Source organism: Luteimonas salinisoli, from assembly GCF_013425525.1.
Classification (GTDB): Bacteria; Pseudomonadota; Gammaproteobacteria; order Xanthomonadales; family Xanthomonadaceae; genus Luteimonas; species Luteimonas salinisoli.
In genome coordinates, this window is record NZ_JACCKA010000031.1 from 1 (window position 1) to 55619 (window position 55619).

Here is a 55619-nt window from a genome sequence, read left to right on the forward strand (position 1 = left end):
CTTGCCCAGGGCAAGAACAGGGGTCAGAGTCGGCTTTCTTGCCGGTCCGAAAAACGGGAAAGTCCACTCTGACCCCTGTTTTATAGTGATTTAACTCCGTTGTAGTCGAAGGTAGTTTGTTGGAGAGTGCTTTACGCGGCCGTGAGATATCGCTCTGCGACATGCGCCTGCCTGATGTCTGAAACGAGGGCTTGCCGTGCTGCATCCAGGGCGCTCCAGCGCGTAGCGTCGTGCAATGGCGGGATGGTCACGAGTTCGCGGCGGTCGAAACCAACCAGCGCCGCATCCACAAGTTCGCCCGCTTCCATCAGCTCGGGGAGCGCATCGATGTCGATGCCCGCACGCTCCCAGATCTCCGTGCGGGTACCCGCGGGGAGTACCGCCTGCACATAGACGCCCTTGGGCGAAAGCTCCAGGCTCAACCCCTGGGAGAGGAACAGTGCGAAGGCCTTGGTCGCACCGTAGACCGACATGCCGAATTCCGGCGCCAATCCAACCACTGAGCCGATATTGACGATCGCGCCTTCGCCGGCCCGCGCAAGTCGTGGGGCGATTGCATTGGCGAGTCGGACAAGCGCGGTTGTGTTGAGCGCGACGATCCGAGCGACATCATCGGTGGCCTGCTCGATGAAGCTGCCGGACTGGGTTGCTCCGGCATTGTTGATCAGGATCCCGATTCGGGAGCCATCGCGCAGGCGGGTCTCGACGGCTGCCAGATCGTTGGACTGGGTGAGATCGGCCTGAAGAATATCGATCGCGACCCTGTGTTCTTCGCGCAGTCGAGCTGCAAGCGTCTCCAATCGTGTCTTGTCGCGGGCAACCAGCACGAGGTCGTGGCCGCGACGTGCGAAGCGCTCGGCGTAGGCAGCGCCGATGCCGGAGGATGCGCCGGTAATGAGGACTGCGGAAGGAGTGGTCATGTGTTGGCTCTCTTGATTAGGGGTGAGGGGCTGGGTGAGCTGATGCAGAGATGCGCGACGCGCAACGGAGCCGCGTCCGTGGGCGGCCCGCCAGCCCTGCAGGGCACTGGCGTCGGCGTTCTGACTATTTGACCTTGAGCACGACTTTTCCCTTCGATCGGCCGGATTCGACGTAGGCCAAAGCCTCATTGGCTGACTCAAAGGCGAAGGTGCGATCGATTACGGGGCGAACGGCGCCAGCCTCTACGAGCCGGCCTATCTCGCGCAGTTGTTGTCCATTGGCTCGCATGAACAGGAATGAGTACCTCAGGGACCTGCGTTTGGCTCTTCTTCTGACGCCAGCACTCAGCAGGCGAACGATGAGACGGACCAACCACGGAGCTCCAATGCTGGTCGCGGATGCCGGGTCGGGAGGGCCGGAGATCGAAATGAGCGTCCCGCCTGGTTTCAGGACACGCAGGGACTTCTCCAAGGCGCCCGCGTCCTGGCTATGCAGAACTACGTCGTAGTTCCGCAGAACTTTGCCGAAATCCTCGTTCTTGTAGTCGATGACGGTGTCCGCGCCCAGGCTCTTTACCAGATCGACGTTGGCACTGCTGGTCGTCGTGGCGACCGTGGCCCCGATCTGCTTTGACAGTTGGATAGCGAAGGTGCCTACACCGCCAGACCCGGCTTGGATGAAGATCTTCTGCCCGGCCTGCAGATTGGCTCGTTCAACCAGCGCCTGCCAGGCCGTCAAGCTCACCAACGGGAGCGATGCGGCTTCTTCCATGGTGATGTTTCCTGGCTTAGGCGCGACATCGTTCTCGTTCACGGCGACGAACTCCGCGAAGGCGCCGATGCGGTGATCTCGAGGCCGGGAATAGACTTCGTCGCCCACTTTGAACTGCCGAACGCGTGGGCCAACGCGCGTCACGACACCTGCCACGTCATGGCCCAGGACGAGCGGCATGCGGTAAGGCAGGATGCGCTTGAGTTCACCGCTCTTGATCTTGGAATCCAGCAGATTCAAGCCTGCCGCGTGAACCTGGATCAGGATTTCGTCGTCCCGAAGTGCGGGCTCGGGCACTTCGCCAAGCCGCATCGGTTCATTCTTGCTGTATCGATCGATGATGAAAGCCTTCATGGTGTTTTCTCTCTCGTAGATGGGACAAATATGATGAATATCATATTTGTGGACGGCAAGCGGGTAACGGAGCGTCCTCTGCGTTAGTCGTCGGAAATGAGATGGTGCAGTGCCGACTCGCGCAACGCATCGGAGAGCCGCGGGTCGTCGACGGCGCGTGCCAGTATCAACGCGCCGACCATGGTGGAGGCAGCCACCATGGCACGTTCGTGTACGCCGGGTTCTCCCCAGTCGGGAAACTGGCGTGCGATAAGGTCGATCATTTCCTTGATGCGGCGCGTGGCGGCTCGCCTTACTTCCGGCGCTTGGCGGGCCATCTCCGAGCCGAGGGCGGCCGTCGCACATCCCGTTTCGATACTTTTTACGTGCGCTTCGGAGAGGTAGGCCTGCATCATCGCCTGAAACGCCTGTTCGGGAGGGACGGCCGCGGCGACGCTCTCCATCGACTGCACGGCCTCGCTACCCGCACGATCCGCCGCCTCGGCCAGCAGGGCTTCGCGCGAAGCGAAATGGGCGTAGAAGCCGCCGTGGGTCAGGCCAGCGGCCTTCATGATGTCTGCAACGCCAGTGCCGTTATAGCCGCTACGTCGGATCGCGCGCGCCGCCGCATCGACGATGCGGTCGTGAGTGGCTTCCTTGGATCGGGTGGCCGTTCTTTTCATATGATGTTCATCATATATCGCTCTGAGCCCAATGCAAGCGGTAGGCGACGAACGGTAGATGGAGGGGATCCAGCGGGACCGCGAGTGTTTGGAGGCAGTGACTGCCAACGACCCGACGCAGGCATGGGAGCCGATGCCCGCCGATCACGATCCCATGGCGATCGGCAAGCCACTGGTGGCGTTGGCCACGTAGACGTTCGGGGATGGCGCAACACGTCCGAACTCCTGGCGATTGCGGAGCTTCCACCTGGAGCCTTCCAATGACCCCCACCATCACCGTCTTCGAGAAGACGCCCGATCGCGGCAGAGGGCTGGCGTGCGACATGCGTGCCTGAGGGCCGGAAGAGTCCGCTCCGACCCCTGTTTCCGAGATCGGAAGGGGGAACGATGCGGTCGATTGGCGAGCGATAAGGCCCGGTTTCTGGTCAGCGTCCGGGCCAGACCGGCGCGTGCTGGAAATGTTCGAGATAGATCTCGCGCCCGCGGGAGCTGATCTCGTCCCATTCGGCGGGCGTGGGGCTGCCGTACCGTTCCGGCCCTTCGCGCCATAGCCGGTCGAAATCCCCGGCCCGGCGGCTTCGCACCAGCTCGAGTGCGTAGGCATGGGCCATGGATGCCCGCTCGTCTCTGGGGTAGAGGGAATAGCGGCCGTCCAGCGCTTCCACGTACCGGTCCAGCGCCTGCTCGTTGCCGTCGTGGACGAGCTGCTCCAGCCATTCGCGCGCGAGCTTCTGGCGCCGTCTCGCTTCCTCGACGTCGGCGATCAGCGCACCACGCGTCGCGTACTCTTCCAGCGCATGGGTGATGAAACTCAACTGCGCCGATGCATTGCCGGCGCGGCCCGCGCTTTCGAGCCAGTCGGCCCCCGCAGAAACGCGCTCCTGTCCGACCACGGCGCAGTCCTCGTACTCTCTCAGCTTCTTCTGCAAGTCCCTTTCCCGATTCTCGCGATACTGTCGTTCCCAGTTCTCGCGCTCCTGTCGGCTATCGCCAGCACCGAGGTAGATGACCTTGCGCCGGTACTCGTGGATCAACGACTCCGGAGTGTCGCGTCGCAGTATCGTCCTGCACCCGGCCGAGCGCACGCCGAGGATGTAGCCGGCCTCCGTGTCGCCTGTGGCAGCGGCATCCTGTAGCGCGTCGAGGACTTCGGGTAGCGGGTCCCGCCACCAGCTATCGATTCGCGAGGGCGGACCGCCCGGCGATGCCGGTAGGCGGTCCAGCGCAAGGCGCTGCGGGGGTTGTGCCGGCGGCGATGCGGAAACGGCGGGCGCCGCCGCCTTCTCGTCTACGCCGGCGTCCTCCGGCAATTCCGGCGGGGGTGCCGATCCCCCGGAGCATCCGCCGCCCACCGCCGCCAGCAGGACGATGGCCAACGCCGGCACCGGCCACAACCGCCTGATCCGCGACGCGACACTCATCGCCCTTCGCCCGAGCGGTGGAACGCGCCGAGGATGCGAGACGACATGAGTTCGGCCTCCCGGATTTGCGCCGGGCTGAATCGCTCGCGTCCCGCCGCTTCGAGTTTGCCCATGGCTTCGGAGGCGGTGGAGACCTGCCGGTAGGCGCTCCAATAGGCGAGCATGCGCACCGGATCGTCCTGCAGGATGCCGTCGGGACCGTGCGCCGTCGCGTAGGCGTACAGGGCTTCTGGTTCGCCGGCCTTCAGCGCACGTCCAATCAGCGTCTTGGCGCGGTCGCGCCGACGGGCGACCTCGTCGGCATTGTCGAGCAGCTCGGCGTGGGTCTTGAACTCGGTGAATGCATGGTCGGGGTAGTGGGCCATCGCTGTGGTGTGGCCCAGGGCGACGGCTCGCAGCATCCAGGCGTGTGCGTCCGCCGCGCCTGCCGTCTCCGCCAGGTCTTCGGTGCCTTTGCAGAGCTCGTCCATTTCCTGTCTGGCATCGAGCAGTGCATCGACAGTGATGTCGCTGTCGATCGGCCGCCCGGCGAGTTGGAAGGCGTCTCCGAAGTAGGCGGCGGCTTGCGCGATGATCGCGATGAACGCGCCCATCGGCATGCGCTCGTACGACAGGCAATGCCCGAGCACGTTGCCGAGCCGGTAGGCGGCTTCGGCGTCTCCCGCGCGGGCGCGGGATTCCAGCTCGGCGCGCACGGAATCGAACGGGCCTTCCGGAAGCGTCGCGACCGATTGCCGCTGCACGCCCTTGCCGGGCGCGGCCCCGGCCGACTCGGCCGGTCTGGCGTGGGCGTCCGCGCGCCGGCCCGGAAGCTGCGTGTCGTGCGCGAGCAGCCAGATCCCGCCGACGATCGCGATGCCTGCAATGGCCGCCAGCAAGCGCTTCATGCGCATGATGTCACCGGTGCCGGTCTCCAGGTGGGTCGACCCGTCGAGCATATAGCGTTCGGAACTCGTCAACGAGAACCGGGGTCGGAGAACTTGGGGGTCGCGCGTGGCAACGTCTCATCGGCTGGGCATAATCGCGCTTGTCCCAGGAGTATCGGAGAAAGGAGGAACGAATGGACTGGTCGATCGTGGCGCTGCTCGCCTTGCTGACGCTCAATGCGATCGCCTCGGTCGCGGTTCTGCGCGACCCGGTGGCTACTCCGGGCCGGCGGTCCGCGCAGCTGGCGATCGTCTGGCTGCTGCCCGTGCTGGGGGCCATCGTGTGTCTCGCAGTCGCGTCGGCGCACGCCCGCGAGGGGGTCGCCGGCTCCATCGCAACGCCCTACGCGGACAATGCCGGCGGCGGTCAAGTGGATGCGGCGACGTCCGCTGGGGACTGCGGCGGGGGCGGGTCCGACGGCGGAGGGTGCGGCGGCGACTAGGGGGCCGAACTCGACCGAGCAGTGCCTGGCGGAGCGCCACGTGCTTCGAGTGCTCGAGGAGGAACTGGATGCGACGTTGGATGCGGCAGCGAAGTTGCTCACTCCGACGGGCGTCAGGCCGAGGCGAATCCAGCACCCCCTCGTCCATTCATGCCTTCTGGCAGGGACGATTCGAGGGGGACGGCGCTTATGCTGAAGACCTCCCGAGCGAAGGAATCTCGATGATGGTCAAACGTGCGCGTCTTTGGATCGGCTGGATCCTGGCTCTCGCAGGTGCCGCGACGGTCACGGCCGCCGAGCCTCTCGAATCCGCGCCAGAAGACCTGTCGGAATGGTCGCTTCACTGCTTCTGCATCAGCGCCATCCACACGCCGCACGCGGCTATCGGCATGGACAACAACGGCGTGGTCCTGCATCGCGCCCGCTCCGGTGTGTCCAGGGAACAACTGGAGCGCGATGGCATCGCGGTATCGGACAGCCAGATCGCGCTGCTGCGGCTGCTGGGCGTGCTCGAGGTCGATGGAGACTCGCTGCGAACGGCCATTCCGGTGATCGGGCCGGAGCAACTCGACCAGCTGCGCCCGCGCCTGCGCCGGCTGGCTGAAGGGCTGCTGCCCGAGATCGAGCCCCATGTCGCGGCGATCCGCGCCCGGTTGCACGATCAAGGGCTGTCGCGCAGCGAGTATGCCGTGGTGTTCGGCTACGCAGTGGATGGCGTGTTGTGGGAAGGCCTTCGCGAGCGAGGCGCCGTACCGTCGACCGAGTTGAGCGCGGAACATCCGCTTTGGCGCGGTGCGTTCTGGGCGCTGTATCCGCCGCGCGGCAACATGGCTGGAGTGAACGAGCACCGGACCGGCCAGGCCGCCATGATCTTCACCTGGACCCGTCCCACTGGGCGCGCGTTGAACGCCCTGCAGCGGTCGCCGGCGCTGCCGGCTGCACTGCGACGGTTGATTGCAGGAGACGAGCCTGCTCCGGTGGTCGACGCCTCGGGGCGTGCCTGGACGTTGTCCGACGAAGGCCGGATGCAGGTTCCCGTCATCCATGTGCGAAGCGACGATCCGTTGCACGCTCCCGCACTGGGTATCGCCACGGTGATTGCCGATGCGCTGGATGGAGACGGTGAGATGGCCGAGATCCTTGCCTCGATCCCGGGTCTGGACCGGAAGCAGGCGATGGTGGTTGTGGCGCACGAGTTCATCTGGGACGTGATGGACCTGCTCGGCGAACGGGGCCTGGTCGAGCGGCCAACCGTGCTGGACGACTCCGAAGCCGCCACCGACGACCTGCGCTCGCTGCTGGTGATCCGCATGGATTCCGAGTAGTTCGGCGGAGGACCCACCGGCTGTCCAAAGGTGGCAGGGACGAACGGCGCTCGCGTAGGCACCATTCGTGTCCGGGACGAGTTCGGAGTCGGGAAATGGCGCCAGTGACGACCAGCTGCAGCAAACAGCGAATGCCCTCGCGCACCATCGTTGCGACCCCGACTTGTCCCGTATCGTACGTGCAGGTCGTCGCCGGGTTGCCGACATGAATGAGGTTGCTTCGGATCGGCGTCGTCGCGGTCGCGCGTTCGTCGCAGACACCACCGCCTTGATCCTGTTCTTCACGGTGACCGGCGCGCTGAACGAGCGCTTCGTTTCCGGCATGAGCTGGGACGAGGTCCTGCACGCGCGGCTGCTGGGGGCGGCGCTCATGATCCCGGTCGGCCGGCCGTACGGGATGTGGCGCGACCGGTTGATGCGGTACGCACGTCCGACCAGGATCTCGCGCATCCTCTGGGACAGCCTCGCACTCGTCACGTTCCAGGTGCCGATCTATGCGGCGATTATCGCGATCAGCGGCGCGTCCGGCCGGGGGTTCGTGCTCGGCATCCTCGGCGCGACGTGCATCATGCTGGTCTCTGGCCGCCCCTATGGCGCGTTCCTGAACTGGATCAGGCGGCTGTACGGGCTTCCGCCCGGCGGGGATAAGCCCATGAGCCTCCAGGGATGAGGATGCTCAGAAAATGGGGTCTAGAAAATGGGGGGGAAGGTTCATTTTCTCGATCCCAGTGCGTAGCCCCTGCGGCGAGATCGGGCGAGGGAACGACAGCGATGGGCGAGCGACAGGGCCCTGCGCGGCGCATGTCCGCGCAGTGGCCGTCGCCGGCCGCGACCTCAGTCCGTGGGGATCGCCGACGGATCCATCCACATCGCCTCCCAGACGTGCCCGTCCGGGTCGGCCAGGTTGCGGTTGTACATGAAGCCGAGGTCCTGGGCGGGGTTGATGTCGGCGGTGCCGCCGTTCGCGGCGGCCACCTCGTTGGCGGCGTCGACCTCCGCGCGACTGTCGAACGACAGGGCCAGCAGCACCTCGCTCGAGGTCGGCGGCGGGATCGGCCGGCTGGTGAACGTGCGCCACTTGTCGTGGGTGAGCAGCATGACGTTGATCGCCTCGCTCCAGACCATGCACGCGGCGGTCTCGTCGGTGAAGTGCGGATTGTTCTCGAAGCCGAGGGCCTTGTAGAAGGCCATCGACGCCGCGAGGTCGGTCACGGGCAGGTTGATGAAGATCATCTTGGTCATTGCGGACTCCATTTCGGGTTGGGCGGCCACGGGTGGCTCGGCTTGGTGGGCGGTCGGCGGTAACGCCGCCCGCTTGCCATCATCGTCGAACGGGAAAGGCCGGAATCGACATCGGGCGCGGCGGGGATGTGCCCGCGCTCGCGACTTCCAGCCCGGGCGCGCTTTGGAAGGCCCCACAACGACACCACAAGCTCGACGTGGGCGCGCATTGGAGGCACAGTCCGGTCCTTCGCACCACTGGACCGACCCGATGCCGTTCCTGCGTTTCCGACTGCTCGCCGTTGCGGCTGCGCTGCTGATGGCGGGCTGCGCCGCTTCCACGTTGCGGATCGATACCCGCCATCAGGCCGCCGTCCAGGCCAGCCGGGTGCAGTACCTGGTGCTGCACTACACGGTGGCGGACTTCGACGAGTCGCTGCGGCTGTTGACGGGTAGGCAGCCCGGCGTCTCCGCGCACTACCTGGTGCGCGACGACCCGGTCCGGGTCTACCGGCTGGTCGAGGAGCATCGTCTGGCGCGGCATGCCGGCGAGAGCTATTGGGCCGGTGCCACCCCGCTCAATGCCTCTTCGATCGGGATCGAAATCGTCAATCCCGGCTACAGCGACACCCCGGAGGGCAGGGTCTATGCGCCATACCCGCAGGAGCAGATCGACACGGTGATCCGCCTGGCGAGCGAGATCGTGGCGCGGCACGGGATCCGCCCCGAGCACGTGCTCGGCCATGCCGACGTGGCGCCCGGCCGCAAGCAGGACCCCGGGCCGCAGTTTCCGTGGCGCCAGCTGGCCGAGGCCGGGCTGATCCTGTGGCCGGATGCCGCCCAGGTCGCGGAGCGGCTGGCCTCCCACCGTCGCAATCCGCTGCCTGAGGTGGCCTGGTTCCAGGAGCGCCTGGCCGCGGTGGGCTACCGCGTTCCGCGCGGCGGCGAACTCGACGATGCCACGCGCGCGGCGATGAGCACCTTCCAGATGAAATACCGGCCCGCCGACATCGCCGGCGTGCCCGACGCGGAGACGGCGGCGCTGCTCGACGTCGTTGCGGCGCCAGACGGCATGCGTCCGCTGGCGCCGACGACGAAGTGAGCCGCCTGGCCGTCGTTCACTCCGTCAGCAGGTTGCCGACGGACGATTTCAGGCTGGTGTGATAGTAGAACAGACCGATACCACACACCGCGACCATCGTCGCCAGCGTGATCGACCCCATCCATACCGGGTCGGGCCGGTAGGCGATGGCGAACTGGGATTGGTAGATGGACGCACCGGCCACCCAGCTGCCAGCCATGGCGCCAACGGCCGCGATCGAGGCGGTCACCAGCCATTCGTACAGGTTGAGTTTCAGGCAATCGAACCGATCCAGCCCCATGCTCAGCAGCAGCCCGTTCTTGATGCGCTCCTCCTGCTCGAACCCCCTTACCGAAGCCGCCACCACGATCGACGCCATCAGCACGATCATGCTGCTGAAGCCCAATATCAACTTCGTGATCATCGCCAGCACGTTGTCGAACCGCTCGGTTATCTCCTTCAGCGGCACCAGCGCCAGCGTGGGATGAGGCCGCCACAGCGCCGACAGTTTTTCCCAGGCGTCTTCCGGCAGTTCCATGCTTCCCATGTAGAACACCTCGAGCCCGGAGCGTTCGGCCACGGCCTCGGGAACCTGAAACCAGAAGGTCACCGAACCGTTGCCCGGCTGGTAGGCGTGCGTCGCGACGATAGCCAGGTCCAGGAGCTCGTCGCCCGCCATGAAAGTCAACTTGTCGCCCAATTCGAACCCCATGTCGGTGGCGACTTCGGATTCGACGGATATCTCTCGCCGTTCGCCGCTGCTCGAAGGCCACCAGCGGCCGCTCACGACCCGGTTGTTGACGGGCACCCGGTCCGACCAGCTGAGCCTGATGGGCGCGGTCAGTGCGGCCGCGCTGTCGCTGGGTTGGCGGACGAAATCCTTCAACGGCCGATCGTTGACGGCGACCAGTTGCGCGCTCGCGAAGGGCCTGATCTGGCGTATCCGGCTGCCCGTCGACTCGCTCCAGTGCCGAATCGCCGCCAGCTGATCCGGGTCGGCCTTGGCGATGACCAGGTTGCCGTCGTTGATCCGTCTGTTGGCCTCCAGCGTCTCGCCGATGTCCTTCATCAGCATCAGGGTGAAGAGCAGCAGAGTGCAACAGAGCCCGAACCCCATCACCTGGGTGGACTTGCTCAGCAGCCTCTTGCGCATGACGAAGAGCGTGAATGGCAACAGGCCTGAGCCGGTGCGGGTGAGCTTCTCCCCGCCGATCAGCAACAGCCAGGTCGCCAGCATCATGATCAGCACGCTGCACAACATGGCCGCCAATGCCATGCCGGTCAGGGTCCAGTTGTCGGAATAGAAGCCCGCCAGCCCGGCCAGGCAGGCAAGCGTCCAGCCCGAGCGCGCGAGTACGCCGGACGGCACGCTGCGGCCGCGCATCAAGGCGACCACGGATGTGCTTCGAAGCTGGATGAACCCCGGCAGCTGGAAACTGAGAAGCAGCAGGAAGACCAGCAGAATGGATTTTCCGAGCTCGACCCAGCGCCAGTCCGGCGCGATACCCGGAAACTGGGCCTGCAGCAGTTGCAGCACGGCAAGCGAGGCGCCATAGGCGAACGCCATGCCGGCCAGCAGAGAAACGAGGAACCCGAGCAGCCACTGTCCGAGCGCCATGACGATGCCCTGGTTCAGCCCCATCCCCATGCTCATGTACAGGGCGAGCCTTTTCTGCTCCATGCTCAACCGGCGGCGGCCGGCCAGGTCGATGGCGATCGCCGCCATGAAAAACAACAGCACCGAAGAAAGGCCGATGAAGTTCTCGGCTCTCTTCCAGAACAGCGCCAAGGGATGGCGGCCGTTCTCCCGGGTGATGATCTGCGCATCCGGCACTGCAGTGGAGAGCAGGGAAGCGATTTCCCGCTGCCGGGCCGGGCCGGCGTTGACCAAGTAGCGATAGTGGGTCTTTTCCGCGTTGAGAGACAGTCCTTTCAGCGACGCGCGGTTCACCATCGCCCGTGGCGCAACGGAGTGCCCTTCCAGGATCCGGTCCGGCTCATGAAACAGGATCCGGCTCACCGAAAGCGCCTCGCCCCCCACCATCAAGGTCTGCCCCAGCTCGAGCTGGAGCTCGGTGAACAACCTCGGATCCACCCAGATCTCGCCGGCCGTCGGCCCTCGATCGACGGGTTCATGCCCGCCGGCCGGGTCCCGGCCAACCGCCAGCCGGCCCTGCACCGGGTAGGCGCCGTCCACCACCTTGAGCCGTACCTTCTTCCAGCGTTCCAGATGGGTCAGGGTAATATCGACCAGCCGTGTTTCGGAGACCTGGAGTGCCTGCTGTCGAAGCCGGAGCTTCTCCGCCTCCGGCAGAGGCCGATAGCGGCTGACCACCATGTCCGACCCGAGCAGGGCCTGCAGGTTGTCGTGCAGATAGTGCTGCACCGAGGCACTGGTCAATGTGAGGGCCAGCAGGAAGAAGACCAGCAGGAACTGGGTTGCCAGGACGAGGCGGCCGTCGCTGCTCGCATGTTCGTGGACGAAGGCGTCCCAGGCGAGCTTGAGGGCGGTCACGGCAGCCGTTCCAGCTCGCCAGCGGCCATCCGGAAGCGGTGGTCCGCCTTCGCGGCCAGGGCTCGGTTGTGGGTCACCAGGACCAGCGCCCTCTGGTCGGTGCGGCCGAAGTCGAACATCAGCTCCGCGACGTGTTCCGCCGTCTTCTCGTCCAGGTTGCCCGTGGGCTCGTCCGCGAAGACGAAGACCGGGTCGCCGATGAAGGCCCGGGCGATGGCGACGCGCTGCTGTTCTCCGCCGCTCAGTTGCGCCGGCTTGTGCCTGGCGCGTGCGGTCAGTCCCACCCTGGCGAGCCAGGCATGCGCCTTGTCGTAGGCATTCTTGTCGCCTTTCAGGCGCAAGGGCAGGGCCAGGTTGCTCAGCGCATCCAGTTCCGGCAGCAGATGAAACTGCTGGAAGATGAAGCCGGAGCGCTTGCGCAGGGTCGTCTGCGACGCGATCCGGTTGTCGATGGTGAATTCGATCCTCCCAGCTTTCGGAGTTTCCAGTCCGGCGACGAGGGTCAGAAGGCTGGACTTGCCGGCACCGGAGGGCCCCGCGATCGAGTAGCTGCGCCCGGCCTGGATGTCGAGCGATACGTCCTCGAACAGCACGATGCGGTCCGTGGCCGTCTGAAAATGGTGGCTGACCGAATCGAGCGTTATCGCGTGCACCATCGTGCCTCCCCTGAACTGCGGTCTCACGCTATGGGGAGGTTGTGAAACAGGTGTGAACCGGATGATTCGCGAGGCGGGAGTTCTTGCGGTCGCGCATCGATCCGCAATCGACTCGCGGTGGAGCCGGCGCCGTTGCGCTCGGTCCCGTCTCTGCGCAGTGCCGCGGGACTAGCGCACCGCCACGGTCTTGAAGAAGGTGTAGCAGAGCGCACCATCGGCGGCCGCGGTGCGATGCAGGGCGGCGACGCCGGCATCGAAGCGCGCCGGCGCGATCAGTCCCGCCCGCAGCGCGGCGTCGCGCGTTGCCGCCACCATCGCCGCGAAGGTGCGGCGCGTGAACGCCTCGGCCAGCTCCGGGCATCCGCCGTCCGCATGCACGGTTCGCGGCGCCGTCCGCGCGCCCGCGAATCCCGCCTGCTGCAGCAGCCGGGTCAGGCGGCGGCCGATCAGCGCATCGCCGCCCGCACGGCGCTGCAGTTCCACCAGGCACGCGATGGCGGCGCGCGCGTCGGCGTGGTCGGGATGGAAGAACGCGGAGCCGTGGTCGCCTTCGATGACGGTGATCGTTCCGCCGGGCCGGAGCAGGCGCCTGAGCGCGCCCAGTGCGCACAGCGGGTCGCTCAGGTGCTCGAGCACGAAGCACACGAACACGTGGTCGAAGCTCGCCTCGGCGAGCGGCAGGTCGAGGATGTCCGCCTGCAGCACGCGGACGTTGTCGCAACCGGCCGCCTCCACCCGGCGCCGCGCTTCGGCGATCGAGGCAGGCGAAACGTCCACCGCCACGATGCGCGCCTGCGGGCTGTTGCGGGCCAGCACCACCGTCTGCGCGCCGACGCCGCAGCCCGCTTCCAGCACGGCGCTCCCGGGCGGGTACGCCGTGCCGGCGTGCAGCAGGGCTTCGAGCGCGCCCGCCTGGTCGTGCAGGCGCTGGTGTTCGCTGGCGTCGTAGCCGTGCACGTAGACCGGTGCGGCGCCGCTCATCGTCCCGGGCCCTGCGGCAGACGAGCGACGTAGACGATGGCGTCGGCATCGGCGCGCACCACGGCCTCCGGCCCGGACGGGGCCGGAGGGGCAGCCAGGCAGGGCGACGACATCGCCAGGGCGGCGACGCAGATCAGGAGGGTTCTCATGACGGGGCTCCGTGAGGGATCGGCGCCCATCGGCCGGACGGCGACGGGCGCTGCGAGCATGGCGGGATCGGCCTCCCGGGGATTGAACGGAATTGCAGCCGCCCTCAGGCGGTCGCCCTGGCGTACGCCCCGGGCGAAATGCCGTACTTGCGCACGAAGGTGCGGGTCATATGGCTCTGGTCGGCGAAACCGCTGGCCACCGCCGCCTCCGCCAGCGGCCGCCCGGCGGCGATCAGGCGCCGGGCCAGGTCGATCCGGCGCTGCACCAGGTAGGCATGCGGCGTCAGTCCGGTGGCGCGTGCGAACGCGCGCAGCACCTGGAACCGGCCCAGGCCGCTCGCCGCCGCCAGGTCCGACAGGGTCACCGCCGCGGCGGGATCATCGTCGATCAGCGCCCTCGCCCGCGCCAGCGCATCGGGCACCCCGGCGATCCGCGCCGCGCCCGGTCGCGGCGCGCGCAGCCCGGCGAGCAGTTCCAGCAGCAGGCCTTCCGAGGCGAGCGGCGCGACCGGATCGTCGGAGGTCATGGCCGCGAACAGCCGCCCGAACGCGAGCGCCAGGCGCGCATCGCCGACCACCGGCCGCTCGAACTCGTAGCCGCTGCCGGCAGCCGCATCCAGGACGCAGGCCGCCTCGGCCACCCGCGGCGCATCCAGATACAGCATCCGCCAGCGGCGCCCCGCGTGACCGATGGGGCTCCCGTCGTGGACCTCGCCGGGGTTGACGGTAATCAAGTCCCCCCGGCCGGCCTCGACCTGGCCCCGGCCGCTGCGCGATGTCTGCGCCCCCTGTTCGATCACACCGACGCCGAACTGGTCGTGGGTATGCCGCGAGAACGCGTGCGCCGACTCGGCCATCACCGGAAGAACGCCGGCCGCGTGGCTGCGGATGATGGTGAATCGCCCTCTGGCCATGGCTTGGCACGCCGGTCGTCGCTCGAACGCATCGTGGATCGCGCCGCCTCCCGCTGCAAGACCCGTCGCATGGTCGGCTGGCCTGGTTCGCAGTCGTCGTGGAAGCGGAGCCGTCCCGCTGGGGAAGGCGCTGAATTCCGCAGACCGGGGGTTGCTGCCGGCAGCTCCGGGGGCCGCCGCGGGAACTGCTAGCATCGCGCCTGGAAACAAAACGACTTCCGGGAAGGACGCGCATGTTCAACCACATCATGGTCGGATCGAACGACATCGAGCGCTCCGCGCGCTTCTACGGCGCCGTGCTCGGGGTGCTGGGCGTGCCCGAGCCGATCCGCAACCAGGCGGCATCCGGCCACCTCCGCCTCTTCTATCGCCACGACGGCAGCACCTTCTGCGTCAGCGAGCCGATCGACGGCGCGCCGGCCACCTGCGCCAACGGCGGCACCATCGGCTTCAAGTGCGCCTCCGCCGAGCAGGTGCAGGCGTTCCACGATGCGGCGGTCGCGGCCGGCGGCACCTCGATCGAAGATCCGCCGGGGCTGCGCAACGGCAGCCTGGGACCGATGCATCTGGCCTACGTGCGCGATCCGGACGGCAACAAGCTCTGCGCGATCCACCGGCCGAAATAGGGCCGGCCGGGGAACCGGCGTTCCCCGCGAAGCGGCGGAAGCGCTGTCCGGCCCGCCTTTGCGTCCGACCACCGGGTTCCTGCCAGTGTTGCCCGCACTACCGCCGGGCGGCCTGCAACGCCTCCACGACCCACCTCTGCGAACGGCTGCCCGGCGGCGCGCGCCGCCGCCTCGGCCAGCAGCTCGAAGCCGTAGTTGTTGTAACGGTAGGCCTGTCCGGGCGGCGACTGCAGCGCCTTCTGCTCCGGCGTCAGCGCCGCCAGCAGGTCGCGCATGGCGGCGGGATGGTCGCTGCGAAAGTGCGGGATCAGCGCCTCGGTCAGGTCGGCGATGCCCGAGGTGTGGTTCAGCAGCTGGCGTATGGTCACCGGGGCCCATTCCGACGGCGCCTCGGGCAGGGAGTCGCGGATCGACAACGTCGCATGGCTTGCGGGCCTGGTTCATGCTCTTGTGGAAGCGGAGCCGTCTCCCCCTTTTGCGGATCCGGGCTTCGCGCGCGTTCAGTCGTCTTCCACACCCCCGCCGCTACACTCGGGCGATTCCAGATCGTCGCCGCGCACGCCCATGTCCTCCGCCAAGCGTTTCCACCGATCGATCGCGTGCGCCGCCGTCCTGGCCGTGCTGGCGACGGCGCTGGCGGCGTGCGGTTCGGGCCGCAGCAAGTCGCAGGCCCCGCCCCTGGGTGAGGTGTTCGGCGCCGAGGACACCTACTCGCGCAGCTATCCGGTCGCGCCTCCGGTGGCCTGCGAGGCTGCGCGTCGCGCGCTGCTGGGGCAGGGGTATGCGATCGGCCGGATGACCGCCGAGTCGGTCGAGGCGAGCAAGAACTTCCAGCCGCAGTCGGATATCCATACCCAGCTCGCGGTGCGCGCCACCTGCGTGCCGGAGGCCGAGGGCGGCTCGATCGTATTCATCAACGCGGTGCAGGAGCGTTACGCGCTCAAGTCCCAGTCCAGCTCGGCCAGCGTCGGCGTGAGCATGATCGGTTCGGTATCGCTGCCGGTCCCACTCGGCGGCAACAACGCCAACCTGGTACGGGTGGGCAGCAATACCGTGCAGAACCAGGAGTTCTACGGCCGTCTGTTCGACCGCGTGGGCTACTACCTGCCCGGCACCCCGACGGACGCGCCGCTTCCCCCCGAACCCGAGGTCCCGCCCGATCCCGTCGTCCGCTGACGAACCGGGGTCGGTTTCGCGTCTTGCCCCCGGACCCTCCGCCAGCCCCCGCGAGGCAGCGCTCACCCCGGCACGGGCGGCAGAGCCGGCGCTTGCAGCCCGTGGAAGGGATCGCGCCAGGCATCGAGGGCCTCCAGCCGGCCGTACCAGCGCGCGACGGCCGGGTAGTCCCGCAACGGCAGGCGGGCGAGTTCGTGATACGGCAGGAACGAGGCCATCCGGAAGTCGGCGTAGGAGAGGCCGTCGTGAAGCAGCCAGTCGCGCACGGCCAGCTGCGCGTCGAGCAGGGCCGCCGATTCGGCGAACAGCGCCCGGCCTTCGTCCACCTTGCCCGGGTCGATCGGCCCCAGGCCGTAGCGCTGCTTGGTGACACGCTCGAACTGCACGATCTCGCAGGCGCGAACGAAGTTCTCCTTGCCCCAGCTCAGCCACTGGATCATTCGCGGCTCCCGGGCGTCGGTCCGCCAGAATGGCGAGGCCGCATCGCGCGCGAGCCGGCAGGCGATCGCGTCGGCCTCCCACAGGCTGCCCTCGGGGCAGACCAGGATCGGCACGCGCAGGCAGGGATTGAGCGCGCGGTAGCGCTCGGCCTGGCCGGGCGCCAACGGCGCGGCGAACTCGAAGTCGACCGATGCGCATACCTGTCTCGCCACCGCCACGGCCAGGCGCGGGTTGGGATTGCGGCTGAAGAGCAGCTTCATCGTCGTGGGCCGGGAGGTGCCGGTGGTCGGGCCCTGGTCCAGTGAGGTGGCTTGCACGTGTGCTCCTGCAAAGCGTAGCGATTCCTCTGCGACGAATGGCCAGGCGGGGAATCGACAGCGCCGTGCGCCCGCAGCGCCAGGCTGCGCGACCGGTTCCCGCGAAGGGAATCGATTCCACCGCGGTGTGACCAATGGGCCTGCCGCTGCCGCCACCGCTGCAGATACTGGGGGCGGCTCATCACCTCGGGAATCGCCATGCACAGGCTGCTGCTCGCCGCATTGCTCGTCCTCCTCCTCGTCCACCCGCTGCACGCTCTGGCGCTGGAGCCCGAAATCCGCGTCGACGACGTGGCGCGGTTCTACGCGCTCTACGACGCGCAGAACGGCCAGCCGAGCGAGGCGCAGCTGGACGCGTACCTGGCAGACGGCAGCGACAGCCTGAAGACGTTCGCCCAGCTCAGGCGCGTCACCGGCGCGCGCATCGCCGAGCGGATCGCACAGGATCCGGCGATGTACGACGACGCCAGGCGCTGCCTGGAGCTGCTGCCGGCCGTGACCCGCCGCGTGTCGGACGCCCTGCGGACCCTGGCGCGGCTGTATCCCGAGGCCGCGTTCCCGCCGGTGGCGATCGTGGTCGGCCGCGGGCGGCCGGTGGGCATCACCGCGCCGACCGGCGTGACGATCGGGCTGGAGGCGCTGTGCGCCGCCGACTTCATGCACCCCGACCCCGAGGACCGTTTCGTCCACGTGATCGCGCACGAGTACGCCCACATCCAGCAGGTCGCCGCCCAGGATGCGCCCGGCCAGGGCGATCCCCGGGCCACGGTGCTGCGGATGTCGCTGGTGGAAGGCGCGGCGGAGTTCGTCGCCGAACTGATCTCGGGCAGCGTGGGCAACGGCCGTCACGCGGAATGGACGCGCGGGCGCGAGGCGGAGATCGAAACGGCCTTTCTCGCCGCCAAGGACGGCACGGACCTGGACGGATGGATCTTCGACTACCGTCCCGGCTCGGACGAGCCATACGACCTGGGCTACTGGGTGGGCTACCGCGTCGCCAAGGCCTACTACCTGCAGGCCGACGACAAGCGCGAGGCCCTGGCGCGCATCTTCGCCATGGACGATCCGGAGGCGTTTCTGCGCGAGAGCGGTTGGACGCCGGGCATGACGCTGCCGTCCGAGCCGGTGGTGCCGTGGCCGGAGCCCGAGGCCGGTCCTCCCTGATCGCGCCGATGCAGTCGGGGGCGCGACGGGCGGACGGTACTCTCGTGTCACGGTATCGGCCGTCCCCTCGCGGCCGCCGGTTCAGTGCGCCCAGGGCGCGACGTTGTCCGCCATGGCCGCGAACTCCGCCTCGTCGAGCGGAAGGTCGCTGCGGAAGCGTTGCCGCGGTTCCATCGCGATCGCGAGCGGCCGCCGCCCTGGGTGACGGACGGCGGCCCTCTTATTCTCCCGGCCCTTGGGAGGTCCACTCGGATACCGGCCGTCCCTTGACCAGTTGCAGGAACGCTTCGTGCTGATAGCGGCTCATGCGCAGCTGCTGGCCGCGATTTCCGCGTCGTGCTCCACGGCGGCCGCTCGGTGCTCTACCGTGACGTCGACGTTTGCCGCTACCGGCGCCTGCGGCTGACGCCGGGGGACGCAAGGAGGCGCTGAGTGGGTGAGAGCAATGCCCTGCCGGCCGTCGTGTCCTAAGGCTGTAGGAGCGATTTGCGCCAACGATTCTCCACCAGCGCATAGGCCGTGCGCACGTGCAGACGGTTCTCCTTGAACTCGAGGAACTCCACGTGTTCCGGCAGCAGGCGAAACCCGCCCCAGCTGGCCGGGCGCGCGATCGCTTTCCCCTCCGCGCCCGACTTCGCGCGCGAATGTTCCGCGGCGAGCATGGCCACGTCCGCGAGCGGATGGCTCTGCCTGAAGGCGGAGGCGGCGAGCTGCGCGTCGCGTGGCCGGCCCGCCCAGTGCTGGTCGGCCTCCTGCGCCGAAAGGGCCGTACATGTCCCCTTGATACGGACCTGGGTGGCGACGTGCTCCCACCACATGGCGATGCCGGTCTTCGGATTGCGCGCGATGTCGCCGGCCTTGGCGGAATCCAGATGGGTACAGAACACGAATCCGCGTTCGTCGGCCTGTTTCAGATCGACGAAGCGCGGATTCGGGTAGCCATCGGCATCGAGGGTGCAAACGCAGACCGCGTTGCGGTGCGCGGAGGATCCGCTTCGCCGGGCCTCGGCCCAGAGCGCCTTGAAGACTTCCATGGGGCTTTCCGTGTCCGTTCCGGATCCGGCGGGGAGCGACACCGGCCCGGCGGGCGATGCCCCGGCACTCGCCGCCCCGGCCGCCGTCTCCGGGTAGAGCTCCAGCCCCTCGTACGGTGCGACCCGCAGTGCCGCGAGGCGGCTTTCGAGGTCGCCGGCGTGCAGTTCCAGCTTGTGCCCGTCCGGGTCGACGAAGTAGAGCGAGTCGCCCTCGGTCGTGTTCTCCTTCCAGGCGACCGCCCCGCGTTCCCGGATCGATGCGGCGCGTGCCGCGAACCGGGCCGGCTCCACCGAAAAGGCGAGGTGGGTGTAGTCGGGATGCGGCCCGGTGCGGGCGTGGCCGTCGAGCGACAGGCAGATCCAGTCGCCGCCGGCGACCAGGTAGGCACCGCGTGCCCATTTCGCCACCGGACGCAGGCCGACCACGTCCCTATAGAACGCGAACGACCGATCGAGGTCGCTCACCGCCAGGGTCGCGTGATTGATGCCGCCCACCAGGCCGTCGTCCATGAAATAGGGTCCGAAACGGGGTCTGGTTCATTTTAACGAGCCAGTGAGGCGCACGCCCTGCAGAGCGCGGCCGAGAGGCCCGTGCACGTGGGACCATGCACGCAGAGGTCACGTCGCGGCTGCAGGCTGCAGCGCATGCGGCGCGGAATGGTGTTCGTGGGCGATCAGCCAGCGGCCGTCGACCTTCGTCATGCCCAGGGTGAGGCGGCAGACCGGGCGCGCCGAGCCGCCGATGCGCAGCAGCCCGGTACAGAAGGCCACGTCGTCGCCGGCGGTGATGCGCAGGTCTTCGATCGTGAACACGTCGTCGCCGGGGCTTCCATACTCGAAGAACAGCTCCCAGGTCTTCCGGTACTGCGCCTTGCCGACCGACTGCAGGGGTTCGGGCACGTCGAACATCAGGACGTCGTCGGCGTGGTCGGCCAGGATGCCGTCCATGTCGCCGGCGCGGATCGCCGCCTGCCAGCGCTGCACCAGCTGCCGGATCTCTTCGCTCATCGGTTTCTCCCGCTGGGTGGATGGCGGCGCGGAGGACCGCTACCGGCGCCTGGTTGACTTTCCAGGAGTCGGTCGGACCGCTGCGCCTGTCTCGACGACGAACGGGAAGGACTCGTTTCGACAGGCTCGGGAGGCCGAATGTGCGCCGGCGCGGTGGCCGCAAGCCTCCCTCGATGGGCCAAAACGGACCGGCGGCCACCGATCGGCTCGCCGAAAGCACCGACTGCTGGTGCACCTGGCGTCCGGCGAACGGAGAGGGCCCTGGCTTTCGCGGCCATGGGCCGCTCCTATGGGAGGCGTGGCTTGCCTGCCGCCACCGGGTCGCGGCTCACTCCAGCACCTGCTCCGCATCGACGATCTCCACGCCCTGCAGCTGCCCCAGCCAGCTGTCGAACCACGGCTTGTGCGAGACGCCGACGATGGAAAGCACGCGCGCCCCGGGCCGTTCGCGGAAGGTGGCGCGGATGTTGGCCACCATGCGCAGGTTGCGGATTTCCCAGCCGGCCACCCAGATCTGCGGATAGCCCTGCGCGGACTGCGCGCGCATGGCGGTGCCGGCGTTGAGGTCGGCGAGCATTTCCAGGTTGTCCGGGCGGTTGATGTAGCGATACAGCGGCAGCAGGTCGGTGCGCTGAGCGAGAGCGTGTTCCTGGGCCTGCAGGGCCGACAGTTCCGCCTTGCCAGCGTCCCAGGCCTGCTGCACCGCCTGCCCGAACGCCTGCACGTCCTCGACGTCGGTGTTGTCGCCGGTGTGGTTGTCGACGGCGTACACCCGCGGCAGATCCAGGCGCGCGGCCAGGCGCGCGCCGATCTGGTAGCTCTCGTCGGCACGTGTGGTGAAGCCCTCGAGCATCGCCACCAGCGCGTCGTCCAGCCCGTCGCCCGTGCGCCGCTCTCCTTCGGGCAGCTGCAGCCACTGCACCAGCGCCGAAGCGCGATCGCTGGCGGCCAGGAAGCGCGAGGCGAGCCGGCGCCGCTGCGCCGACGTGGGCTGCGCGGGCCAGTGCTTGAGCGTGCGGTTCACCTCGGCGATCGCGGCCGGCACGTCCAGGCCGGTCGCGGCCCTGGCGGCATCGGTGCTGGGGCAGTAGTCCGCTCCGTATACGGTCGGGTGGCGGGCGACGAGATCGCATTCCTCGCCCGGAATCGCCTCGATGGTGATGATCTCCGGCCCGAACGCGGCCAGCCGGTCCAGCAGGGGGTCGAGCGAGCCGGGCGCCGGCGCGGCCGGCAGTTGGCCCAGGTGCACGCTGCCCAGCACCAGGACCTGCGCGCGCGGTCCGGCCATGTCGCGGTCCAGTCCGGTGAGGTCCACCTGAGCCTGGGCCGCACAGGGAATCGCCAGCGCCAGCAGCCAGCTGCATTTCGTCCATCGTCCGCTCATCTTCGCCTCCATGATGAAAGTGGCGATTGAACGCCACCGCGCGCGCCTGCGCATGTGACATCGGGCATGGGTGGAAAGCGGGTGCAGGGGCTCGCCGAAGGCGAACGACCTGGCGTTGCAGGCAAAGGCAACCGCGCTAGCCGCGCCGCGGCAGCACCCAGCCGGGGCGGACGAAATGGCAGGTGTAGCCGTCCGGATAGCGCTCCAGGTAGTCCTGGTGCTCGGGCTCGGCTTCCCAGAACGGGCCCGCGGGTGCGACCTCCGTGACCACCTTGCCGGGCCACAGGCCGGAGGCGTCGACGTCGGCGATGGTGTCCTCGGCGACGGCCTTCTGCGCCTCATCGACGTAGAAGATCGCCGAGCGGTAGCTCGGGCCACGATCGTTGCCCTGGCGGTCGGACGTGGTCGGGTCGTGGATCTGGAAGAAGAACTCCAGCAGGGTACGGTAGCTCGTCGCCCCGGGGTCGTAGACGATCTCGATCGCCTCGGCGTGGGTGCCGTGGTTGCGGTAGGTGGCGTCGTCGACGTCGCCGCCGGTGTAGCCGACGCGGGTGGAGACCACCCCCGGGAGCTTGCGGATCAGGTCCTGCATGCCCCAGAAGCAGCCGCCGGCCAGGACCGCGCGTTCGGTGGTCATCGCGCATCCTCCACCTGGTCGAGATACGCGCCGTAGCCTTCCGCCTCCATGCGCTCGCGCGGCACGAAGCGCAGCGAGGCCGAGTTGATGCAGTAGCGCAGGCCGCCGCGATCAGGCGGCCCGTCGGGGAACACGTGGCCGAGATGGCTGTCGCCGTGGGCGGACCGCACCTCGACCCGGCGCATGCCGAGACTGTCGTCACCGAGTTCGGCGACGTTGGCCGGCTCGATCGGCCTGGTGAAGCTGGGCCAGCCGCATCCGGACTCGTACTTGTCCGACGAGGCGAACAGCGGCTCGCCGGAGACGACATCGACGTAGATGCCCGGCGCCTTGTTGCCGAGGTGTTCGCCGGTGCCGGGCCGCTCGGTGCCGTTCTGCTGGGTCACGCGATACTGTTCGGGGGTCAGCCGGGCGATGGCTTCTTCCGTCTTGCTGTAGCTGGCCATGGTCGTGCTCCGTCGTAGCGTCCGGGATGCCGCTCCATCCAGATGCGTGCGTCGGGCGGGGTTTTCAATACGTCAATGGCAGGCTGCGCCACCGGCGGTGATACGAACCCATGTTTTCGATGCGCTTCTACAATACGCCCTGTCCCGCCCCAGAACCGATGCCCATGACCAGATGGAACCAGCGGATCGCTGGACGCCCGCGCCGCATGTCCCGCACGTATTGCGACAGCTCTGTGCCGGTTCCGGCGCCGGGCGGCGTCGAGCGCCTTCGCGTTCCTGCGGCGACCGGCGTGGTCCGGCCCGAGACGTCGCCCCGGCGCCGGGCCCGCTGAGGCCCGGCGGCGTGTCGCGCGCGGTCACGGGTCCGGCTGACGAATGTGACGGTGCCCGGACCGCGCGCCGCCGCGCCCGGGCGGCGATGCTGCTGGCCTGCGTGCCGTTCGCGGCGGCGCTTGCCGATCCGCAGCCTGCTCCCGCCGCACTTGCGGACGCGCAGCCCGGGGCGACCGCGGCGGCCCCGCTGCGCGACTACGTGGTGGACCGCTGGACCTCGCGCGACGGACTGCCGCACAACTCGCTGCGCGACATCGCGCAGACGCCGGACGGCTATCTGTGGTTCGCCACCTGGGAAGGGCTGGTCCGCTACGACGGCCTCGATTTCACCGTCTACAGCCGTGCCACCACCGACCCCGCGCTGCCGGACAACGGCGTGGGCTCGCTGTACGTCGACCCGGACGGCGCGCTGTGGATGAGCGACTCGCGCGGCAACCTCGGCCGCCGCGCCGCCGATGGCGGCTGGCGGTTCTGGAACAGCGAGGGTCGCTGGCCGCAGGTGCTGATCCACGCGATGGCGATGGACGACGGCGGGCGGCTCTGGCTGCTGTTCGAGGGCCAGGGCCTGGGCTGCCTGCACCCGGACGGGCGCTTCGACTACGTCGAGCCGCCCGGCAACGTGCCGCTGCGGGCGAGCTTCCCGCGCATGGCCGTCGACGAGGGCGGACGGCTCTGGATCGGCGGCATGGATGGCCTGATGGTGCGCGAAGCGTCCGGTGAGATCCGCCGCGTGCAGGCGGCGCCCGCCCTGGCGGCCGGGATCGCATGGCCGTACCGGGCGCCGGACGGCACGCTCTGGGTGGTGGCCGGCGACGGCATCCATCGTGTGCAGGACGGGCGCCCGCAGCGCGTCCATCGCGTCGAGGGGCAGGGGGTGCTGACGGCGCTGCTGCAGGACCGTCATGGCGACCTGTGGATCGGCAGCGAGAGCCGCGGGCTGTTGCGCCTGGGCGCCTACGGCATCGAGTCGCCCCCGCCGGACCAGGCGCGCCCGCCGGGCCGCATCGTTTCCCTGCTGGAGGATGCCGAGGGCAGCATCTGGGCCGGGGCCAACGGTGGCCTGTTCCGGTTCCGCGAAACCCTGTTCACGCGCTGGACGCGCCGCGACGGCCTGAGCGGCGACTACGTGCGCGCAGTGCTGGAGGACCGCCGAGGAACGCTCTGGGTCGGCAGCGCCGGCGGGCTCGACCGTCTGCACGGCGACGGCCGGATCGAGGCGGTGCCGCTGCAGCCGGACGTGCCGCCGTCGGTCCTCAGCATCGCCGAGGCGGCGGACGGCGACCTGTGGGTGGGCGCCTACGGCGGCCGCGTGTTCCAGCTGCGCGGCGGGCGCGTGGTCCGCCGCTACGGCGCCGGCGACGGGTTGCCGCCCGGGCACGTGCGCGCGATCGCGCCGGATGGACAGGGCGGCGTGTGGGTCGCCAGCCATCGCGGACCGGTGCGCATCTCCCGAGGCCGGGTGGTGCGGCCGGAGGTGGAAGGCCTGCCGGAGGGCTTGGTGACCGCCCTGGCGGTATTCGACGGCGCGCTGTGGATCGGCTCGGTCGAGGGCGCCAGCGTGCTGCGCGAGGGGCGGGTGCGGCGGCTGCCGCTCGAACGGTTGAGCGGCGCGCGCACCGTGTTCGGCTTCCAGCGTGTCGGCGACGCGGTCTGGATCGCGACCGACCGCGGCCTCTACCGCGAGCGCGACGGCACGCTCGCCCGAGTCGGGCTGGAGCAGGGGCTGCCGGTCGATGCCGTGTTCCAGCTCGTGCCCGACCGTATCGGCAATGCCTGGATCACCAGCAACCGCGGCATGCTGCGCGCGCGCATCTCCGACCTGGAGGCGGCGGCCGACGGCACCCTGGAGCGGCTGCCGCTGGAGCGCTACGACGAGACCGACGGCATGTCGAACGCGCAGGGCAACGGCAGTTCCTCGCCGTCGGCGATCCTGCGCGCCGACGGCACGGTGTGGATGGCCACCGCCGGCGGCGTCAGCGCGGTCGATCCGCTGCGCTGGCGGGGTTTCCGCAAGCGGCGGCCGCCGCAGCCGACGATCCAGACGGTGCGGGTCGATGGCGCGCCGTACGCGTGGAGCGACGGCGACCGGCTGCCCGGCGGCGCGCGCATCTCGGTGTCCTACGTCGGCCTGAGCTTCCTGCTGTCCGAGCGCATCCGCTACCGCACCCGGCTGGACGGCCTGGACGCGCGCTGGATGGAGCACGGCCGCCAGCGCAGCGTGGAGTTCGTCGGCCTGCCGCCGGGCGAGTACGCGTTGCGGATCGCGGCGGCCCACCCGGAAGGCGCGTGGAGCGCCGACGAAGCATCGTGGCGCTTCTCGGTGGCGCCGTTCTGGTGGCAGCGCGCCGACGCCAGGGCGGCGGGCGCGCTGGCGGCGCTTGTGTTGCTGGCCTGGCTCTACCGCCTGGGCGTGCGCCGCTACCGCTCCGCCAACGCCCGCCTGGTGCGACTGGTCGACGACCGCACGCGCGTCCTGCAGCGGCAGACCGAACAGCTGCTGCAGGCGGACGTGGAGAAGAGCGAACTGCTGGCGCGCCTGCGCGAGCAGGCCGAGACCTTCGAGCGTCAGGCGTACGAGGACGCCCTGACCGGACTGCCGAACCGCCGCAGTTTCGACGAGACGCTCGAGCGCGAGGTCGCCCGCGCGCGCCGCAGGCGGCAGCCGCTGTGCGTGCTGGTGATCGACGTCGATCGCTTCAAGTCCATCAACGACACGCATACCCACGCGGTGGGCGATGCGGTGCTGCGCGAGGTCGGGGAGCTGCTGGCGTCGGTGACCCGCGTATCGGACGTGGCCGCGCGGATCGGCGGCGAGGAATTCGCGATGGTGCTGGTCGACGCGTCGATCGAGGACGCCGTCTCCCTGTACGGCCGCCTGCGCCAACGCCTGGCCGAACGTGGCGGCTGGGGCGGCGTGGACGGGCTGCAGGTGACGGTGAGCGCCGGCGCCGCGGTGCTCGGCCCCCGCGATGCGACCCCCGCGCAGCTGGTCAGGCGCGCGGACGAGGCGCTGTACCGCGCCAAGAGCGAGGGGCGCGACCGCATCCTCACCGGTTGAGCGCGCGACAGGCGACGCATCCGTCGTCCGCCGCCGATCGCCCGCGGCCTCGTTCCGGTGGGTCCACCTGCCGGCCCGGTTTCGTCAGCGGCCGGCGTCCTTCCGGCCGCGGTAGATCATGTACACGTCCGCACGCTGGTAGTGGGTGCCCGGCTTGACCCCCGGCTGCAGCTCGAAGCCGACGCTCTCGTAGAGCCGCAGCGCCGGCTGCAGCCGCTTCTGCGATTCGAGGAACAGCTCGCGGCCACCGAGGCGCTCGAACTCGGCGATCGCCGCCTCCATCAGCCTGCGGCCGATGCCCAGGCCCTGGTGGCGCTCGGTGACCGCCATCTTGGTGAGTTCGTACACGCCCGGCGCGTCCACCAGCAGCGCGCAGGTGCCGACCGCCTCGTCGCCGACCAGGGCGATCAGGATCGCGCCGCCCGGCTCGAGGATGTGCTTTTCCGGCTCCGAGAGCACGGCGTGGTCGATCGGCTCGATCTGGTAGTACTTCGCCAGCCATTCGGCGTTGAGCCGGTAGAAGTCCGCGCCCCACTGCGGCGCGTACGGCACGATGCGCACCTGCTCGGCCTGGCGCTGGCGCAGTCGTTCCGCCACCTCCGCCGGCAGCGGCTGCGCGTCGAGGCTGGCCTCGTAGCGCGACAGCGCGTCCAGCAGGTCCACGCCGATGCCCGTCAACCGGTGCTCGACGGTCTCGCGCATCGCCTGCCACAGCGGGCGTGCGGCCTTGAGTTCGGCTTGGCAGCGCTCGGTGAGGGCGAGCACGCGCTGGCGGCGGTCGTCCGGGGCCGGCTCGCGCCGCAGCAGCCCGGCACGGGTGAGCCGGGTGGCCAGCTGGCTGATCGCCGAGTGGGTCAGGCCGATCTCGCGGGCGATCCCGCCCACGCTCATCGGCCCGCGCTCCTGCAGCAGTCGCAGCACCGGGAACCAGCGCGCCTGCAGGCCGACGCCGTGCTCGCGATAGACCTGGTCGATCAGGTCGTAGCTGCGCTCGCTGACCACCTTGAGGCGGCTGGCGAGGGCGAGGGTGCCCTGCACCGAAAGGAAGTTCATGGCGAGATCCGGCGGTATTTACGTAAGCACTAACATAAATCGCGACGCGACCGCCGGCAAGCCCCGACAGGCTGCTTCGTCCCGTCGGACGGACGGCACGGTCCGCTGCAAAACCGCGTGCCGGACGCCGCTGTCGTCAATGCCGATCGGCCCCGGGCGAGGGCACACGCGGGAGCGGAGCGCGTTCCGTCTCCGCTCGGCCGACCCAGGCCGCGCGCCGGTGCCGCGCCACCGGGGCGGCCGCGGGCGACACGACGAATGGCACGCTCTCCGCGCCGGCTCGCCGGGTCAGGCTGATCGCTCGCGGCCGGGGCCGCCGAGTCGGGGCAGGCGGAAATCGCGATCCCGGCGGCACCGTCCGTTCGCCAACCCGTGCAAAGGAGACGCCGCATGCGGTCGACCATCTCGACGCTCACATGCCTGATGCTCGTCCTCGCGCTGGGCGCCTGTGCATCGCCAGGCGCTGCCCGGCACGGCGATCCGGCGGCGATCGACGCGGCCGCGATGGATTCGGCCTTCGCCGGGCTGGTGCGCCGAAATGCGATCAATACCGCCGGGGTCGCGGTCATCCGCGACGGCGAGATCGCATGGAGCGGGTACTACGGGGAACAGAGCCCCGGTGTTCCGGCGTCGAGAACGACGTTGTTCAACGTCGCTTCGATCACCAAGGTCTTCACCGCGGAAACCATCCTGCGCCTCGCCGACGCGGGCCTGCTCGCGCTCGACGAGCCGATGGCGCCGCACTGGGTCGACCCGGACGTCGCCGACGATCCACGCCATGCGCTGCTCACCCCGCGCATGGCGCTCAGCCACACCACGGGTTTCCCGAACTGGCGCTTCTTGGTGCCGGAAAGGAAACTCGGCTTCCTGCACGATCCGGGCACGACCTACGGATACTCCGGCGAGGGCTACGAATACGTGGCCACCTATGCCGGCAAGCGGCTGGACGCGGACTTCGGCGAGCTGGTGAGGACGCACCTGCTCGAGCCGCTCGGGATTCCCGGTGCCGCCTACGGCATCCGCGAAGACACCTTCGACCGCCTCGCCCAGGCGCGCGACGAAGACGGGCGCTTCCACGGGCACTACTGCCGTCCGAACGGCTGGTGCCGGGAGCCGGGCACGTATTCGGCGGCCGACGACATGGCGATCGCCGTGGAGGACTTGGCGCGCTTCCTGGTGGCCGCTCGGGACGGCGAAGGCTACGGCGCGTCCATGCGCGGCGAGCGCGAGCGGGTGCACGTGACGCTGGGCGACCAGGCGGTCGTCGATTGCGCGATGGCCGCACCGGGCGGCTGCCCGCGGGAGCAGGGCTACGGGCTCGGCTGGCAGGTACTCGACTACGGCGACGACAGACTGCTGTCCCATGGCGGCAGCGATTGGTCGGAGCTCGCCCTGGCCTACATCCACACCCGGTCCGGCGACGGCGTGGTGATCCTGTTCAACGCGCCCGGTCTCGAGGGGCTGGCGGCGATGCCGCAGGCGCTGGCGCTCGTCGATCCGGACTCGCCGCTGAGGGGCAAGTACGAGCGCTGGTACCGGCAGGCGCAACGGGAAGCCGGCGGCGCAGACGCCAGCGCGGAAGACTCCGTCCCCTGACGCAGCGTGGAAGAAGCGGAGCACGGTCGGAAGGCCAGGCCGGGTAGACGTTCTGCGAGACCGGCCATGCAGGCCCGGCGGGCCGGCTCGCTGCGACCCGCGGGCGATCAGTCCTTCGTCGCCGGATTCGCGGCCCGGTCGACGTTTCAGGCGGTTTCGTCGCCAAACGGTTGCCAGTGGCAGCGGGGCATCGCAACCTGGGTCCGGTCGCGACCCCGGCCGGGGCGCGCTGGTAGCCGGAGAGCCTGGAAATGAAGACACTGATCGCGATGCTGGCCTGGTTCGTCCTCTTCGTCCTGTGCTGGCCGTTGGCCCTGCTGGCGCTGCTGCTCTGGCCGCTCGTTTGGCTGCTTGCCCTGCCGTTCCGCCTGGTGGGCATCACCTTCTCCGCGCTGTTCGCGTTCCTGCAGGCGATCCTGTTTCTGCCCGCCCGACTGCTCGGCTGGCGCCCGGCACAGGCGCGTCACGCGGCGGCGGCCTGAACCAGCCGGGTCGGCCGCGCTTCCCGGTGCGTCGCAGGCGCACGCCGTCGGGAACGGCGGCCGGGTTCGCTTGAACGCCGCCGGCCGGGCTCATCCGCCGCCTGCCGGAGAGATCCCGCTGTCCGCGCGACTCGATCGCGCGATAGGATCCAGCACTCCCGGGCGATCCCGCCATCTGGTTGGGCATCGAAGCCCGATACCGTTCGCTGTGAGGCCCATGCGCATCGTCGCAGTTCTCGTGTTGTTTCTCCTCGCCTTGCCGGTGCCACACCACGTCGCCGCCCAGGACGTCCCCTACGGTCTCGCGGCGGCGGAGGCGAAAAGCCTGGATCGGCAATCCCTGGCGTTGTTCGCGCGTCGAGTCCTGGCGCTTGCTCCGGTCGACCGGCTGCCGCCGGGGTCGCACGAGCGGACGTCGGTGGGCATCGCAAGCGGCGCCGCCACGGCGGCCCCAGGCCAGCGCGAACCGCACGTCCCGTCATCGGCCGATCCGGCCGCCCTCCGGCGCTTCTTTCTCGACCTCTACGCCGAAGCGCGGCCCGGCACGCCGGAAGGGCGGCGCGCGGCCGTCGCGACCTACCGTGGCCTGCTTCGGCAGCGCATGGATGCGCTCGACCCCGTTGTCGCCGAGCGCCTTTGCGCGTGGTTCGAAACGCATGCAGCGAACTCGGTCGAAGCGCTCGACAGGCAGCTCTCGCGCCACGCAGGCGCAGCCACGGTGGCGTTGGACGAGGCCATCGAAATCGCGGAAGCGTATGCCGACCACCTCCTGCTCGAAACGTTCGGGAGCGCCACGGCTGAGACGATCGAGGCCCTGCGCGCCGATCGATTCGTGGTCGATGACGCGATCCTGATCAGGACACCGGAAGGGGCGTCGCTTTCGGCGACCCTGGTCCGCCCGGCAGGCGAAAACGCTCCGCTGGAGACGGCGATGTACTTCACCATCTACTCGGATCGCGCACGCAACCGCCGGATCGCGGCGATGGCAGCGGCGCACGGGTATGCAGGTATCGTCGTCAATGCGCGCGGAAAGCTCGACAGTCCCGACGCGATCCGTCCCTATGAGACCGAGGCGGCCGATACGGTCGCGGCCATCGAGTGGGTCGCCCGCCAACCGTGGAGCGACGGGCGGGTCGGCATGTACGGCGGAAGCTATACCGGCTTTGCGGCATGGGCCGCGACAAAGCGCCGTCCCGAGGCCTTGAAGACGATCGTCCCCTACGTCGCCGCCATTCCGGGCCAGGGACTGCCGATGGAGAACGGCGTCTTCCTCAACGCGAACTACGCGTGGGCGTTCTACGTGACCAACAACCGCACCCTCGACCGGGAAGTGAACGACGACCGCGGGCGCTGGGCGTCGCTCAACGAGAACTGGTACCGCAGCGGCAGGGCCTATCGCGAGATCGACGCGATCGATGGCACGCCGAACCCCTGGCTCCAGCGCTGGCTGGAGCACCCCACGTACGACGGCTACTGGCAGGCAATGGTCCCCTACGGCGAGGAGTTCGGCCAGATCGACATTCCGGTGTTGTCGATCACCGGCTACTACGACGACGGCCAGATTTCCGCGGTCCACTACCTGAAGGAGCACTATCGCCACGATTCCGACGCCGAACACCATCTCGTCATCGGGCCATACGATCATTTCGGTGCGCAGCAGGAGTTCAAGCCGGAGACGTTGCGCGACTCTCCGGTCGATCCGGTAGCGCAGTTCAATACGACCGAACTCACCTTCGCCTGGTTCGATCACGTGTTCCGGGGCGCGCCAAAGCCCGCCATCCTGAAGGATCGCATCAACTATCAGGTCATGGGCGCGAACCGCTGGCGCCATGCGCCCTCGATCGCGGCGATGAGCGCTGCACGGTCGCGGCTGTTCCTCGCCAGCGGCACCGCGGCATCCGGGCGTATGCGCCTGACTGCCGATCGATCCGAGGCTGGTGGCGAGGTGGTCCGGCGGGTGGACTTTTCCGACCGGCAGACGACGGACGCGGGCTATTACCCTTTTCCGATCGTCGATACCGCGCCGAATTTCTCCGAGGGCCTGGTCTTCGAGAGCGAGCCGTTCGAGCAGCCGGTCGAGATCAGCGGCGGTTTTTCCGGCCGCTTCCGCGTAAGGAGCAACAGGAGGGATTTCGATTTCTTCGCGGCGCTCTACGAGTTGCGGCCGGACGGCAGCAGCTTCGCGCTCTCCTACTACGTGGGGCGTGCGAGCCAGACCAGGGATCTGGCCAGGCGCGACCTGCTCTCCCCGGGCGAGGTCGTCGACCTTCCGTTCGATCGCACGCGGCTCGTGAGCAAGCGTTTCGCCGCGGGAAGCCGGCTCGTCCTGGTCGTCGATATCCTCAAGAACGGCTTCCATCAGGTCAACTATGGGACCGGGGGCGCTGTCGCCGAGGAAACGATCGCCGATGCCGGCACACCGCTCGAGGTCGAATGGCTGCCCGGGAGCTTCATCGAGGTGCCGCTCTCGCACGTGGATGCTTCCGCTGCGGTGGACGCCCGGGCATCCGGCGAGCCGCCATCGCCGGATTCGCGATAGCGGCCGCCCCGGAGCCGCGCTCCGCGGCCATGAGCGCCGGGCAATGGCGGCGAACCAGCCCACGCTTGCTCATGCATCCGCCGCGAATCGCACCGCACCCTCCTCGACCACCCAGCGCCGCCAGTGGTTGCGCTCGCCGGTCAGGCGCCTTCCCCGCGTGGGATGCCAGCTGTCCAGCCCCACGGCGATGTCGATGGCCTCGGCGCCCGGCCAGTCGTCCAGCGTCGCCGTCGCGAGCAGGTTGGCCAGCGCGCCGTAGAACGCCACCGAAGGCAGCGCCACGATGCGTGCGGCCCCGGCGCAACAGTTCGGCGACGATGAAACGCCCGGTATGGCCGTAGGCGCCATAGACGGCCACCGGCCCCGACGGTCCCGCGGGCTGCCGGGGGCTTGCCCGGGTTGCGGGGCTCATGCGCCGCCCCGGATGGAGGGGGCGCCGGTGGGGCGCATGACGTGCCTGGTTCGCGCCCGCCATCCGGGACGAATCCAGCAGAACACCGCTGGCGCCATCGCGCTGTCGGAATCTTTAGCGCCGCGCCTTGCGCGGGCGTGCACGGGCCATGCGCTAGCGTGGGCCGATGCTCTACATCGTCTACCTCGAAGCCTCCGCCTTGCCTGGCCCGATCGATCCGGCGGGGATGCTGGAGCTCGCGCCGGGCCTGTTCCTGACCGAGACCGGGCAGACACGCTCGCAGCTCTATCACGACGTGAAGCGACGCTTCCGCCCTGACAGGCTGCTCGTCGCCCCGCTGGCGGACGCTCCGAAGTTCAAGGGCATGGCGGCCGGTGCGCTGGCCTGGGTCCGCAGCCGGGCGCGCCGGCCGGAGTAGCAGCGACGTGGGTCCATGCACCGAAGATGCGCCGGGAACTCCCACGGGCTGGACGTCGCGGCCGATCCCGAGGCGCCGCGCGCAGCGCTGGCGGCGGCCCTGGCGGTGGTCGTGTGCGGCCATGGCCTGCTTTGCCGGCCCTGTTGCGGCGCAGCGTGCCGTGCGTGCTTCCCGGGACTAGTTTTCGACTCGCCTCGAGGCGAGGCGACGTCAACCAAAGGAAGGAACCATGAAGACCAGAAAGGTGAAGTTCTCGCTGTTGTGCGGAGTGTTGTTCGGAGCCAGCGCCGCGTTGTCGGCGTGGGCCAACACCACGACGGTCATGCCGGAGTGCGACTGGGGCTGCGTGCAGCAGTGCCGGCAGCAGAACTGCGATCCGGGCGACTGGATCTGCAACTACTTCGACTGCCACTGGGCGTGCGGCTGCGAGCCGCTCTGACGCCGACCGACGGAAAGGGAGGCTTGCCTCCCTTTCCTTGATCACGGCCGCGCCGCCTCACCGGTTCTGCGGGCGTTCGGACCAACATGCAAGGGAATGACATGGCCATGAAGACGGGATCCAAAAGAAGCAAACTGATGCTCGCGGCGGCCTTGATCGCCTGCATCGCCGCCGGCGGCCTGGCCGGCCGCTGGTACGCACAGCGCGATGCGCCCCCGGCCCCCGGCTACACGCAGGTCGACAACAGCCGGTACCTGCGCGCCGCCACCGCCGAGGTGGTGCTCTACACGCAGGACGGCTGCGCCGGAAGCCCGAGGGTCAAGGCGTGGCTGGAGCAGGCGGGCGTCTCCTACGAGGAACGGATCGTGGAACGGTCGAATCCGCATTGGCACGACATCCAGGCCATGGGCGTCCGGCTGATGCCGGTGCTGCTGACTCCGCAGGCGCGGATCGAGGGGTTCGATCCCGCGGTGCTGGCCGCCCTGGTGCAGCGCGATCCCGGCTAGCAGCGGACGCCCGGAGCGAGGTCCAGCTCCTCGCCGCGGCGTCGGCCGCTGGACGGACCTAGGGTTTACCCGAATTCCGTCTCCGCGCACGCCGGCGCTAGTGTCACGCCTGCTTCCATTCCTGAGCGCAGGCAGGCCATGAGCCAGATCTACGGGGTCGACTCCCAGACCTACCACCGGCTTCCCGCCGACGACCAGAACGCGATCCGGCAGTCCTGGCAACAGCGCCAGGACGAGGCGCCGGCGACCCCCGCGACATCGGACCAAGCCGCCCCCGAGGCTCCCCAGGCGCCGCCGCCGGCGGACCCGGCGCAGGCGACCACCGCGGAGGAGGCGGTGGCGGCGATCCACGCCATGCCGCTGCCGGACACCTCCGACCTGTCGCAACCGCCCCTGCGCAACCTGCCCGAGGCCGATCGGCAATCGATCGTCGATTCGCGCAACGCCAGCTTCAATCAGTCGCGCGCGGAAGCCGCCGAGGCGGCGCTCGAGCGGCTGGAGCCGCAGCGCAGCGACTTCGACGTCCTGCCCGGGGCTACGGCGGACCACGAATACCAGCAGGCGCGGCAGGCCTACGATTCGAGCCCCTACGTGCAGGAGCTGGAGCGCATCGTCGAAGAGGCGACGACGGCGCCGAACGAGATCCCGGCCTACCTGGAGACAGGCACCTCCTCCTCGGACGTCAACGCCATTCCGTTGCCGCAGGCCCGCGGTGCGCTGGCGATGCTCGGCATCGAGCTTCCGGAGAGCGCCACGCCGGAGCAGATCGCGGCCGGCTACGAGATTCTCGCCACCGTGCCGAACGACATCCTCGGGCCGCTGATCAATCCCGGCTACAGCGTCGGCTATTCCGCCGACCTGGGCGGGCTGGGAACGACCCAGTGGCTGCCGGTGCGCGGCGAGGCCACGGCGACGCTGGAGGGCGAGGTTTCCCTCTCCGAGGTGCGGACCGGTGTGGGCTTCGAGCAGACGCAGCGTTTCGAGGCCACGGTGGAGATCCGCGGCGAAGCCGGGGTGGACCTGGGCAAGACGCCGCTGCAGCGCATCTATGGCTGGGCCGAGCGGCTCGGTGCATTGCCCGATGGCGCGCGCGACCTGGCCAACAGCTCGCCGCTGCTGCGCGGGGTGATGAGAGGGCTGCCCGTTTCCGGCGAGTACCAGCAGTTCGCGGGCACGCGACTGAGCTACGAAGCCGTGGTCACGCCCGGGCAGGGCGCCGAACTGGACGGCGGCGAACTGAGCGCGCTGCCCAACCCGCTCGATCCGATGGGCATGCCCACGGGCACCTCGCTGCTGATCCGCGGCCAGTCGCTGGAGGGCTCGTCCTTCGAGGCCAACTACAAGGCCTTCACCCTCGGCAGCACCCACACCGAGCTGTCGGGGCTCGGCTTCGGCGTCACCCGGCAGGAGGGCTCGATCGTGGAGGTCTACGCAGGCCCGGTGGACACGGTCGAGAACGAAATGTTCTTCGGCATCGGCCGCCAGGGCGTGGCCGCGATCGGCATCGGTTCGGAGTACAGCAGCGAGACGCGCGAGATGGAGGTCGCCAGGATCGACCTGTCCACCGCGGAAGGCCAGGCCGCCTACCAGGAATTCATCACCAGCGGCCGCGTGCCCGACTGGGCGCCGCCGGGCGTGCCGCAGTCTGGCACCACCAGCATCTACGACGGCGAACATGCGAGCTTCATCGGCATCCAGCTCGGTGGCCTGGATATCAGCACGGGCGGCGAGAGCCAGATCAGCGTCCGCGACACCAGCTGGGACGACGGCACGATCGATCGCCAGCTCACCTACAGCAACTCGGGTGGCCTGACCACCGACGTGCGGTTCCAGGTGGCGGCGAACGGCGAGCCCGACTTCGACCAGGCGCAGTGGACCGTGGTGCGCGCCGACCTCGACCCGGTGCTGGCCTCCTATCTCGAGGCGTCCTACGACGGTGCAGCCGGCAACCGCGAGCTGGACGGCGACCACCACGTGCAGATGACCTTCACCACCGACGAGCTGATGGCGATGCACGAACGCGGGCGCGCGTCGGTGCTCGAGGGCCAGGGCCAGGAGAAGCTCGACAACCTCGATGCCGGCATCGAGACCCCGTGGTGGTCGTCCACCGACGAACGCCTGGCCGTGGCCACCACCCCGGACGAGGTCTTCGCCATCCTCTCCGACGACGTCCATGGCGGCGCCGTGATCGAAGATCTGCTGGCGCTGAGCATCACGTCCGGCGAGCCCACCACCGGCACCTTCCGGATGGAGCCGGCCGGCTGACGAAAGTACGGATGCAGCGTCGAGTGGCGCCCGCTCGAACGCGCCGCGTCCTGCTGGTGCCGGCGGTCCCGCGACAAGATGGGCCCGGGACGGGACGGCCCGATCATCTAGCGTGGCGGACCTCGCGCGGGTATTCGCGCCGCCGGCGCCCGGGCTTTGGCAGAATGGAGCGCCGAGCCAGGAGCCGCGCCGTTGACCAGGATGATGATCGTCGCGTGGATGTGCCTGCTGCCGCTTGCGGCGTCGCGAGCCGCCGGCCCCGAGCTCGTCCGGGACGATAACGGAGCCGCCGCCGCGACGGAGGCGCCGCTGCCGTTCCCGTGGCCAGAAGCCCGCCGCGCGGCGGTCAGCCTGGCCTACGACGATGCACTGGATTCGCAGCTGGACAACGCACTCCCGGCGCTCGACCGGTACGGTTTCAAGGCCACCTTCTACCTGACCCTGGCCAGCGACGCGGTCGCGCGGCGCATGGCCGAATGGCGTGCGGCGGCCGCCAGCGGCCACGAGCTCGGCAACCACAGCCTGTTCCATCAGTGCTCCGGTTCCGCGCCGGACCGCGCCTGGGTGGCGCCCGAGCGCGACCTGGATGCGACCAGCGCAGGGCAGATGCGCGATCAGGTCCTGCTGGCCAACGTCGCGCTGCAGGCGCTCGACGGGCGCAGCCGGCGCACCTTCACTGCGCCCTGCGGCGAGACGCTGGCCGGCGACGGCGACTACGCCGCCCTGGTGGCGCCGGCGTTCGTCGCCACCAAGCGGGGCATCGGGCCGGTGACGGACATGGCAACGCTCGATCCGGATGCGGTCCCGGTGGACGCTCCGGTGGGCGTCGCCGGCAGCGAATTGATCGCCCGGGTGGAGCAGGCCGCACGCGTGGGCGGCATGGTCAACTTCACCTTCCACGGCATCGGCGGCGACCATCTCGCAGTGTCGACGCGGGCGCACGACGAGCTGCTGGAGCACCTGGCGGCGCATCCCGACATCTACTGGGTCGACACCTTCCTCGAGATCATGACCCACGTACGCGACGTTCGGACGCGGCCGGTCGACTAGGCGGATCGTCCCGGACCCTCGCGGGCCCCGCCCAGGAGGCGTCCGGTCGCGGCGTCAGTGGCCGGACGGCGCCTGCGGCTGCGGCGTGTCCAGCCCAAGCCTGCGCGCCAGCCAGCCGAGCGTGGGGCCCTGGATCACGCTGGAGAGCAGCACCACGAAGAATACGATGTTGAAGATGGACTGCGCGCCCGGCACCCCGGCGACGATCGGGAACGTCGCGAGCACGATCGGCACCGCGCCGCGCAGCCCGGCCCACGACACGAACAGTTTGGAGCGCCAGCCGTAGCGCCGGAACGGCGCCAGGCACAGGAACACGCTGAGCGGCCGCGCCACGAACATCAGCACGGCGGTGATCGCCAGGCCGGGGCCCAGCACCTCCACCAGTTCGCTGGGGAACACCAGCAACCCCAGGGTGAGGAACATCAGCACCTGTGCCAGCCAGGCCAAGCCGTCCTGGAACATGGCGATCGTGCGCCGCGACGGAAATTCGCGCGCCCCCGCCACGATGCCTGCCATGTACGCAGCCAGGAAGCCATTGCCCTGCAGCAGCCCGGCCAGCCCGTAGGACAGCAGCGCTGCGGCGATGGACACCACCAGCGCCAGGCCGCCCACGCGCAGCCGCGCGCGGCGCAGCAGCGCCGGGAAGCCCACGCCGATCGCGTAGCCGACCAGCGCCCCCACCGCCATCTGCACGCCGAACGCCGGCACCAGCGCGAGCGGCGACGTCTCCGGCACCGCGATCAGCAGCAGCGCGGCGCCGACCAGGAAGATCGCCATCGGGTCGTTGGAGCCGGACTCCACCTCGATCACGCCCTTGAGTTCGTCGCGCAGCGGCATGTTGCGCGAGCGCATGATCGCGAACACCGCGGCGGCATCGGTGGAGGCGACGACCGAGCCCAGCAGGAAGCCCTGCAGCGGGGTGAAGCCGAGCAGCCACATCGCCGCCACCGTCACCACCGCCGCGCTGACGATCACCCCGGCGGTGGCCAGCAGCAATGCCGGCACAGCGCCGCCGCGCACCTCGCGCCAGATCGTGTCCAGCCCGCCGGAGAACAGGATGAACACCAGGCTCAGCACGCCGATGCCCTGCGCCAGGCCGACGTTCTCGAACGAGATCCCGCCCAGTCCCTCCGAGCCGGCGAGCATGCCCAGCAGCATGAAGCCGATCAGCGCGGGCAGCCCGAAGCGGCTGGAGAGGCTGCCCGCCAGCACGGTGAGCACCAGCAGCAGGCCGATGCCGAAGAAGACCAGTTCGGACGAGTAGCCGGGCAAGATGGGTGGCCTCGGGAGACGGCGGCTCATGGTACCCGAGCGCCGCCGCGCCTCCGCGCAGGCGATGGAACGAAGTGAACCGGGCCCGGTCCGCGGGCCCGGGGTCAGGAACGGAGCGAATGCTGCCGTCCGGTGCTGCGACCGGCCGAGAGCAGCGCGCCCAGGGGCTGAGGGCGGCCGAGCAGGTAGCCCTGGCCGCGGTCGCAGCCGTTGGCACGCAGCCACTCGAGCTGCGTGCGCTTTTCGATGCCCTCGGCGGTGACGTGCAGGCCGAACAGTTCGGCGAGCGAGATGATCGACCTGCAGATCGCGGCGTTGGCGCTGTCGCGCTCGACGTCGTCCACGAAGGTACGGTCGATCTTGAGGATATGGGCCGGAAGCCTGCGCAGGTAGGCGAGGTTGGAATAGCCGGTGCCGAAGTCGTCGATGGCGATCAGCACGCCCAGCCCGCGCAGCCGTGCGAGGACGTCGATGACCTGCTCCGGGTCGCTCATCACCACGCTTTCGGTGATCTCGATCTCCAGAGCGTCCGGGGGCAGGTCCATCTCGTCGAGCGCGGCCTGTACGTCGGCGACCAGGTCGCTGCGTCCGAACTGGCTGGCGGAAACGTTCACCGCGATCGGCAGCGGCGGATGCCCCGCGGCCAGGAACGCGTGGTAGGCGCGCGCGGCCTCGCGCAACACCCAGCGGCCCAGCGGCACGATCAGCGTGCTGTCCTCGCACAGCGGGATGAACTCGTTCGGCGGGATGAAGCCGCCGTCGGCCTGCGGCCAGCGGATCAGCGCCTCGTAGGCGGCGACGCGGCCGCTGGCCAGGTCGTGGATGGGCTGGAAGTACAGGACGAACTCGCCGTGCTCGATCGCCTGGTGAAGGCGCGCGAGCAGTCCGAGCCGCGCCGAGGCCCGGCGGCCCAGTTCGGCGCTGTAGCGCATGCCTTCCGGCGTGGCGTGGTGCTGCACGTTGTGCGCGGCCAGGCCGGCGTTGCGGATCAGCTCCTCGGCGCTGGCGCCGTCTTCCGGGTACAGCGCGAGACCGAAGCCGGCGTCGAGGTAGTGGGGGGCGTTCGCGGCCCAGACCGGCTCGCGCAGCGCCGCGGCGAGCGCGCTCACCGTGGCGTGCCCTTCGCCGTCGCCGGCGCGGGGAGACATCGCCACGATCAGCTCGGGACCCTGCAGCCTGGCCACCAGGTCCTGATCGCCGAGCACCCGCAGCACGCGCTCGGTCGCCTGGACCAGGACCTCGTCGCCGATCGCGCCGCCGAGGCTGTCGCCGATCATCGCCAGGCGCTGCAGCACCACGCGGGCGATCACCATCCTCTCGCCTCCGGCACCGGCACCGGCGGCGATGCGGTCGCCCAGCCGTTGCCGGAAATAGCTCTCGTTGGGCAGGCCGGTCAGGGTGTCGTGGGTGGCGCGGTAGGTCAGCTTGCGCTGGATCTGTTGGCGCTCGCTGATGTCCTCGGCCAGCACCAGGCGCGCCCGGCGGCCGTCGAAGTCGATGTCGGCGGCGTGGATGCGCACCTCAAGCAACGAGCCGTCCTTGCGGCAATGCGTCCACACCCGCGGCACGTGGTCGCCGGCGCCGGTCTTGGCGACGTCGGCGCGCAGGCGCGCGGCATCCTCCGGAGGGCGGATGTCGAGCAGGGTCATGTGCCGAAACTCTTCGCGCGAGTAACCATAGCTGCGGATCGCCGCGTCGTTGACCTCGAGAAAGCGCAGGCTGGACACCTCGTACACCCAGAACGGCAGCGGGTTGCGGTCGAACAGCAGGCGGAACTGGCGCTCGGCGTCCAGCAGGCGCTGCTGGTTGCGCACGCGCTCGGTGACGTCGAGCACCACGCCGCTGGTGCGGGTGCCGCTGCCGGCGGTGACGACCTGCGCGCCCTGCGCCGAGAGGTGCCGGGTCTGGCCGTCGGGCATCGATACCCGGTAGTCGATCGACATCTCGCCGCCCTGCAGGCGGATCCGCTCGACCCAGTCGCGCATGGCCTGGCGATCGTCGGGATGCATGCGCTGGAAGAAGTGCTCGAGGCCCAGGCCGGGCGTGTCCGGTGCCAGGCCGTACAGGCGCGGCACCTCGTCGGTCCACCAGATCTCGCCGTCGCGGCGGATTCCCCAGGCCCCCATGTGCCCGGCGCGCTGGGCCACCGACAGCAGCTCGGCGCCTTGCTGGAGCTGGCGGAGCAGGGCGTCCTGGCGGTCCTCGGCGCGGCGGATGGTGCGCAGCAGCTGCGCCAGGCCGGCCCAGTACAGCGTGAACAGGACCGCGGCCACGCCCGCGGTGAAGTACCAGGGCAGCAGAACGTCCGCGCGCGGCAGGCCGGTGCCCAGATACAGCGGGTAGGCCTGCAGGGCGGTGAACGCCCGGATCCGGTCGACCCCGTCGAAGGTGTTGACGTTGCGCTCGACCGAGCGAGCCACGCCGCCGGCGATGCGTTCCGCGATCGCCGGATCCTCGTAGCGGGTGCCGACGAACGCTTCGGGGTCCCGGGTACGGGCCAGCACCTTGCGTTCGGCGTCGAGCAGGGTGATCAGGCTGCGCTGGCCCGCCTCCAGCCGCTCCAGCGGCAGCTGCAGCGCCGACAGGTCGAGCAGCGCGAGCACGCCCCCGGGCCGTTGTCCCGGGAACGGCACGGCCAGCGGCAGCGCCCACGTGCCGTCCGCGCTCCTGTGCAGCGTCCCCAGGCGCATGTCCTCGCCCGGTCGGCGGATCGCGGCGCCGGCCCAGTCCAGCAGCTCGGCGGCGACCCCTTCCGCCCCATGCGCTCGGCCCGCATCGTCGAGCACGGTGATGGCATGCAGTTCGTCGGTCGCGGTCGCGGCGATGGCCGGAGCGTGCGCCGTGCCCGTGGCGTCGCCGGCATGCGCGGCCGCTTCGCGGGCGACGACCCGCAGCACCTGCTCCTGGGCGTGGAGCGTCTCGTGGACGAGGCCCTCGGCGCCGCGGGCGACGGTCCCGACGTGGCCATGCGCCACGGCGATGCGCGAGGCGCGGTCGTGGGCCAGGAACGCCGCCAGGGCCAGCCCCAGAAGCACCCCCAGGGCGATGCCGAAGCGGCGCGTGATGCGGGCCGAGAGTCCCGACAGCAATCGCTCGCGTCTGCTGGCTGTCTTGGCCGTAATTCCCCCTCTCCCTGTCGACGCCCGGTAGCGGCCGATGGGCGCCCGCGCCCAGTCTGCCCCGCCGGGCGGCGTTCGTGGAGTGACGGCGTCCACATCGCGCATCCGGCTCGTATCGGATCTTGCGCAGCCGGCAAGGAACGTCCCGTGAAAACGCCGTGGCGATGCCATCCCCGCAGGCGTTTCGCGGGTCCGGGGGCTGCGGCGCGGCGGCGCACGGCCCGCATCGCGCACCTCCTGTCCGCCACGCGGACCGGCGCGCTCGCGGTGTCGCTGGCGCGCTCGATCGCGTCGCGCGCGGGACCTGTCCCGGCCCGCGCATCGTGGTGCGTCAGCGCCGCGCGACCGCGTCCGCGCGATCCTGCACCACCACCGCCTGGCCCGGCTGCACGCGCTCTCCGCCGCGGACGATCAGCCGGTCCCCCGGTGCGAGCGCACCGGAGACCTCGACCAGGTCGTCCAGCTGCGATCCGGTCTCCACGGCGACGCGCTCGGCGCGCTCGGCGGCATCCACGCGCAGCACGTAGTCCCCCTCGCGGCGCAGAATCACCGCGTCGCGCGGCACCGCCAGCACCTCGCGCGCGGCGGCGCCGGGCAGGCCGACATCCACGGCGCTGCCGACCGGGAACCGCGGCGCGTCGAGGACGATGCGCAGCTCCAGCTGGCGCGAATTCTCGTCGCCGATGGGCACCACGGCGCCGACCGGATGTTCGCGGTCGCCGTCGGCCGAACGCACCGTCACCGGCGTACCCACCGCCAGATGCCGGGCCAGTTCGACCGGCGCGCGCACCCGCACCTCCAGGTCGGCGGTGTCCACCAGGCGCGCCACGGTGGCGCCGGCCGCCAGGTATTCGCCGGCCTGCGCGTGGCGTTCGGCCACGGTGCCGGGGAACGGCGCGCGCACCACCATCCGCTCGCGCTGGTGGCTGATCTGCGCCAGCAGCGCGCGCGCGCGCGCCAGTTCCTGCGCCAGCACGTCGCGGTCGGCCTGCAGCTGATCGTGCTGCGCGCGGGCGATGTCCTGGCGCGCGGCGAGCCGTGCGTAGCGCGCTTCCTGGCGCGTGGCTAGGTCCAGCTGGGCACGGATGCGGCCCGCCTCGGCGGCCGCCTCCTGCTCGCGCAGGCGCAGCCCGGTGTCGTCCAGCACCGCCAGGGCATCGCCCGCGCGCAGCGCCTGTCCGATCTCTGCGACGCGCACCACGCGGCCGCCTGACTCGCCGGCGACCTGCGCGTCCCGGCGGCTGATGACGCTGCCCGGTGCCCAGTGCCGCGGCGCGAACGTGGCGGTGCGCACGGGCGAGACGTCGACGGTCGCCGGCGCCGGGGCCGGCGCGGGCGTCGCACCGGCATCGACGCCGCGGTCGAACAGGAACGGCGCGGCCGCGGCGGCGACCGCGATCGCGATCAGGAGCTTGGGCAGGGTTCGCATGGGGGGAATCCTCGCTTGGGGGTCAGTGCGCCGGCTGGGCGATCGGCGCGGGCGCCGGCGCCGGCCGCCGCGCGGCGGCCAGTCGCAGCAGCGCGGGCACCAGCACCACGGTGAACAGCAGGCTGAGCCCGACTCCGCCGACGGTGACCGCGGCCAGGCCGCGATAGATCACCGCGCCGGGCCCGGGATTGACCGCCATCGGCAACGCGCCCAGCACGCCGGTCAGCGCGGCGATCAGGATCGGGCGCAGGCGCTGCTCGAGCGCCTGGTGCAGAGCGGCATCGATCCCGGCGCCGCCCGCCTCGGCCTCGCGGGTCTGCGCGACCAGCAGGATCGCGTTGTTGATCACCATGCCCAGCAGCATGATGAAGCCGATCATCGACAGCAGGTCGAGGGTCTGCCCGGCGGCCAGGTCCAGCGCGCGCAGTCCCAGCACCCCGCCCAGCACCGCCATCGGCAGGGTGGCCATCACGAAGGCGCTGTCGCGCAGCGAACGGAACATCGCCGCCATCAGCAGGAACAGGATCAACAGCGCCATGGCGAAATTGCCGGCCATGGCGCTCACCACGCCGGCCAGGCGGTCGGCGCTGCCGGAGAGGCGGACCGCCGCGTCGGCGGGCAGCGCCCGCTGCAGGCCCGGCACCACCTGCTCGCGAATGGTCGCCAGCGCGGCCTCCAGCGACATGCCCGGCGGCGGGTCGACGGTGAGGGTGACGGTGCGGCGGCGATCGATGCGCCGCAGCTGGTTCGGCGAGAGCACGGTGTCCACCCGCGCCAGTTCGCCGAGACTCAGGGTGCCCGCCAGGGGCGTGGCCAGCGGCGCGCCGGCCAGACCGGTGAAGGGATCGTCGCGGTCGGTGCGCAGCACGATCGGCATGCGGCGGTCGCCGTCGAAATGCTCGCCCAGCCACTGGCCGCCGCCGAGCGTGCGTACCACCATACCCAGCTCGGGCCGCCGCCAGCCGGCCTCGGCCAGGCGGCGGTCGTCCGGGCTGATGCGCAGCTCGGGCGTGCCGGCGTCGGCATTCGGGAACGACTGCACGTTCGCCCCCGGGAAGTGCGCCGCCAGCAGCTCCCTGCCCGCCTCCGCCGCCCGCACCAGCGCATCGGCATCGGCATGCTGCAGGTGGATGGCGACCGCGCGTGCCGACCCGCCGAAGCCGCCGAACAGGTCGCCCTCGCCGGCAAAGGCGCGCGTGTCCGGGAGGCTGGCCACCACCTCGTCGCGGACGATGCGCTCGAGTTCGCCGATCTGCCGCGGGTCGGTCACCCGCGCGCCCAGGTTGCCGCCGCCGGGCCACAGGTTGAGGTACCAGTTGCTCAGCTGTGGTGCGGCGTCCCCGTCCATGTACGGGCGCATGCGCTCCAGCAGTGCGGGCGCGATCTCGCGGTCGACCCGTTCCGGGCTCATCCCGGGCGGGAAGTTGAAGAAGGCATCGACCGCGGCGCGCTTGACCGGCGGCAGATAGTCGACCTGGGGCATCAGCGCGGCCGCCAGCAGTGCCGGCGCCAGCACCAGGCCGCCGACCCAGGCCAGCTGGCGGTGGCGGCCCTCGGTCAGCCGCAGCGCCCGGTCGCCGATGCGCGCCCAGGCCCGGCCGCGCGCCCGGCCCTCGTGCTGCCGCAGCCAGCGGCCGGCAGCCGCCGGCAGCACGGTGAAGGCCAGCAGCAGCGAGATGCCCACGGCGATCGAGATGGTCAGCGCGAGGTCCGCGAACAGTTGGCCTTCGACGTTCTCCATGAACACCACCGGCAGGAACACCGCCACGGTGGTCAGCGTGGAGGCGACCAGCGCACCGCCGACCTGGCGGGTGCCGTCGAGCGCCGCCTGCCGCGCGGGGACGCCGCGCTCGCGCAGGCGCACGATGTTCTCGGCCACCACCACCGCGGCGTCCATCACCATGCCGACCGCGAACGCCAGGCCGGCGAGCGAGATCACGTTGAGGCTGCGGCCGGTCAGCTGCAGCACGATGAAGGTCGACAGCAGCGACACCGGGATGGCGCAGGCGATCAGCGCGGTAGCGCGCGCGTCGCGCAGGAACCACCACAGGCAGCCGACCGCCAGCGCCACGCCCGCCAACAGGCTGCCGGAGAGCAGCCCGATGGCGCGCCGGATGAACACCGAAGCGTCGAAGCTCTGGGCGATGTCCAGCCCCAGCGGGTGCAGTTCGCTTTCGCGCAGCTCGTCGGCCACGCGCCGGACCTCGTCGAGCGTGGCCAGCACGTTGGCGCCATTGGCGCGCAGGATCCGCAGACCGATCGCCGGGTTGCCGTTCTGGTAGGCGTAGAAGCGCTGCTCCGGGCGCCGTACCTCGATGGTGGCGACGTCGCCCAGGCGCACCGGGCGGCCGTCGCGCCAGGCCAGGATCAGCTCGCCCAGGGCCTCGGGCGAGTAGCGCCCGGCGAAGCGCAGTGCGTACTCGCGGCGGCCGTCCTCGATCACGCCGCCCGAGACGTCGGTGGCGCTGGCGGCGCGGGCGGCGACCTCGGGGATCTGCACGCCCAGCGCGGCGGCGCGTCGCAGGTCCATGGTGATGCTCAGCTCTTCCGCCTCGCCGGCGTTGAGCTCGACGCCGGCCACGCCCTCGATGGACGACAGCCTGGGCACGATGCGGTCGACCAGCATCTGCCGATGGTCGAGGATGTCGCCGCGGCCGCCCGGGAGCTTCTGCACGAAGAAGAAGGTGAGGGTGCTGTTGGCGTTGTCGGAACCGGCGCGGACGACCGGCGGACTGGCGTCGCGCGGCAGCGGCGGCAGGCGGTTCATCCGCGACAGCACCTCCACCAGCATCGCGTCCATGTCGCTGCCGATGGCGAAGGTGAGGTTGATGAAGCTGTTGCCGGGGCTGACGTTGGAAGCGATCTCCTCCAGCCCGGGCAGCCCCTGCAGCACCGACTCGATCGGCTCGACGATCTCCGATTCCAGCTCCTGCGGCGAGGCGCCGCGCCAGCCGCTCTGGATCGACATCTGCGGGCGCTCGATATCCGGAAACAGCTGCAGCGGCAGATCGAACAGGGCGAGCAGGCCGAACAGGCAGGCCAGCGCGACGGCCGCCGCGACGGCGGCCGGATTGCGCAGGGCGGCTTCGGTGATCTTCATCGTCGGCTCGGCAGTGGCGGCGCGGTCACGGTGCGCGCGCGAGGCCCGATCGAGATGGCCCGGAAGTCACGCCGGGCGGGGCGTTGCGGCGAAGCGTTGAAACCCTGCGACGAAGCGTTGTGCGGGCGACGCGACGGAACGGTTCAGTAGTTCCAGTACTCGCGGATGCGCGCGACCTTGCCGTCGCGGAACTCGAACACCGCCATGCGGGGCGGCGCGTCGCCGAGGCGAGCCTGGGAGCGGTGCACCGCGACGGCACCATCGCCGGCCATCGTCTCGACGATACGGTAGCCGTATTCGGCCGGATCGTAGTCGTCGTAGACCCCTCGTTCCAGGGCGCGGGTGTGGTTGCGAAAGAGCAGCTCGCGCGTGTAGACGTCGTCCATTCCCGGATGCTCGTAGATGAAGTCCGCGGTGTACATCGCGTACAGGCGCTCCACGTCTTCCAGGGTGGCGCCGCGCGTGGTCGCCTTGTTCTGCGCCAAGGTGACTTCGTGTACGAGTTCGGTCATTCGCTGCACCGACAGACCGTCCTGCTGTCCGGCTTGGACGATGCCGACGGGCAGCAGGGCGGAGACGATGAGCAGGCAGGCGGACAGCAACGGAGTTGTCACGGTTGGATCTTCCTTTCTTTGGTCGTGAGGGGAGGCGGGCGATCGACGCCTCGCGCGGGAGGTCGCGTCTAGTGCAGCAGCGGCAGGCGGTCGCGGTAGCTGCGCGAGAGCTTGAGTTCCTGCCCGCAGTCCAGGCGCAGGTAGCTCTCGCCGTTGGTGTGCGGGCGCAGTTCCACCACCCGTTTGGCGTTGACGATGGTGGAGCGGTGGATGCGCGGGAAGCGTCGCGGGTCCAGCTGCTTCTCCAGATCGCGCATGGTCGCGCGCAGCACCAGGGTTTCCTGGTCGGTATGGATGCACATGTAGTCGCCGGCGGCGTCGATCCAGCGGATCGCGGACATGGCGATCCTGAGGGTCCTTGCGCCGTCGCGCACGGCCAGCTTGTCCTCGCTCCTCAGCCGTTCCAGGCAGTCCTGGTGCAGGGCCTGGTCCAGCTCCAGCGTGCGTCCGCTCAGTTCCCCCAGCAGGCCGAGCAGGCGTTCGCAGTGGCGGCTGGCGGCGCGCTGCGCCCACGCCTGCCGCACCCGCGCCAGCGCCTGGTGCAGGCGGCTGTCGTCCACCGGCTTGAGCAGGTAGTCCGTTGCCGAGGCTTCGAAGGCGCGGATCGCGTAGTGGTCGTAGGCGGTGACGAAGATCACCAGCGGCATTTTCTCGGCCGGGATGTGCTGCAGCGCGGTGAAGCCGTCCACGCCGGGCATCTGCACGTCCAGCAGCATCAGGTCGGGCTGCAGCGTGTGCACGGCGGCGATGGCGGCGGCGCCGTCGCCGTACTGGCCGACGATCTCGATGTCGGCGTGCTCAGCCAGCCGCAATTCCAGCCCGCGCCGCGCCAGCGGCTCGTCGTCGACGATCAGGGTGCGGATGCGCGGGGCGGTCGCCGGTGCGGCGGCGTCAGTCTTCATGTCCGGCCCCGTCGATGGCGGTGGCGGCGGTCTCGAACGGCAGGCGCAGGCAGACCTCGATGCCGCGCGGCAGGTTGCGCACGGAAAGTCCGCCGGCATCGCCGTACAGCACCTGCAGGCGCTCGCGGGTGTTGCGCAGGCCCACGCCCTTGCCCGGCGGGAGCTCGCCGCCCTCCAACGCCAGGCAGCCTGGACCGTCGTCGATGACCTTCAGCACCAGCTGCCCCTCTTCCCGCCGGGCCTCGATCCGCAGGGTGCCGCCCTCGACCTCGCGCGCGACCGCGTACTTGATGGCGTTCTCGACCAGCGGTTGCAGCAGCAGGCTGGGCAGCAGCGCCCGCCAGCAGTCGGCGTCGACCGCGGTGCGTACCTGCAGGCGTTCGGCGAAGCGGATCTTTTCGATGCCCAGGTACAGGGTCAGCGCGTCAAGTTCCTGGCGCAGGGTGACCCGCTGCATCGGGTCGCTGTCCAGCGAGTGGCGCAGGAACGAGGAGAGTCCCTGCACCATGCGGTTGGCGGTGGCGTTGTCGCGGTCCAGGATCAGGGTGGAGATGGCGTTGAGGGTGTTGAACAGGAAGTGCGGGTTGAGCTGGTAGCGCAGCATCTTCAGCTGCGCCTGGTGGGCCATGCCGCGCGCGGCGAGGGCGCGCCGAGTCTGGTCCTGCAGCTGGCGGTAGTACTTGAGGCCCAGGTACAGGCCGACCCAGGCCAGCACCACGTAGATGAAGCTGAGCGAGGAGGCCAGGTACGACAGGCCCCCCTCGCTGGTGCAGGCCGGACAGAACTGCAGCTTGATCCCCGCAGTGGCCCGGTCCATCAACGCCGAGCAGGCCAGTACCGGCAGCACCATGATCGCCACCAGCCGCAACGGCGGCTGGCCCCAGCAGGCGCGCAGCAGCAGGCGCAGCCCCAGCGTCCCCAGCGCGCCGGCGGCCGCCGCGGTCAGCGGTACCATCCAGTAGCCCGGGGGCTTGCCGTAGGCCAGGGCCGAGAGGTAGCCGAGGCTGAAATAGCCGGTCCAGCCGCCCAGATGCAGCAGCCAGAACAGGTGCTCGCGGCGGGACAGCCAGAGCGGTCGGGGAACGGCGATGGCCATGGCGGATCGCGGAAGCGCAGGTGCGGTCATGCTACCGCGCCTCACCGCGGTCGCCGGCCACGGTTCGTCGCATCCGCGGCTCGTTTCGCCGCAGGCGTGCCGTCCGGACGCGGCGACGACCGGCCCGGCCCGGCCGCCGGCACTACGCCTCTCCCGCCGTTGGAGGGCGGTCGACGGTGGCCGGCGCCAGTCGGCCGCGACGGCGTCGCCGGTCGCGGGATCGCGAACACCGCGGGTCGGCCGCTGCGGTGGTCGAAATGCGTCGCAATGCGACCGCCCGCGCGCATTGACCGACCGTCGTCGCCTCCCTACGATTCGCGTCGGTTCGCGCGCAGGGGGTTGCGGCGGCCATCCTTCTACCGGCATGCACCCGCGATCCGCTCGCGGGGCGATGGCGGTGCCATCATTTTCCAGGGGACGCAGATGATCAGTTTCAAGCTCGAGCCGGACAACCATGCGGCGCTTTCGCGCTGGTCGAAACGGTTCTTCCAGGTGGTTTTCGTGTTGGCGGCGGGGGTGCTGATGTTCATGGGCATCGACGGCTACCGCGAGGCCAGTTCGATCCTGGCGGACCATTCCGTGGTGAACGTGCCGGTCGAGCTCGAGGGCATCGACGAGGAACGCGGCCGCCGCGGACGCACCAGGCACATGTTCGATTTCGGCTACGCCTTCGAGGTCGACGGCACGCAGTACCGTGGTGCGTTCACCACGTCGGAATCGAACGCCGAAAAGTACCTGGGCGACGGGACGACCATCGACATCGCCTACTCCAACGCCGACCCGGCGCGGTTCGACCGGCTGGACAAATTGCAGGGCATGGCCGGCGCCGGCAGCCTGGTCAAGCGCATGGCGATCGCGGTGCTCGGGGCGGCCTTCCTCGCCTTCGTGATGCATATGCTGCTGGTGGCGAAGCTGTTCGTGCCGCGCAAGCCGGAGCCCGAGCCGGAAGCGGCGGCGGGCTAGGATGTGCAACAGGCGCGCCCGGCCCGGGCGCGCCGGGCTGGAGAAGCCGGTGACGCGCACGATCGCGATGCTCGTGTTCGACGATGCCCAGGCCCTCGACGTGGCCGGCCCTCTGGAGGTCTTCGCGCTCGCCAGCCGTGAGCGCCGCGAGCGCGAGCCCGGCGCCGTCGTGCCGTATGCGGCCCTCCTGGTCGGTCCCGGTCGTGCACCGGTCGCGCTGGCGTCGGGAATTCGGGTGCTGCCGGATCGCGGCTACTCCGAGATCGACACGGGGATCGATACCCTGCTGGTGAGCGGCGGCATGGGCGCCGCGCTGGACCGGGTGCGCGCCGACCGCGCGCTCGTCGCCTGGCTGGGAGGCATCGCCTCGCGCGTGCGTCGTATCGCCTCGGTCTGCAACGGGGCGCTGCTGCTGGCCGAAGCCGGCGTGCTGGACGGGTGCGAGGCCACCACGCACTGGCGCGACACCGCCGAACTGGCGGCGCGCTACCCCGCGGTCAGGGTGGTGCCGGATGCGATCTATACCCGCACCGGCGAGGTGTGGACCTCGGCGGGCATCACCGCCGGCATGGACATGGCGCTGGCGATGGTGGCGGCCGACCACGGCATGCCGCTGGCGCTCGCGGTGGCCAAACGGATGGTGATGGTGGCCAAGCGCTCGGGCGGGCAGAGCCAGTTCAGCCGCGAGCTCGAGGAACTTGACGTTCCCGACCGGTTCGCCGATCTGGCGCGCTGGATCCGGGCGCACCTGCGCGCCCCGCTCGATGCCGGGCTGCTGGCCGACCGGGTGCACATGAGCACGCGTCAGTTCGCGCGGCGCTTCGCCGCCGCGTTCGGCACCACGCCGCAGAAGTACATCGAGCGGTTGCGGGTGGATGCCGCCAAGGTCCTGCTCGAGAGCGGCACCGCGACGATGCGGCGGGTCGCGTCCGACAGCGGCTTCGCGTCGGAAGACGCCTTCCGGCGGGCCTTCCGGCGCCACGCCGGCGTCACTCCCGGGGAATACCGCCAACGCTTCGGCCCCCCCTGACGCCGCCGTCCGCAAGCGCCGGCTGGATGTCCGCAAGCGCCGGCCGCCGACCGGCATGGTGGCGGTACACCCGATTGGAGATGCCCCATGCGCACCCTGCTGATGAAGGCCGCGGTCCTGGCGATTGCCGGGCTGCTGTCGCCGGCGCCCGCCGGGGCCGCCCATCGCGCCCATTCCGAACCTGCGGTGCAGGTCGGCATCGTGCTGTTCGACGGCGTGCAGATCATCGATTTCGCCGCGCCCTACGAAGTGTTCGGCCAGGCCGGGTTCGGGGTGGCGACGGTGTCGGCCGACGGTGGGCCGGTGACGACGGCGATGGGGCTGGCGGTCACCCCAGACCACGGTTTCGCCGATGCGCCGCCGTTCGACGTGCTGCTGGTGCCCGGCGGCGACACCGGGGATGCCGAGCGCGACGAGGTGCTGCTGGGGTTCGTGCGCGGGCGTGCGGCATCCGCGCGGCACGTGCTCTCGGTTTGCACCGGCTCGCACATCCTGGGCGCGTCCGGCCTGCTGGACGGCCTGCGGGCGACCACGTTCCATCGCGCACTGTCCTCGCTCGCTTCGAAGTACCCGGAAATCGACGTGGTGCGCGACGTGCGCTGGGTGGACAACGGCGCGATCGTCACTTCGGCCGGGCTGTCCTCCGGCATCGATGCGGCCCTGCACATCGTCGGCAAGGAGCGCGGGGCGGACGCTGCCAGCACGGTCGCGATGCACCTGGAGTACGACTGGCGGCCGGAAGACGGCTTCGTGCGTACCCGCATGGCCGATCGCCACCTGCCGGACCTGGGCCGGGTGCAGTGGCCGGAGGCGACGCGGTTCGACCGCATCGTGAACACCGGCGACACGCGCAGCTGGCGCATGCGCTATCGGGTGTCGACCGACGCGGACGCAGAGGCGCTGATGGCATTGGCCGCCGAGGCGCTGGACGGCACGGAAGGTTGGACGCGCGCTTCGGCGGCCAGCACCCGCGACTGGGTGGGCGCGGTGGAGGGCGAGCGGCTGCGGATGGCGATCGGTATGACCGCCGCGGGACCCGGCACGCACTGGCTCGACGTCGAGCTGGAGACGGCGGCCGAAGAAGAAGACGACGACCGCGGTTGAGGCACGGCCGCGTCGTCGGGCACGGCCGCCGAGAAATGTGCCCGGGGGCGGGCCGGGGGATCCGTGACAAGTCGCTCCCCGATACTCGCTTGGTTGTCACGCATCCCCCGGCCCGCTAGCGACGGCGCGGCGATCGGGCCGGAGAGCGTAGGGTGCGGACAGGTCTTGCCGTGCCGGGGTTTTGCTTTTCTGAAAGCGCCGGTGAAGTCGGAGCATCGGGTGGGGGCGGCGCCGCAACAAAGCGAGTATCGGGGAGCGACTTGCGGTGCCGCCCCCGCCCGATGGCGCCACGTGCCTTCGGGCCATCGATCGACAGGCCAGGGTGGTGGGGCAGTTTCGGGCATCACCGCCGAGAAATGTGCCCGGGGGCGGGCCGGGGGATCCGTGCCAAGTCGCTCCCCGATACTCGCTTGGTTGTCACGCATCCCCCGGCCCGCTGGTGACGATGCGGCGATCGGGCCGGAGAGCATGGCCGCGGGCCGATCTCGGCCGCGGGTTCCGGGCTTCCGTCGGCGCATCGGCCGATCCGTCGCCGCAGGCCCCACCTCGGCGGCGGGCGCCGCTATCCTCGCCCCATACCGTCCCGTTCGTGACCCGAAATGTCCACTTTCACCTTCGTCCTGCGCCATGCACTGGCCTGGTGCCTGTTCTACCTGGCGGTGCTGATCGTCTGGTCGAACCTGGGGCTGCCCGAGTTCATCGTGCTGCTGCTGGCGATGCTGACCCTGGCGTTCGTCATCCCCGATGCGATCTCCCACGTGCACCGGGTACGGATGATCATCGGCCAAGCCACGCCCGAGCATCTGCGCAACCGCCAGCGTCGCCAGGTGGAGGTGCCGTTCGTGGCCGGCGAAGCCTTCGACCTGGTGGACGCGGCGCTGCACGAGCTGCCCGGCGTCATGGACATCGAGTCGGCCCGCGACAGCCTGCGCGTGCACGCCGGGGTGCGCCGCGAGGATCCCTATGGCGCCCAGGGACGTTTCGATCCGCTGCGCTGGATCGACCGCCGGCTCGGCGGGCACCGCGACATGGTCACCGCCACCGTCCACCCCAACGGCGACACCTCCACCATCACCCTGGCCTGCGAGCCGGAGAGCGCGGCCTGGACCGACTGGCTGCGGGTGGACCACGGCAGCAACCTGCAGACCGCCGAGGCGATCACCCGCGCCATCACCCGCCGCGTCGGCGAGCAGCGCCGGGGCGAGCGCGCCGCCGCCCATCGCACCGCCAGCGCCAAGGAACTGAGCGAGGCGAAACTGAGCCTGCTGCACGCCCAGGTGGAGCCGCACTTCCTCTACAACACCCTGGCCAGCGCGCAGCTGCTCACCCGCAGCGACCCGGCGCGTGCCGACCAGATGCTCGGCCACCTGATCGAATACCTGCGCCGCTCGCTGCCGCGCACGCTGCAGGGGCAGTCGACCCTCGGCGAGGAACTGGAGCGCGCCAACGCCTGGCTGGAGATCATGAAGTTCCGCATGGGCGCGCGCCTGGAGACGCAGATCGACGTGCCCGAGCCGCTGCTGGCGGTGCCGTTCCCGGCGATGATGCTGCAGACCCTGGTGGAGAACGCCATCAAGCACGGCCTCGAGCCGAAGACCGGCGGCGGCACGGTGTGGATCCGCGCCCGCGAGACCGAGGGGCGGGTGGCGGTCACCGTGGCCGACGACGGCCGCGGCTTCTCCAGCGAGAGCAGTGGCACCGGCATCGGCCTGCGCAACGTGCGCGAGCGCCTGCGCCTGACCTACGGCGAGGCCGCCGGCCTGCGCATCGCCGCCAACTTTCCCTCGGGCGTCGCGGCCACGGTCACCGTGCCCGCGGCCCCGGAGCCCGGACGCCCGGAGCCCGCCCATGCCTAGTTGCGTGATCGCCGAAGACGAGGACCTGCTGCGCGCCGCGCTGGCATCGCTGCTGGCCGAGGCCTGGCCGGAGCTGGAGATCGTCGCGCGCTGCGAGGACGGCGGCAGCGCCCTGGAGGCCATCGCCGGGCATGCTCCGGACTACGCCTTCCTCGATATCCGCATGCCGGGCCTGACCGGGCTCGAGGTCGCCGCCGCGGCGGCCGAGTCGAACCCGGCCACCCGGGTGGTGTTCGTGACCGCCTACGACCAGTACGCGCTCGACGCCTTCGACCGCGGCGCCGTGGACTACCTGCTCAAGCCGGTCACCCGCGAGCGCTTGGACGCCACCGTGCGCCGGCTGCAGGCGCGCAGTGCCGACACCCACCCCGACGCCGCCACCCTGGCCGCGCTGCTGCGCCAGCTGCAGGCGCAGCCGCGCGCCGACGCGCCCGAGCCGCTGTCCTGGATCACCGCCAGCAGCGGCCGCGAGACGCGCCTGATCCTGGTCGAGGACGTGCTGTATTTCCGCGCCGACAACAAGTACACGGTGGCCGTGACCGCCGACGGCGAGGCGCTGCTGCGCACGCCGGTGCGCGAGCTGCTGGCGGTGCTGGATCCGGCGGTGTTCAAGCAGGTGCACCGCGCCACCATCGTCAACATCAAGGCGATTGCGGCGGTGGTGCGCGAAGACGGCGGCCGCGGCCTGCTGCGCCTGCGCGGCCGCGACGAGACGTTGCCGGTCAGCCAGCCGTTCATGCCGCTGTTCCGCAACATGTGACATGCGCTACGCGACGGGAGGAACCACCATGCTGCGTGCAACCCTGATGCTCGGCTGCCTGCTGCTCGGCGGCTGCAGGTTCGAGACCGGCCTGACCACGGTCACCAATCTTTCGATCGAGGGCCGTGCGGTGAACGCGACGCGTTCCTACGTGGTCGGCGGCGAGGGCGAATTCGAATGCCTGCGCAGCGCCACCGGCAGCTGCCACTACGTGTTGTTCGTGGACGACTGCCGCGCCGATGCCCCGCCGGGGGCCGCCGACGCCTGTGCCGCGCGCGTGGTGCGCGAATTCACCCTGGGCGCCGGGGAGCGCCAGCACCTGGGCGAGCTGCCGCGCGGCCTGCGTCAGTGCGTCGACCACGACGCCCCGCCGGTGGCGCCGGAGTGCGCTGCCGGGCCGGCGTCGATCTGAGGTCCATCTGAGGGAGGGCGCCGGCGTGCTTCCGCCGTGCCGGCGGCCCAGTGGCTGTAGGAAAACTCCTACACGCGCACGGGTCATGCGCCGACTGCGCGGCGCCGCGGCGTGGGAGATCCTGTGCACGCCCCGGCAGCACGGCCCATGCAACGGCAACGGATGCCGCTCCGCAATGGAATCCAGGCCGCGACCTTGAGCAAGTCACCCAGCTGGGCCGGGGCGCTTCTTCCTTCAGCGGACTGGGTGCCGGTGGTCATGTCCTCATTGCAATTGGTGAAGTCGTACGGCGGCTGGCAACTGCTGGACGCGGGTCAGCCGGTGCTGTGGTTTCCCGAGCGCGAGAAGGGCCTGGAAATCGCTACCATCATGGCCGACGCGCGCAGTCTCTATCGCGGCGAGCCGACCACGGTCGAAGCGCAGAACGACGACGGCGAGTTCGAGGTGATCGCCGCGTTCGTGTAGCGCACCGCGCGGCTACCGCGGATGCTGGCATCCTCCCGGCCCATGCGCGGCCCGGGCTCCGCTTGCGGGGTTTCGGGCCGTTCGCGACGCACCCGCCAGGACCTCACGGGGCGATCGGGCCGGTCGCACCCCCCGCGGCGGTTTCGGACAGCATCAGCACCAGGCGCATCTGCACGTGGCGCAGTTCCGCTTCGTCCCTGGCGCGGCACTCGATCTCGCGGGCGCGGGCCTTGAACGACACCCAGAAATCGGCATCGAACGGGTGCCGCGCATGCATGCCGGGCAGGGAGCTCCCGAGCCGTTCGAGCTCGCGCTCGATCTCGCCGGAGATGCCGGCTTGCGTTTCGCGGGGGTGACTGGGGTACAGCGGTGCCGAAGCAATGGTGTCTTGCACTTGACGCTCCTGGTCGATCCCCCTTGCGCCACTATGGGTGCAGCGACGTGAAGCGCACGCGTGGCCGGGCCCCTGTCCAGTGAACGATTCAGCGGTTGCGCCGGGCGGCGCCGTACCGCGCAAGCCCTGATGGACGTGCCCGGATGGAGCGGAAATCGCTTCCGCCCGGGGCGCTTCGGCGGCGGCATCGCGCCGCCGGCGCTCCCAGGGTGCGGCATCCGGGACTGGGACGCCGGCGGGCGCGACGAGGGCGGAAGCCGTGCCCCGTCACAGATTCCGGCGTGCGTTCCGTGCTCATATCGCATCCTGGGGGGGACCAGGAGATACGCCATGGACCCTGTATCCGGTGTGTTCGCGTTCGTGGGTACCGGTTCCGACG

Annotated in this window: 52 protein-coding genes and 1 pseudogene (1 of these 53 running past the window's edge); 24 read left to right on the top strand and 29 right to left on the bottom strand. The window is 70.1% G+C overall.

The features are described from left to right. Positions 1-131 precede the first annotated feature (131 nt). From H0E84_RS04615 to H0E84_RS04635, 5 genes are all read right to left on the bottom strand, one after another. Complete coding sequence (locus H0E84_RS04615; protein ID WP_180677462.1) at positions 132-920, bottom strand: SDR family NAD(P)-dependent oxidoreductase; 789 nt, start codon at positions 918-920, stop codon at positions 132-134. Between the two features lie 124 nt (positions 921-1044). Beyond that, the gene (locus H0E84_RS04620; protein ID WP_180677463.1) at positions 1045-2046 is read right to left on the bottom strand and encodes an NADP-dependent oxidoreductase; all 1002 of its coding nucleotides are present in this window, start codon (positions 2044-2046) and stop codon (positions 1045-1047) included. An 83-nt stretch (positions 2047-2129) separates the two neighbouring features. Beyond that, positions 2130-2708, bottom strand: coding sequence for a TetR/AcrR family transcriptional regulator (locus tag H0E84_RS04625; RefSeq protein ID WP_180677464.1), 579 nt, complete (start codon positions 2706-2708; stop codon positions 2130-2132). 425 nt (positions 2709-3133) lie between these two features. Beyond that, positions 3134-4084 (bottom strand): hypothetical protein, encoded by a 951-nt coding sequence (locus H0E84_RS04630; protein WP_180677465.1) that lies wholly within the window; start codon positions 4082-4084, stop codon positions 3134-3136. A 41-nt stretch (positions 4085-4125) separates the two neighbouring features. Continuing rightward, the gene (locus H0E84_RS04635; protein ID WP_180677466.1) at positions 4126-5067 is read right to left on the bottom strand and encodes a hypothetical protein; all 942 of its coding nucleotides are present in this window, start codon (positions 5065-5067) and stop codon (positions 4126-4128) included. 122 nt (positions 5068-5189) lie between these two features. Here H0E84_RS04635 and H0E84_RS04640 point away from each other — a divergent pair, with 122 nt between their 5' ends. The 3 genes from H0E84_RS04640 (at position 5190) to alaE (ending at position 7493) form a co-directional block, all read left to right on the top strand. Beyond that, on the top strand, positions 5190-5498 hold the full coding sequence (locus tag H0E84_RS04640; RefSeq protein ID WP_180677467.1) for a hypothetical protein: 309 nt from the start codon (positions 5190-5192) through the stop codon (positions 5496-5498). Positions 5499-5719: 221 nt separating this feature from the next. Continuing rightward, complete coding sequence (locus tag H0E84_RS04645) at positions 5720-6823, top strand: hypothetical protein (RefSeq protein ID WP_180677468.1); 1104 nt, start codon at positions 5720-5722, stop codon at positions 6821-6823. 205 nt (positions 6824-7028) lie between these two features. After that, the gene (gene alaE / locus H0E84_RS04650; RefSeq protein WP_180677469.1) at positions 7029-7493 is read left to right on the top strand and encodes an L-alanine exporter AlaE; all 465 of its coding nucleotides are present in this window, start codon (positions 7029-7031) and stop codon (positions 7491-7493) included. Between the two features lie 164 nt (positions 7494-7657). On the opposite strand, the gene H0E84_RS04655 is transcribed toward alaE, so the two are convergent. Further along, positions 7658-8065, bottom strand: coding sequence for a VOC family protein (locus H0E84_RS04655; RefSeq protein WP_180677470.1), 408 nt, complete (start codon positions 8063-8065; stop codon positions 7658-7660). A gap of 250 nt (positions 8066-8315) precedes the next feature. On the opposite strand from H0E84_RS04655, the gene H0E84_RS04660 reads away from it, so the two are divergent. After that, a complete protein-coding gene (locus H0E84_RS04660) occupies positions 8316-9146 on the top strand; it encodes an N-acetylmuramoyl-L-alanine amidase (protein ID WP_180677471.1) in 831 nt (276 codons plus the stop codon). Between the two features lie 16 nt (positions 9147-9162). On the opposite strand, the gene H0E84_RS04665 is transcribed toward H0E84_RS04660, so the two are convergent. The 5 genes from H0E84_RS04665 to H0E84_RS04685 all read right to left on the bottom strand — a co-directional run bounded on the left by H0E84_RS04665 (position 9163) and on the right by H0E84_RS04685 (position 14340). Next, the gene (locus H0E84_RS04665) at positions 9163-11640 is read right to left on the bottom strand and encodes an FtsX-like permease family protein (protein WP_180677472.1); all 2478 of its coding nucleotides are present in this window, start codon (positions 11638-11640) and stop codon (positions 9163-9165) included. Then, positions 11637-12296, bottom strand: coding sequence for an ABC transporter ATP-binding protein (locus H0E84_RS04670; protein WP_180677473.1), 660 nt, complete (start codon positions 12294-12296; stop codon positions 11637-11639). Before H0E84_RS04670 ends, H0E84_RS04665 begins: the two co-directional genes overlap by 4 nt. 168 nt (positions 12297-12464) lie before the next feature. Further along, positions 12465-13277, bottom strand: coding sequence for a methyltransferase domain-containing protein (locus tag H0E84_RS04675; protein WP_180677474.1), 813 nt, complete (start codon positions 13275-13277; stop codon positions 12465-12467). Further along, positions 13274-13426 (bottom strand): hypothetical protein, encoded by a 153-nt coding sequence (locus tag H0E84_RS04680; protein ID WP_180677475.1) that lies wholly within the window; start codon positions 13424-13426, stop codon positions 13274-13276. The genes H0E84_RS04675 and H0E84_RS04680 overlap by 4 nt, the downstream gene beginning before the upstream one ends. A gap of 104 nt (positions 13427-13530) precedes the next feature. Beyond that, positions 13531-14340, bottom strand: coding sequence for an AraC family transcriptional regulator (locus H0E84_RS04685; RefSeq protein WP_180677476.1), 810 nt, complete (start codon positions 14338-14340; stop codon positions 13531-13533). A 233-nt stretch (positions 14341-14573) separates the two neighbouring features. Between H0E84_RS04685 and H0E84_RS04690 the strand changes: the two genes are divergently transcribed. Beyond that, entirely contained in the window at positions 14574-14966 is a 393-nt protein-coding gene (locus H0E84_RS04690) for a VOC family protein (protein ID WP_180677477.1), read from the top strand. Here H0E84_RS04690 and H0E84_RS04695 read toward each other — a convergent pair. Further along, on the bottom strand, positions 14912-15382 hold the full coding sequence (locus H0E84_RS04695; RefSeq protein ID WP_180677478.1) for a serine hydrolase: 471 nt from the start codon (positions 15380-15382) through the stop codon (positions 14912-14914). The genes H0E84_RS04690 and H0E84_RS04695 overlap by 55 nt on opposite strands. 148 nt (positions 15383-15530) lie before the next feature. Between H0E84_RS04695 and H0E84_RS04700 the strand changes: the two genes are divergently transcribed. After that, positions 15531-16142 carry a DUF2242 domain-containing protein gene (locus tag H0E84_RS04700; RefSeq protein ID WP_180677479.1) on the top strand — a complete coding sequence of 204 codons (612 nt, stop codon included), beginning with the start codon at positions 15531-15533 and terminating at the stop codon, positions 16140-16142. Between the two features lie 62 nt (positions 16143-16204). Here H0E84_RS04700 and H0E84_RS04705 read toward each other — a convergent pair whose 3' ends face one another. Next, positions 16205-16900, bottom strand: coding sequence for a glutathione S-transferase family protein (locus H0E84_RS04705; RefSeq protein ID WP_345776269.1), 696 nt, complete (start codon positions 16898-16900; stop codon positions 16205-16207). Positions 16901-17098: 198 nt separating this feature from the next. Here H0E84_RS04705 and H0E84_RS04710 point away from each other — a divergent pair, with 198 nt between their 5' ends. Further along, positions 17099-18064 carry a DUF2268 domain-containing putative Zn-dependent protease gene (locus tag H0E84_RS04710; RefSeq protein ID WP_180677480.1) on the top strand — a complete coding sequence of 322 codons (966 nt, stop codon included), beginning with the start codon at positions 17099-17101 and terminating at the stop codon, positions 18062-18064. A gap of 467 nt (positions 18065-18531) precedes the next feature. Here H0E84_RS04710 and H0E84_RS20370 read toward each other — a convergent pair whose 3' ends face one another. The 6 genes and pseudogenes from H0E84_RS20370 to msrB all read right to left on the bottom strand — a co-directional run bounded on the left by H0E84_RS20370 (position 18532) and on the right by msrB (position 22573). Continuing rightward, positions 18532-19098 (bottom strand): pyridoxine/pyridoxamine 5'-phosphate oxidase, encoded by a 567-nt coding sequence (locus H0E84_RS20370; protein WP_257644070.1) that lies wholly within the window; start codon positions 19096-19098, stop codon positions 18532-18534. 93 nt (positions 19099-19191) lie between these two features. Continuing rightward, positions 19192-19596: pseudogene (locus H0E84_RS20375) on the bottom strand (fosfomycin resistance glutathione transferase); the annotation flags it as partial. A 120-nt stretch (positions 19597-19716) separates the two neighbouring features. Continuing rightward, positions 19717-20106, bottom strand: coding sequence for a YybH family protein (locus H0E84_RS04720; RefSeq protein WP_180677482.1), 390 nt, complete (start codon positions 20104-20106; stop codon positions 19717-19719). A gap of 328 nt (positions 20107-20434) precedes the next feature. Next, positions 20435-21490 carry a DUF5694 domain-containing protein gene (locus tag H0E84_RS04725; RefSeq protein WP_180677483.1) on the bottom strand — a complete coding sequence of 352 codons (1056 nt, stop codon included), beginning with the start codon at positions 21488-21490 and terminating at the stop codon, positions 20435-20437. Positions 21491-21626: 136 nt separating this feature from the next. Next, the gene (msrA, locus tag H0E84_RS04730; RefSeq protein WP_180677484.1) at positions 21627-22127 is read right to left on the bottom strand and encodes a peptide-methionine (S)-S-oxide reductase MsrA; all 501 of its coding nucleotides are present in this window, start codon (positions 22125-22127) and stop codon (positions 21627-21629) included. Beyond that, positions 22124-22573 carry a peptide-methionine (R)-S-oxide reductase MsrB gene (gene msrB / locus H0E84_RS04735; RefSeq protein WP_180677485.1) on the bottom strand — a complete coding sequence of 150 codons (450 nt, stop codon included), beginning with the start codon at positions 22571-22573 and terminating at the stop codon, positions 22124-22126. Before msrB ends, msrA begins: the two co-directional genes overlap by 4 nt. Before the next feature lie 418 nt (positions 22574-22991). Here msrB and H0E84_RS04740 point away from each other — a divergent pair, with 418 nt between their 5' ends. Next, on the top strand, positions 22992-25964 hold the full coding sequence (locus H0E84_RS04740) for a ligand-binding sensor domain-containing diguanylate cyclase (protein WP_257644068.1): 2973 nt from the start codon (positions 22992-22994) through the stop codon (positions 25962-25964). An 84-nt stretch (positions 25965-26048) separates the two neighbouring features. Here the strand turns inward: H0E84_RS04740 and H0E84_RS04745 are convergent, their stop codons facing one another. Continuing rightward, complete coding sequence (locus tag H0E84_RS04745) at positions 26049-27017, bottom strand: bifunctional helix-turn-helix transcriptional regulator/GNAT family N-acetyltransferase (RefSeq protein ID WP_180677487.1); 969 nt, start codon at positions 27015-27017, stop codon at positions 26049-26051. Positions 27018-27407: 390 nt separating this feature from the next. On the opposite strand from H0E84_RS04745, the gene H0E84_RS04750 reads away from it, so the two are divergent. The 3 genes from H0E84_RS04750 to H0E84_RS04760 all read left to right on the top strand — a co-directional run bounded on the left by H0E84_RS04750 (position 27408) and on the right by H0E84_RS04760 (position 31634). Then, entirely contained in the window at positions 27408-28613 is a 1206-nt protein-coding gene (locus tag H0E84_RS04750) for a serine hydrolase domain-containing protein (RefSeq protein ID WP_180677488.1), read from the top strand. A 251-nt stretch (positions 28614-28864) separates the two neighbouring features. After that, positions 28865-29095, top strand: a complete 231-nt coding sequence (locus H0E84_RS04755; RefSeq protein WP_180677489.1) for a hypothetical protein — start codon at positions 28865-28867, stop codon at positions 29093-29095. A gap of 217 nt (positions 29096-29312) precedes the next feature. Next, positions 29313-31634, top strand: a complete 2322-nt coding sequence (locus H0E84_RS04760) for a CocE/NonD family hydrolase (protein WP_180677490.1) — start codon at positions 29313-29315, stop codon at positions 31632-31634. 69 nt (positions 31635-31703) lie between these two features. Here H0E84_RS04760 and H0E84_RS04765 read toward each other — a convergent pair whose 3' ends face one another. Further along, on the bottom strand, positions 31704-31916 hold the full coding sequence (locus H0E84_RS04765; RefSeq protein ID WP_180677491.1) for a hypothetical protein: 213 nt from the start codon (positions 31914-31916) through the stop codon (positions 31704-31706). A 296-nt stretch (positions 31917-32212) separates the two neighbouring features. Here H0E84_RS04765 and H0E84_RS04770 point away from each other — a divergent pair, with 296 nt between their 5' ends. The 5 genes from H0E84_RS04770 (at position 32213) to H0E84_RS04790 (ending at position 36724) form a co-directional block, all read left to right on the top strand. Beyond that, positions 32213-32464 carry a hypothetical protein gene (locus tag H0E84_RS04770; RefSeq protein WP_180677492.1) on the top strand — a complete coding sequence of 84 codons (252 nt, stop codon included), beginning with the start codon at positions 32213-32215 and terminating at the stop codon, positions 32462-32464. 229 nt (positions 32465-32693) lie between these two features. Next, complete coding sequence (locus H0E84_RS04775; RefSeq protein ID WP_180677493.1) at positions 32694-32903, top strand: hypothetical protein; 210 nt, start codon at positions 32694-32696, stop codon at positions 32901-32903. A gap of 107 nt (positions 32904-33010) precedes the next feature. Continuing rightward, on the top strand, positions 33011-33409 hold the full coding sequence (locus H0E84_RS04780) for a glutaredoxin family protein (RefSeq protein WP_180677494.1): 399 nt from the start codon (positions 33011-33013) through the stop codon (positions 33407-33409). Positions 33410-33547: 138 nt separating this feature from the next. Next, positions 33548-35674: a hypothetical protein gene (locus H0E84_RS04785; protein ID WP_180677495.1), complete on the top strand. Its 2127-nt coding sequence runs from the start codon at positions 33548-33550 to the stop codon at positions 35672-35674. A 201-nt stretch (positions 35675-35875) separates the two neighbouring features. Continuing rightward, positions 35876-36724 (top strand): polysaccharide deacetylase family protein, encoded by an 849-nt coding sequence (locus tag H0E84_RS04790; RefSeq protein ID WP_257644071.1) that lies wholly within the window; start codon positions 35876-35878, stop codon positions 36722-36724. A 54-nt stretch (positions 36725-36778) separates the two neighbouring features. Here H0E84_RS04790 and H0E84_RS04795 read toward each other — a convergent pair whose 3' ends face one another. The 7 genes from H0E84_RS04795 to H0E84_RS04825 all read right to left on the bottom strand — a co-directional run bounded on the left by H0E84_RS04795 (position 36779) and on the right by H0E84_RS04825 (position 48256). Continuing rightward, the gene (locus tag H0E84_RS04795) at positions 36779-37996 is read right to left on the bottom strand and encodes a potassium/proton antiporter (RefSeq protein ID WP_219339597.1); all 1218 of its coding nucleotides are present in this window, start codon (positions 37994-37996) and stop codon (positions 36779-36781) included. 104 nt (positions 37997-38100) lie between these two features. Continuing rightward, the gene (locus H0E84_RS04800) at positions 38101-41085 is read right to left on the bottom strand and encodes a bifunctional diguanylate cyclase/phosphodiesterase (RefSeq protein WP_180677497.1); all 2985 of its coding nucleotides are present in this window, start codon (positions 41083-41085) and stop codon (positions 38101-38103) included. Between the two features lie 361 nt (positions 41086-41446). Further along, positions 41447-42544, bottom strand: a complete 1098-nt coding sequence (locus H0E84_RS04805) for an efflux RND transporter periplasmic adaptor subunit (protein ID WP_180677498.1) — start codon at positions 42542-42544, stop codon at positions 41447-41449. 22 nt (positions 42545-42566) lie between these two features. Then, positions 42567-45644 carry an efflux RND transporter permease subunit gene (locus H0E84_RS04810; protein WP_180677499.1) on the bottom strand — a complete coding sequence of 1026 codons (3078 nt, stop codon included), beginning with the start codon at positions 45642-45644 and terminating at the stop codon, positions 42567-42569. A gap of 143 nt (positions 45645-45787) precedes the next feature. After that, positions 45788-46258, bottom strand: coding sequence for a nuclear transport factor 2-like protein (locus tag H0E84_RS04815; RefSeq protein ID WP_180677500.1), 471 nt, complete (start codon positions 46256-46258; stop codon positions 45788-45790). 68 nt (positions 46259-46326) lie between these two features. Next, complete coding sequence (locus H0E84_RS04820; RefSeq protein ID WP_180677501.1) at positions 46327-47160, bottom strand: LytR/AlgR family response regulator transcription factor; 834 nt, start codon at positions 47158-47160, stop codon at positions 46327-46329. Next, positions 47150-48256 carry a sensor histidine kinase gene (locus H0E84_RS04825; protein WP_180677502.1) on the bottom strand — a complete coding sequence of 369 codons (1107 nt, stop codon included), beginning with the start codon at positions 48254-48256 and terminating at the stop codon, positions 47150-47152. Before H0E84_RS04825 ends, H0E84_RS04820 begins: the two co-directional genes overlap by 11 nt. 423 nt (positions 48257-48679) lie before the next feature. Here H0E84_RS04825 and H0E84_RS04830 point away from each other — a divergent pair, with 423 nt between their 5' ends. The 7 genes from H0E84_RS04830 to H0E84_RS04860 all read left to right on the top strand — a co-directional run bounded on the left by H0E84_RS04830 (position 48680) and on the right by H0E84_RS04860 (position 54846). Continuing rightward, entirely contained in the window at positions 48680-49219 is a 540-nt protein-coding gene (locus H0E84_RS04830) for a DUF3592 domain-containing protein (RefSeq protein ID WP_180677503.1), read from the top strand. Positions 49220-49268: 49 nt separating this feature from the next. Continuing rightward, positions 49269-50249, top strand: a complete 981-nt coding sequence (locus tag H0E84_RS04835) for a GlxA family transcriptional regulator (RefSeq protein WP_219339598.1) — start codon at positions 49269-49271, stop codon at positions 50247-50249. A gap of 87 nt (positions 50250-50336) precedes the next feature. Continuing rightward, a complete protein-coding gene (locus tag H0E84_RS04840; protein ID WP_180677504.1) occupies positions 50337-51353 on the top strand; it encodes a DJ-1/PfpI family protein in 1017 nt (338 codons plus the stop codon). A 599-nt stretch (positions 51354-51952) separates the two neighbouring features. After that, the gene (locus H0E84_RS04845; RefSeq protein WP_180677505.1) at positions 51953-53209 is read left to right on the top strand and encodes a sensor histidine kinase; all 1257 of its coding nucleotides are present in this window, start codon (positions 51953-51955) and stop codon (positions 53207-53209) included. Beyond that, on the top strand, positions 53202-53969 hold the full coding sequence (locus H0E84_RS04850; RefSeq protein ID WP_180677506.1) for a LytR/AlgR family response regulator transcription factor: 768 nt from the start codon (positions 53202-53204) through the stop codon (positions 53967-53969). The genes H0E84_RS04845 and H0E84_RS04850 overlap by 8 nt, the downstream gene beginning before the upstream one ends. 28 nt (positions 53970-53997) lie before the next feature. Then, positions 53998-54381: a hypothetical protein gene (locus H0E84_RS04855; protein WP_180677507.1), complete on the top strand. Its 384-nt coding sequence runs from the start codon at positions 53998-54000 to the stop codon at positions 54379-54381. Between the two features lie 195 nt (positions 54382-54576). After that, positions 54577-54846, top strand: coding sequence for a hypothetical protein (locus tag H0E84_RS04860; protein ID WP_219339599.1), 270 nt, complete (start codon positions 54577-54579; stop codon positions 54844-54846). 103 nt (positions 54847-54949) lie between these two features. Here H0E84_RS04860 and H0E84_RS04865 read toward each other — a convergent pair whose 3' ends face one another. Then, positions 54950-55240, bottom strand: coding sequence for a hypothetical protein (locus tag H0E84_RS04865; protein WP_180677509.1), 291 nt, complete (start codon positions 55238-55240; stop codon positions 54950-54952). Positions 55241-55570: 330 nt separating this feature from the next. On the opposite strand from H0E84_RS04865, the gene H0E84_RS04870 reads away from it, so the two are divergent. Next, a protein-coding gene (locus tag H0E84_RS04870; protein WP_180677510.1) for a hypothetical protein crosses the window boundary here: on the top strand, positions 55571-55619 show its beginning. Its footprint extends 176 nt past the window's final position; only the first 49 of its 225 coding nucleotides appear in the window; its start codon is at positions 55571-55573; its stop codon lies beyond the right edge, outside the window.

Bases quoted from the DNA above. Each gene is read 5' to 3' on its own strand.
- H0E84_RS04840 (WP_180677504.1), top strand. From the start codon at position 50,337: ATGCGCACCCTGCTGATGAAGGCCGCGGTCCTGGCGATTGCCGGGCTG.
- H0E84_RS04770 (WP_180677492.1), top strand. From the start codon at position 32,213: ATGCTCTACATCGTCTACCTCGAAGCCTCCGCCTTGCCTGGCCCGATC.
- H0E84_RS04635 (WP_180677466.1), bottom strand. From the start codon at position 5,067: ATGCTCGACGGGTCGACCCACCTGGAGACCGGCACCGGTGACATCATG.
- H0E84_RS04755 (WP_180677489.1), top strand. From the start codon at position 28,865: ATGAAGACACTGATCGCGATGCTGGCCTGGTTCGTCCTCTTCGTCCTG.
- H0E84_RS04620 (WP_180677463.1), bottom strand. From the start codon at position 2,046: ATGAAGGCTTTCATCATCGATCGATACAGCAAGAATGAACCGATGCGG.
- H0E84_RS04720 (WP_180677482.1), bottom strand. From the start codon at position 20,106: ATGAGCGAAGAGATCCGGCAGCTGGTGCAGCGCTGGCAGGCGGCGATC.
- H0E84_RS04850 (WP_180677506.1), top strand. From the start codon at position 53,202: ATGCCTAGTTGCGTGATCGCCGAAGACGAGGACCTGCTGCGCGCCGCG.
- H0E84_RS04740 (WP_257644068.1), top strand. From the start codon at position 22,992: ATGCTGCTGGCCTGCGTGCCGTTCGCGGCGGCGCTTGCCGATCCGCAG.
- H0E84_RS04615 (WP_180677462.1), bottom strand. From the start codon at position 920: ATGACCACTCCTTCCGCAGTCCTCATTACCGGCGCATCCTCCGGCATC.
- H0E84_RS04775 (WP_180677493.1), top strand. From the start codon at position 32,694: ATGAAGACCAGAAAGGTGAAGTTCTCGCTGTTGTGCGGAGTGTTGTTC.
- H0E84_RS04655 (WP_180677470.1), bottom strand. From the start codon at position 8,065: ATGACCAAGATGATCTTCATCAACCTGCCCGTGACCGACCTCGCGGCG.
- H0E84_RS04745 (WP_180677487.1), bottom strand. From the start codon at position 27,017: ATGAACTTCCTTTCGGTGCAGGGCACCCTCGCCCTCGCCAGCCGCCTC.
- H0E84_RS04820 (WP_180677501.1), bottom strand. From the start codon at position 47,160: ATGAAGACTGACGCCGCCGCACCGGCGACCGCCCCGCGCATCCGCACC.
- H0E84_RS04810 (WP_180677499.1), bottom strand. From the start codon at position 45,644: ATGAAGATCACCGAAGCCGCCCTGCGCAATCCGGCCGCCGTCGCGGCG.
- H0E84_RS04645 (WP_180677468.1), top strand. From the start codon at position 5,720: ATGATGGTCAAACGTGCGCGTCTTTGGATCGGCTGGATCCTGGCTCTC.
- alaE (WP_180677469.1), top strand. From the start codon at position 7,029: ATGAATGAGGTTGCTTCGGATCGGCGTCGTCGCGGTCGCGCGTTCGTC.
- H0E84_RS04675 (WP_180677474.1), bottom strand. From the start codon at position 13,277: ATGAGCGGCGCCGCACCGGTCTACGTGCACGGCTACGACGCCAGCGAA.
- H0E84_RS04845 (WP_180677505.1), top strand. From the start codon at position 51,953: ATGTCCACTTTCACCTTCGTCCTGCGCCATGCACTGGCCTGGTGCCTG.
- H0E84_RS04680 (WP_180677475.1), bottom strand. From the start codon at position 13,426: ATGAGAACCCTCCTGATCTGCGTCGCCGCCCTGGCGATGTCGTCGCCC.
- msrB (WP_180677485.1), bottom strand. From the start codon at position 22,573: ATGGCCAGCTACAGCAAGACGGAAGAAGCCATCGCCCGGCTGACCCCC.
- H0E84_RS04750 (WP_180677488.1), top strand. From the start codon at position 27,408: ATGCGGTCGACCATCTCGACGCTCACATGCCTGATGCTCGTCCTCGCG.
- H0E84_RS04710 (WP_180677480.1), top strand. From the start codon at position 17,099: ATGCACAGGCTGCTGCTCGCCGCATTGCTCGTCCTCCTCCTCGTCCAC.
- H0E84_RS04640 (WP_180677467.1), top strand. From the start codon at position 5,190: ATGGACTGGTCGATCGTGGCGCTGCTCGCCTTGCTGACGCTCAATGCG.
- H0E84_RS04855 (WP_180677507.1), top strand. From the start codon at position 53,998: ATGCTGCGTGCAACCCTGATGCTCGGCTGCCTGCTGCTCGGCGGCTGC.
- H0E84_RS04700 (WP_180677479.1), top strand. From the start codon at position 15,531: ATGTCCTCCGCCAAGCGTTTCCACCGATCGATCGCGTGCGCCGCCGTC.
- H0E84_RS04825 (WP_180677502.1), bottom strand. From the start codon at position 48,256: ATGGCCATCGCCGTTCCCCGACCGCTCTGGCTGTCCCGCCGCGAGCAC.
- H0E84_RS04725 (WP_180677483.1), bottom strand. From the start codon at position 21,490: ATGAGCGGACGATGGACGAAATGCAGCTGGCTGCTGGCGCTGGCGATT.
- H0E84_RS04785 (WP_180677495.1), top strand. From the start codon at position 33,548: ATGAGCCAGATCTACGGGGTCGACTCCCAGACCTACCACCGGCTTCCC.
- H0E84_RS04790 (WP_257644071.1), top strand. From the start codon at position 35,876: ATGATGATCGTCGCGTGGATGTGCCTGCTGCCGCTTGCGGCGTCGCGA.
- H0E84_RS04690 (WP_180677477.1), top strand. From the start codon at position 14,574: ATGTTCAACCACATCATGGTCGGATCGAACGACATCGAGCGCTCCGCG.
- H0E84_RS04625 (WP_180677464.1), bottom strand. From the start codon at position 2,708: ATGAAAAGAACGGCCACCCGATCCAAGGAAGCCACTCACGACCGCATC.
- msrA (WP_180677484.1), bottom strand. From the start codon at position 22,127: ATGACCACCGAACGCGCGGTCCTGGCCGGCGGCTGCTTCTGGGGCATG.
- H0E84_RS04780 (WP_180677494.1), top strand. From the start codon at position 33,011: ATGAAGACGGGATCCAAAAGAAGCAAACTGATGCTCGCGGCGGCCTTG.
- H0E84_RS04660 (WP_180677471.1), top strand. From the start codon at position 8,316: ATGCCGTTCCTGCGTTTCCGACTGCTCGCCGTTGCGGCTGCGCTGCTG.
- H0E84_RS04760 (WP_180677490.1), top strand. From the start codon at position 29,313: ATGCGCATCGTCGCAGTTCTCGTGTTGTTTCTCCTCGCCTTGCCGGTG.
- H0E84_RS04830 (WP_180677503.1), top strand. From the start codon at position 48,680: ATGATCAGTTTCAAGCTCGAGCCGGACAACCATGCGGCGCTTTCGCGC.
- H0E84_RS04805 (WP_180677498.1), bottom strand. From the start codon at position 42,544: ATGCGAACCCTGCCCAAGCTCCTGATCGCGATCGCGGTCGCCGCCGCG.
- H0E84_RS04685 (WP_180677476.1), bottom strand. From the start codon at position 14,340: ATGGCCAGAGGGCGATTCACCATCATCCGCAGCCACGCGGCCGGCGTT.
- H0E84_RS20370 (WP_257644070.1), bottom strand. From the start codon at position 19,098: ATGGAAGTCTTCAAGGCGCTCTGGGCCGAGGCCCGGCGAAGCGGATCC.
- H0E84_RS04670 (WP_180677473.1), bottom strand. From the start codon at position 12,296: ATGGTGCACGCGATAACGCTCGATTCGGTCAGCCACCATTTTCAGACG.